Origin of the sequence: Micromonospora sp. NPDC005205, from assembly GCF_040608275.1 — a bacterium.
Taxonomy (GTDB): domain Bacteria; phylum Actinomycetota; class Actinomycetes; order Mycobacteriales; family Micromonosporaceae; genus Micromonospora.
The window spans coordinates 1-57,671 of record NZ_JBEXHV010000012.1 but is presented as its reverse complement, the minus strand read 5'-3'; the positions used below and the strand labels follow the sequence as shown (position 1 = coordinate 57,671).

The 57,671-nt window shown below is 68.4% G+C and carries 47 protein-coding genes and 3 pseudogenes; 27 read left to right on the top strand and 23 right to left on the bottom strand.

Annotated features, from left to right (window positions below; all coding sequences use genetic code 11):
• The first annotated feature begins 47 nt into the window (after positions 1-47).
• Positions 48-1,250: a M48 family metallopeptidase gene (locus ABZU43_RS21700; protein ID WP_355008291.1), complete on the top strand. Its 1,203-nt coding sequence runs from the start codon at positions 48-50 to the stop codon at positions 1,248-1,250.
• A 114-nt stretch (positions 1,251-1,364) separates the two neighbouring features.
• Here the strand turns inward: ABZU43_RS21700 and ABZU43_RS21695 are convergent, their stop codons facing one another.
• The 4 genes from ABZU43_RS21695 to ABZU43_RS21680 form a co-directional block, all read right to left on the bottom strand.
• Positions 1,365-2,045 (bottom strand): GPP34 family phosphoprotein, encoded by a 681-nt coding sequence (locus ABZU43_RS21695; RefSeq protein ID WP_355008290.1) that lies wholly within the window; start codon positions 2,043-2,045, stop codon positions 1,365-1,367.
• Between the two features lie 70 nt (positions 2,046-2,115).
• Complete coding sequence (locus ABZU43_RS21690) at positions 2,116-2,523, bottom strand: RidA family protein (RefSeq protein WP_355008289.1); 408 nt, start codon at positions 2,521-2,523, stop codon at positions 2,116-2,118.
• A 171-nt stretch (positions 2,524-2,694) separates the two neighbouring features.
• Entirely contained in the window at positions 2,695-2,898 is a 204-nt protein-coding gene (locus ABZU43_RS21685) for a hypothetical protein (protein ID WP_355008288.1), read from the bottom strand.
• A 27-nt stretch (positions 2,899-2,925) separates the two neighbouring features.
• Positions 2,926-3,189 (bottom strand): hypothetical protein, encoded by a 264-nt coding sequence (locus ABZU43_RS21680; protein ID WP_355008287.1) that lies wholly within the window; start codon positions 3,187-3,189, stop codon positions 2,926-2,928.
• 805 nt (positions 3,190-3,994) lie between these two features.
• Between ABZU43_RS21680 and ABZU43_RS21675 the strand changes: the two genes are divergently transcribed.
• Entirely contained in the window at positions 3,995-5,281 is a 1,287-nt protein-coding gene (locus ABZU43_RS21675) for a cellulose-binding protein (protein WP_355008286.1), read from the top strand.
• Positions 5,282-5,531: 250 nt separating this feature from the next.
• A complete protein-coding gene (locus ABZU43_RS21670; RefSeq protein WP_355008285.1) occupies positions 5,532-6,662 on the top strand; it encodes a LacI family DNA-binding transcriptional regulator in 1,131 nt (376 codons plus the stop codon).
• 8 nt (positions 6,663-6,670) lie between these two features.
• Here the strand turns inward: ABZU43_RS21670 and ABZU43_RS21665 are convergent, their stop codons facing one another.
• Positions 6,671-7,669, bottom strand: coding sequence for a LacI family DNA-binding transcriptional regulator (locus ABZU43_RS21665; protein WP_355008284.1), 999 nt, complete (start codon positions 7,667-7,669; stop codon positions 6,671-6,673).
• Positions 7,670-8,090: 421 nt separating this feature from the next.
• Here ABZU43_RS21665 and ABZU43_RS21660 point away from each other — a divergent pair, with 421 nt between their 5' ends.
• The 5 genes from ABZU43_RS21660 to ABZU43_RS21640 all read left to right on the top strand — a co-directional run bounded on the left by ABZU43_RS21660 (position 8,091) and on the right by ABZU43_RS21640 (position 14,812).
• Positions 8,091-9,335 carry a sugar ABC transporter substrate-binding protein gene (locus tag ABZU43_RS21660; protein ID WP_355008283.1) on the top strand — a complete coding sequence of 415 codons (1,245 nt, stop codon included), beginning with the start codon at positions 8,091-8,093 and terminating at the stop codon, positions 9,333-9,335.
• Between the two features lie 99 nt (positions 9,336-9,434).
• Positions 9,435-10,355: a sugar ABC transporter permease gene (locus ABZU43_RS21655; protein WP_355008282.1), complete on the top strand. Its 921-nt coding sequence runs from the start codon at positions 9,435-9,437 to the stop codon at positions 10,353-10,355.
• A 4-nt stretch (positions 10,356-10,359) separates the two neighbouring features.
• Positions 10,360-11,274, top strand: coding sequence for a carbohydrate ABC transporter permease (locus tag ABZU43_RS21650; protein WP_355008281.1), 915 nt, complete (start codon positions 10,360-10,362; stop codon positions 11,272-11,274).
• Between the two features lie 2 nt (positions 11,275-11,276).
• A complete protein-coding gene (locus ABZU43_RS21645; RefSeq protein ID WP_355008280.1) occupies positions 11,277-13,202 on the top strand; it encodes a beta-L-arabinofuranosidase domain-containing protein in 1,926 nt (641 codons plus the stop codon).
• A gap of 581 nt (positions 13,203-13,783) precedes the next feature.
• Positions 13,784-14,812: a LacI family DNA-binding transcriptional regulator gene (locus ABZU43_RS21640; protein WP_355008279.1), complete on the top strand. Its 1,029-nt coding sequence runs from the start codon at positions 13,784-13,786 to the stop codon at positions 14,810-14,812.
• Between the two features lie 78 nt (positions 14,813-14,890).
• Here the strand turns inward: ABZU43_RS21640 and ABZU43_RS21635 are convergent, their stop codons facing one another.
• Complete coding sequence (locus ABZU43_RS21635) at positions 14,891-15,964, bottom strand: cellulose-binding domain-containing protein (RefSeq protein WP_355008278.1); 1,074 nt, start codon at positions 15,962-15,964, stop codon at positions 14,891-14,893.
• A 684-nt stretch (positions 15,965-16,648) separates the two neighbouring features.
• On the opposite strand from ABZU43_RS21635, the gene ABZU43_RS21630 reads away from it, so the two are divergent.
• Positions 16,649-18,160: a family 43 glycosylhydrolase gene (locus ABZU43_RS21630; protein ID WP_355008277.1), complete on the top strand. Its 1,512-nt coding sequence runs from the start codon at positions 16,649-16,651 to the stop codon at positions 18,158-18,160.
• A 906-nt stretch (positions 18,161-19,066) separates the two neighbouring features.
• Here the strand turns inward: ABZU43_RS21630 and ABZU43_RS21625 are convergent.
• The 5 genes from ABZU43_RS21625 to galE all read right to left on the bottom strand — a co-directional run bounded on the left by ABZU43_RS21625 (position 19,067) and on the right by galE (position 29,510).
• Positions 19,067-21,001: an Ig domain-containing protein gene (locus ABZU43_RS21625; protein WP_355008276.1), complete on the bottom strand. Its 1,935-nt coding sequence runs from the start codon at positions 20,999-21,001 to the stop codon at positions 19,067-19,069.
• 243 nt (positions 21,002-21,244) lie between these two features.
• Positions 21,245-24,553, bottom strand: coding sequence for a discoidin domain-containing protein (locus tag ABZU43_RS21620; RefSeq protein WP_355008275.1), 3,309 nt, complete (start codon positions 24,551-24,553; stop codon positions 21,245-21,247).
• A gap of 94 nt (positions 24,554-24,647) precedes the next feature.
• Positions 24,648-27,131: a beta-L-arabinofuranosidase domain-containing protein gene (locus tag ABZU43_RS21615; RefSeq protein ID WP_355008274.1), complete on the bottom strand. Its 2,484-nt coding sequence runs from the start codon at positions 27,129-27,131 to the stop codon at positions 24,648-24,650.
• Between the two features lie 637 nt (positions 27,132-27,768).
• Positions 27,769-28,092 carry a hypothetical protein gene (locus ABZU43_RS21610; RefSeq protein ID WP_355008273.1) on the bottom strand — a complete coding sequence of 108 codons (324 nt, stop codon included), beginning with the start codon at positions 28,090-28,092 and terminating at the stop codon, positions 27,769-27,771.
• 389 nt (positions 28,093-28,481) lie between these two features.
• A complete protein-coding gene (gene galE, locus ABZU43_RS21605; RefSeq protein WP_355008272.1) occupies positions 28,482-29,510 on the bottom strand; it encodes a UDP-glucose 4-epimerase GalE in 1,029 nt (342 codons plus the stop codon).
• A 193-nt stretch (positions 29,511-29,703) separates the two neighbouring features.
• Between galE and ABZU43_RS21600 the strand changes: the two genes are divergently transcribed.
• The 9 genes from ABZU43_RS21600 to ABZU43_RS21560 all read left to right on the top strand — a co-directional run bounded on the left by ABZU43_RS21600 (position 29,704) and on the right by ABZU43_RS21560 (position 39,256).
• The gene (locus tag ABZU43_RS21600) at positions 29,704-30,882 is read left to right on the top strand and encodes an inositol-3-phosphate synthase (RefSeq protein WP_355008271.1); all 1,179 of its coding nucleotides are present in this window, start codon (positions 29,704-29,706) and stop codon (positions 30,880-30,882) included.
• Positions 30,879-31,805 carry an HD domain-containing protein gene (locus ABZU43_RS21595; protein ID WP_355008270.1) on the top strand — a complete coding sequence of 309 codons (927 nt, stop codon included), beginning with the start codon at positions 30,879-30,881 and terminating at the stop codon, positions 31,803-31,805. The genes ABZU43_RS21600 and ABZU43_RS21595 overlap by 4 nt, the downstream gene beginning before the upstream one ends.
• Before the next feature lie 14 nt (positions 31,806-31,819).
• Entirely contained in the window at positions 31,820-32,950 is a 1,131-nt protein-coding gene (locus ABZU43_RS21590) for a class I SAM-dependent methyltransferase (RefSeq protein ID WP_355008269.1), read from the top strand.
• A 3-nt stretch (positions 32,951-32,953) separates the two neighbouring features.
• Positions 32,954-33,940, top strand: a complete 987-nt coding sequence (locus tag ABZU43_RS21585; protein ID WP_355008268.1) for a Gfo/Idh/MocA family oxidoreductase — start codon at positions 32,954-32,956, stop codon at positions 33,938-33,940.
• Between the two features lie 2 nt (positions 33,941-33,942).
• The gene (locus tag ABZU43_RS21580) at positions 33,943-34,770 is read left to right on the top strand and encodes an MBL fold metallo-hydrolase (protein ID WP_355008267.1); all 828 of its coding nucleotides are present in this window, start codon (positions 33,943-33,945) and stop codon (positions 34,768-34,770) included.
• Positions 34,767-36,251 carry a YcaO-like family protein gene (locus tag ABZU43_RS21575; RefSeq protein WP_355008266.1) on the top strand — a complete coding sequence of 495 codons (1,485 nt, stop codon included), beginning with the start codon at positions 34,767-34,769 and terminating at the stop codon, positions 36,249-36,251. The genes ABZU43_RS21580 and ABZU43_RS21575 overlap by 4 nt, the downstream gene beginning before the upstream one ends.
• A complete protein-coding gene (locus ABZU43_RS21570; RefSeq protein WP_355008265.1) occupies positions 36,248-37,117 on the top strand; it encodes a sugar phosphate isomerase/epimerase family protein in 870 nt (289 codons plus the stop codon). The genes ABZU43_RS21575 and ABZU43_RS21570 overlap by 4 nt, the downstream gene beginning before the upstream one ends.
• Positions 37,114-38,355 (top strand): glycosyltransferase family 4 protein, encoded by a 1,242-nt coding sequence (locus ABZU43_RS21565; protein WP_355008264.1) that lies wholly within the window; start codon positions 37,114-37,116, stop codon positions 38,353-38,355. Before ABZU43_RS21570 ends, ABZU43_RS21565 begins: the two co-directional genes overlap by 4 nt.
• 79 nt (positions 38,356-38,434) lie before the next feature.
• Positions 38,435-39,256, top strand: a complete 822-nt coding sequence (locus tag ABZU43_RS21560) for a PIG-L family deacetylase (RefSeq protein WP_355008263.1) — start codon at positions 38,435-38,437, stop codon at positions 39,254-39,256.
• A gap of 87 nt (positions 39,257-39,343) precedes the next feature.
• Here ABZU43_RS21560 and ABZU43_RS21555 read toward each other — a convergent pair whose 3' ends face one another.
• Complete coding sequence (locus ABZU43_RS21555) at positions 39,344-40,591, bottom strand: PP2C family protein-serine/threonine phosphatase (RefSeq protein WP_355008262.1); 1,248 nt, start codon at positions 40,589-40,591, stop codon at positions 39,344-39,346.
• A gap of 307 nt (positions 40,592-40,898) precedes the next feature.
• Positions 40,899-41,681 (bottom strand): recombinase family protein, encoded by a 783-nt coding sequence (locus ABZU43_RS21550; RefSeq protein ID WP_355008261.1) that lies wholly within the window; start codon positions 41,679-41,681, stop codon positions 40,899-40,901.
• A gap of 455 nt (positions 41,682-42,136) precedes the next feature.
• On the opposite strand from ABZU43_RS21550, the gene ABZU43_RS21545 reads away from it, so the two are divergent.
• The 4 genes and pseudogenes from ABZU43_RS21545 (at position 42,137) to ABZU43_RS21530 (ending at position 43,541) form a co-directional block, all read left to right on the top strand.
• Positions 42,137-42,382 (top strand): hypothetical protein, encoded by a 246-nt coding sequence (locus ABZU43_RS21545; protein ID WP_355008260.1) that lies wholly within the window; start codon positions 42,137-42,139, stop codon positions 42,380-42,382.
• Between the two features lie 55 nt (positions 42,383-42,437).
• Positions 42,438-42,488, top strand: a pseudogene (locus ABZU43_RS21540) (hypothetical protein); the annotation flags it as partial.
• Between the two features lie 58 nt (positions 42,489-42,546).
• Positions 42,547-42,768: a Scr1 family TA system antitoxin-like transcriptional regulator gene (locus ABZU43_RS21535; protein ID WP_355008259.1), complete on the top strand. Its 222-nt coding sequence runs from the start codon at positions 42,547-42,549 to the stop codon at positions 42,766-42,768.
• Positions 42,769-43,097: 329 nt separating this feature from the next.
• A complete protein-coding gene (locus ABZU43_RS21530) occupies positions 43,098-43,541 on the top strand; it encodes a hypothetical protein (RefSeq protein WP_355008435.1) in 444 nt (147 codons plus the stop codon).
• Here ABZU43_RS21530 and ABZU43_RS21525 read toward each other — a convergent pair.
• Positions 43,498-44,462, bottom strand: a pseudogene (locus ABZU43_RS21525) (transposase). The gene ABZU43_RS21530 and the pseudogene ABZU43_RS21525 overlap by 44 nt on opposite strands.
• Before the next feature lie 167 nt (positions 44,463-44,629).
• Positions 44,630-44,866 (bottom strand): hypothetical protein, encoded by a 237-nt coding sequence (locus ABZU43_RS21520; RefSeq protein ID WP_355008258.1) that lies wholly within the window; start codon positions 44,864-44,866, stop codon positions 44,630-44,632.
• A gap of 97 nt (positions 44,867-44,963) precedes the next feature.
• On the opposite strand from ABZU43_RS21520, the gene ABZU43_RS21515 reads away from it, so the two are divergent.
• A complete protein-coding gene (locus tag ABZU43_RS21515; RefSeq protein WP_355008257.1) occupies positions 44,964-45,272 on the top strand; it encodes a hypothetical protein in 309 nt (102 codons plus the stop codon).
• Between the two features lie 88 nt (positions 45,273-45,360).
• Here the strand turns inward: ABZU43_RS21515 and ABZU43_RS21510 are convergent, their stop codons facing one another.
• Entirely contained in the window at positions 45,361-45,681 is a 321-nt protein-coding gene (locus tag ABZU43_RS21510) for a hypothetical protein (RefSeq protein WP_355008256.1), read from the bottom strand.
• Between the two features lie 300 nt (positions 45,682-45,981).
• Between ABZU43_RS21510 and ABZU43_RS21505 the strand changes: the two genes are divergently transcribed.
• Positions 45,982-46,326, top strand: a complete 345-nt coding sequence (locus tag ABZU43_RS21505) for a hypothetical protein (RefSeq protein ID WP_355008255.1) — start codon at positions 45,982-45,984, stop codon at positions 46,324-46,326.
• A gap of 161 nt (positions 46,327-46,487) precedes the next feature.
• On the opposite strand, the gene ABZU43_RS21500 is transcribed toward ABZU43_RS21505, so the two are convergent.
• The 3 genes from ABZU43_RS21500 to ABZU43_RS21490 all read right to left on the bottom strand — a co-directional run bounded on the left by ABZU43_RS21500 (position 46,488) and on the right by ABZU43_RS21490 (position 48,544).
• Positions 46,488-47,585, bottom strand: a complete 1,098-nt coding sequence (locus ABZU43_RS21500; RefSeq protein ID WP_355008254.1) for a hypothetical protein — start codon at positions 47,583-47,585, stop codon at positions 46,488-46,490.
• Positions 47,586-47,747: 162 nt separating this feature from the next.
• Entirely contained in the window at positions 47,748-47,912 is a 165-nt protein-coding gene (locus tag ABZU43_RS21495; protein ID WP_355008253.1) for a hypothetical protein, read from the bottom strand.
• 137 nt (positions 47,913-48,049) lie between these two features.
• Positions 48,050-48,544: a hypothetical protein gene (locus tag ABZU43_RS21490; RefSeq protein WP_355008252.1), complete on the bottom strand. Its 495-nt coding sequence runs from the start codon at positions 48,542-48,544 to the stop codon at positions 48,050-48,052.
• 338 nt (positions 48,545-48,882) lie between these two features.
• Here ABZU43_RS21490 and ABZU43_RS21485 point away from each other — a divergent pair.
• Positions 48,883-49,007: pseudogene (locus ABZU43_RS21485) on the top strand (IS701 family transposase); the annotation flags it as partial.
• Positions 49,008-49,139: 132 nt separating this feature from the next.
• Here the strand turns inward: ABZU43_RS21485 and ABZU43_RS21480 are convergent.
• On the bottom strand, positions 49,140-50,699 hold the full coding sequence (locus tag ABZU43_RS21480; protein ID WP_355008251.1) for a carboxypeptidase-like regulatory domain-containing protein: 1,560 nt from the start codon (positions 50,697-50,699) through the stop codon (positions 49,140-49,142).
• Positions 50,700-51,283: 584 nt separating this feature from the next.
• On the opposite strand from ABZU43_RS21480, the gene ABZU43_RS21475 reads away from it, so the two are divergent.
• Positions 51,284-51,814, top strand: a complete 531-nt coding sequence (locus ABZU43_RS21475) for a pyridoxamine 5'-phosphate oxidase family protein (protein WP_355008250.1) — start codon at positions 51,284-51,286, stop codon at positions 51,812-51,814.
• A gap of 201 nt (positions 51,815-52,015) precedes the next feature.
• A complete protein-coding gene (locus ABZU43_RS21470; RefSeq protein WP_355008425.1) occupies positions 52,016-54,505 on the top strand; it encodes an excinuclease ABC subunit UvrA in 2,490 nt (829 codons plus the stop codon).
• Between the two features lie 173 nt (positions 54,506-54,678).
• Here the strand turns inward: ABZU43_RS21470 and ABZU43_RS21465 are convergent, their stop codons facing one another.
• The 3 genes from ABZU43_RS21465 to ABZU43_RS21455 all read right to left on the bottom strand — a co-directional run bounded on the left by ABZU43_RS21465 (position 54,679) and on the right by ABZU43_RS21455 (position 57,500).
• On the bottom strand, positions 54,679-55,098 hold the full coding sequence (locus ABZU43_RS21465) for a DoxX family protein (RefSeq protein ID WP_355008424.1): 420 nt from the start codon (positions 55,096-55,098) through the stop codon (positions 54,679-54,681).
• Positions 55,099-55,211: 113 nt separating this feature from the next.
• Positions 55,212-56,831: an FAD-dependent monooxygenase gene (locus ABZU43_RS21460; protein ID WP_355008249.1), complete on the bottom strand. Its 1,620-nt coding sequence runs from the start codon at positions 56,829-56,831 to the stop codon at positions 55,212-55,214.
• Positions 56,832-56,960: 129 nt separating this feature from the next.
• Entirely contained in the window at positions 56,961-57,500 is a 540-nt protein-coding gene (locus ABZU43_RS21455; RefSeq protein ID WP_355008248.1) for a TetR family transcriptional regulator, read from the bottom strand.
• Positions 57,501-57,671: the final 171 nt, after the last annotated feature.

Here is a 57,671-nt window from a genome sequence, read left to right as displayed (position 1 = left end):
ACGCGGAGGCGCTCTCCTGGTGCCCTTCCTGCCGGTGGAACCTGGACGTGTACGACCCCGCGCTGGCTCCGTGGCGTGGCACCAAGATGATCGGCCGGTGGGGGTTCCGGCGAGGGCTGGAGCTCGACCGGGCGACGCATGAGGACCTGCTGGCCGACCCGGAGGCACGCCCGGCTGGCGCGTCGTCGGGTGAGGTCTGGCTGTTGGCGGTCTCCGTGGCGCTGGCCCTGCTGGGGGTAGCCGCGGTGGGCTACCTCGTCTGGCTCGTCGTGGCCAGCGAGCTGCCGCTGGGGGTGCGGCTGGCTCTGGCGATACCCGCTGTGCTCGTCTTGCTGCTGGTGAAGCCGTCGTTCGGGCGGGTGCCCAAGTATGGCGTGCTCACCGAGCGCGAAGCCCCGCAGTTGCATCGTCTGGTGCGGGAGGTCGCCGAGATGGCCGGGACGCCGGTTCCCGATGTGATCTGTGCCGATTTGAGCCTCAACGCCGGTGTCGCCCGGCTGGGCTGGCGCCAGCGGTCGGTGCTCGTCATCGGGATTCCGCTGTGGGTGATGCTGCCGCGTCCGGCTCGGGTTTCGCTGCTAGCCCACGAACTGGGTCATCTCGCAAACGGCGATCCGCTTCGGGTCCGCAGGACCCTGCTGGCGAGGACGTTCGGCAGCCGCGCGGTGACGGCCACCGGTGGGCGGAACCCCTGGCGGCGGGCCGTTCGCGCAACGGACTCGTTGGCCGAGCAGGGTGGCGGCGCGGTTGTTCTCCTCGGGATGATCGTCCATGGAATAGTCGCTCTGGCCAACGTCGCCGGCGCGACCGCGCAGCTGCTCGTCGACAGCGTGGCGATGCCCGACAGCCGCCGCGCCGAGTACAGGGCCGACCTGGTCGCCCGCCGGGTCGCCGGCAGCGCGCCCTGCCTCCGATCATCCGAGACGGTCCTGCTCGCCGGCCGAATCTGGCAGGACCTGTGGCATCTCGCGCCGCGCATTGACGGCGAACAAATGGAGGCGATGGCAACTGAAGCCCGGCAACGATTGTCCGTTCACCTGCCCCTGGCCCGTCAGCTCAGCCGGCGAACCACCGACTTGTGGAGTACCCACCCGGGCGAAGACCAGCGGATGCGGCTGGTTGAGGCTCTGCCTGACGTCGACGGAGCCCTCAGTGTCGATGACACCCGCTGGACCGCGCTCGACGCTGAACTCGCGCCGTGGCGCCGTACCGCACACAACGCCCTGCTTGGCACCCGGGACCGGTTCTGAGGACCTGTCCCACCAGGGTGGGCCCGGCTGCTCGCTCCGGGCCGGCGCGGGTGAGGTTCGAGGACGAGGTTCCGGGTGCCGTCGGGGGCGCTCGGAATGGTTCAGCTACTGCGGTCAGCCACCGCGGCGAGCCGCGATGGAATAGGTCAGAGCCTTGCGCAGACCCGGCATCTCCTGGTCCATCCGACCAGCCAGCGCGCGAATGGCGTGCTTGTGCGTTCTCAGATCGCGCCACCGGAACATGGTGCCGACCAGTCCGTCGACCGCCAGAGTGGCGAGCACGGCCTCCTGGTGGCCCGATGCGGGTTCGGAGCCTGCCCGCACCGCGTCGCGGACTCGCTCTCGCAGCGCCTCGACCTGCGGGGGATCGGTGGCGACGATCCTCGTCCGCCGGATCGGGCCGAGGATCTGACGGTGCTCGATCGCGATGTGTCCCGCCTCGACGAGTTGGTCGCGAACGGCACCTTCGGCCCTGTTCCATCGGCTTTCCAGCACCTCGAACCAGCTTCGCGGACGGTTCGGTGGAACGTCGCCGAGCACCTCCGCGAGGAACGGATCGAGTGCCGTCGGTGTCCCGGCGTTGGTCCGCTCGGCCTTGCCGTCGCGGCTGTGCACCAGCCCGGCGATGCAAAGCTCGGCGAGCGCGGCGGCGGAGAGCAGCGATCCCCGTACCGGTTCGCTGTCGTCGTCGAGGCGGCCCTTCTCGGCCTGAAGACTGAGGAGGAAGAACTGGTGCGGCATCGATAGGTCGTCGACGGTCGGCCTCGACCCGCTCTGGTGGGAGGTCGGCATCATGTGGATCATCCTCATGTGACGGGTACGGCGAAGGGCAACGCGCGTTCTACGGAAGAGACGCGGCGGCGCCTCAGTCGAGGACGGCTGTCGCTTCGATCTCCACGACGAACTCGGGCGTGAAGAGAGCGTGCACGCCGATGATGGTGATGGGCGGGGTCGGGGCGGGCAGACCGTCGTTCTGCTGCGCCCGAGTGATGCCAGCGAGTACCTCCTCCCACTTCTGTGGTACCCAGTCCACGACGTAGAAGGTCAGTCTCGCGAGGTCCTTGACGTCCCCTCCCGCGCCTCTCACGCCGATGGCGATGTTGCGCAGCGCAGCATGGACCTGACCGGCCAGATCCGGCGAGGCGGGCTTGAAGTCCGGGGTGACACCGGCCTGTCCGGCCAGCAGGATCAGCCTGGATCCGGTCGCGACCGCAACCGGCGCGTAGTCGGACTGCTGAAGCATCCCGTCCGGGTGCAGGAGTTCTACGCTCATGGTCTTTGCCTTTCGTATTGCTCGATGCCTCCGATGCGGAGGCGCTGTGGTCGAGCTAGGTCACCATGCCACTGTCCGGGCTTGCCGCACTGGCGAACAGTGACGCCGCGTCATGTGTCGGACGTGACGCGTGCGCCACTGACCGACGGCCGGTCCTGCGTGCGCGGTTGGTCAGGGCTGGAGTGAGCGCAGCGCCAGGGAGAGAAAGCGTTGGGAGTCCGCAGCGACGTCGGGTCCGGTGGCCAGGACGACGCCGTGGTTGGCGGCGATAAGCAGCCGGGCGATGACCCGTTCGGTTTCCTGGCGCTCGTGGTCGAGCCAGTGCCCGGCGACCACCGCGTCGACGTACGCCCTTGTGAAGCCCCGGTCCCGCACCTGGTAGGCGCAGAGGGTACGGGTCAGTTACCGCAGCGCGGGCGCCGGATCCGGGTCGCGCAGTGCTGCGGCGTGCATGGCCGCGCAGTCGTTCCACTGGTCGGCGTAAGCGTCGGCGAGCAGGCGATCCCGCGTGGAGTCGGGCGCCTCCACCGCGGCGAAGTGGCCACCGCGGTCGAACTCGCTGCAGTGCGTGAGGTACTGCCCAGCGAAGTTGGGTGCCGAGGTAACGAGGCGGGTGGCGACCAGGGGCGGCACGACCTCGTCCCGTTCGCTTTGAATGATCAGCAACGGCACACGGCGAGCCCGCTCACCCATCTGGGCCCAGGCCTGACGCGCCGTGTGTCCAGCGGCGATGTCGAGTCCGGGTCGTCCGGGTCGACCTGGTTGAGACCGTACTCGCCGCCGGCCACCGAGGTCACCGTGGCAAAGACGTCGGGGTAGGTCGCCACCGTTCCACTGGCCGATCACCAAGGCCAGACCTGCTTCCTTTCGGTGGCATTGACTCAACGTCAGATGATCACCGAAACATTTTCGAAACTACTGGATGGTCAATGTGCACGGCGGGGTGCATCCGCCGTGCCAGCCGCGATACCGCTGAAGTTGATGCCGGGGCTGCAGGTGGTGTCGGGTTGAGAGGCGGCAGTGGTCACATGCCTGACATCTTGCCGAAAGGGTTTTCGTGAGGCAGGGTGGCGACGTGCGGCATTGAGCTGCATCACTTTCTGGAGTCTGGTGGAAGGCAGACTCTTCCTGCACCACGCCACCGTTGGTCGGCCCGCCGGGCTGGCTGCAATCCCGGTCGACGGTCGAGCCTGGGCGGCCGGGAGCGATCGCGGGTCGCAGACAGGCCAGCGATGGTGTGGCGGCATCGAGCGGCGGCGGCGGTGTCTTCGGCACGAACTTCTGGTAGAGCCGACAGGGGCCGGCGGCTCGCCCGCGCCTCGAAAACCGGGTCACCTCGTGTCGGAGCCCTCGACGGCCGCGTCCGTTCCGAAGCCCGGAGCCCTGGCGGCATCGATCAGGTCGCGCTCGCCGAGAAGCGAGCCGACCTGACCCTCATAAACAGGTGCTTGTCGATCGAGAGGAGAGTGAGATGACCTGGAATCGGCGGGTCTCGACGCTGATAGTGGCCCTGGGCCTGTTCGCCTCTAACTTGCTGGTGGTCGGTGGTGCGGCGAAGGCCGCCCCCAATGACAATCTGGCCTGGACCGCCACCGTGACGGCCTCCTACACCTCGGCCTGGGAGAACGTGGCGGCGGTCAAGGACGGAGTTGACCCACCCCGTTCCAATGACACGGCCAACCCCCGATGGGGCACCTGGCCGCAGACCGGCACCCACTGGGTCGAGCTGACTTGGGCCACCGCTCAGACGATCCGCGCGGTGGACGCGTACTTTTTCGACGACCAGGGCGGAGTTCGGCTGCCGTCTGCCTGGCGGGTGCAGTCCTGGAACGGCGGGGCCTTCGCCGACGTCCCAAGCGCCAGCGGCTACCCGGTGGCTGCCGATCGGTACAACCGGGTGTCCTTCGCTGCCGTCAACACCACCCGCCTGCGGGTCCAACTGACCTCCAGCGGCACCTCCTCGGTAGGCCTGCTGGAGGTCAAGGCACATGCCAACCCGCCCACGCCGCCGCCGTCGTCGGGGTGGAACCCGCCGGGCAACCTGGTGAGCCCGCTCGGTCAGGTGTGGACGCATCAGGAGCAGACCTACAACAACCTGTACGGGTTCCGAAATTACGGCTGGGATCAGGTCTTCGCTAACGGGGGGTATCTCAACGTCTGTGTGCGCTGGGACTCCAGCGCGTCGGTGAGCGCGGCGCAGCGTGATCAGGTGCATGCGACGTTGGCTCGCCAGTACAAGAAGTGGTTCGACCTGATGGTCGGGCACAACGCCTGGCCGTACAGCGAGGTGCCGGTGCGGGTCGTCGGGTGGGCGGTCCGGGACCGGGCGCAGTTGCAGTGGTCGGACACGTCGGTGGACATTTATGTCAACAACATTCGGGAGAACGCGCCGCAGTGCGCAGAGCCGTGCGGGCGGTTCTTCAACCAGGGCGGGCAGTACCCGAACTGCCCGGGCGGTGCGGCCCGGCACTATGACCAGTCGCTGTGGTTGACCGACGGGTTCGGTGGCGGCGCGGGGGGTGACTGGGGTCAACGGGTCGGCCGTGAGTACTTCATGAACAACCTCGGTGTCGCGAACATGCACATCCTGCTGCACGAGATCGGCCACACCTTCGGCCTTGACGACTTCTACGACTGGACTCCCAGTGGTGTCGGCGGGTTCCTGATGAAGGCCGGCAGCGCCAGCACGATCACCGAGTTCGACACCTGGATGTTCCGCGACTGGTGGCGACACCTGAAGAATCGCTACGGCTACTGACCGCAGCAGGCAGGACATTGCCTGACCACCACCGCGATGGATGCTTGCGGACGTAGCAGGCGTCGGACCGCCGCCGAGATCGCTGGCCAGGCTTCATCGCCCGCACACAAGTGGCGGTGCCAGTCAACGGTGCCGCCCCGGGTCCGGCCGCTGCCGGACCCGGGGGCGGCGGGCATCTTGCCGAAAGCCTTTTCGGCGGCCATTCTCGGAGGCTAGACCGTGGATTGACTAAAGCCGAGGAGAGTGGGTTGTGGTCAAGGTGAACGGCCCCGAAACGGTGGGCGGCCCGTGGTCGGACGCCTCCACCCGACCTGCCGGGTGGCCCGGACGGCCCATCATGCGTGACGTCGCCGAGCTGGCGGGGGTGTCCACCCAGACGGTTTCGCGGGTCCTCAACCGGCACCCACACGTCACGGCCGCAACCCGGCAGCGGGTTGTCGATGCGATGCGAAAGTTGGACTACCGCCGGAACCCCGCTGCTCGCGCGCTGGTCACGCGGCGCTCCGGCATGTTGGGGATCATCGGCTACGAAAGCCCGCTGTTCGGGCCGACCTCAATGTTGTATGCGATCGAGGGCGCGGCCCGGACGGCAGGCTACTTCGTGAGCGTCGCCAGCGTTCGCCACCTGGACCGCGGGTCAGTGCTCGACGCGATCGACTGGCTGTGCCAGCAGTCGGTCGAGGGGGTCATCGCCATCGCGCCCAAGCCGGCGATGGCCGGCGCGCTGGCTGAGGCGTCGCCCGCAATCGCCTGCGTGACCGTAGGTGGAGGCAGTATCGACGCGGTGCCGAGTGCGCGGATCGACAACGTCGCGGGCGCGCGACTGGCCACCCGGCACTTGCTCGACCTGGGGCACCGCACCGTCCACCACGTGGCCGGTCCAGACGACTGGCCGGAGTCAGGCGAGCGCCTCCGTGGCTGGCGCGAGGCGTTGCAGGACGCCGGTCGGCCGACCCCTGCCGTGGTGCCCGGAGACTGGAGCGCCCGGTCGGGGTATGAGCAGGGCGAGTGGCTGGCGGCCGATCCGTCCGTGACGGCCATCTTCTGCGCCAGTGACCAGCTGGCTCTCGGCGTGCTGCGGGCCCTGCACGAGGCCGGTCGGCGGGTCCCCGAGGACGTCAGCGTGGTGGGTTTCGACGGCGCGCCCGACGGCGCGCACTATCTGCCGCCGCTGACCACGGTATGCCAGGACTTTGCCGAGCTGGGCCGGCTCAGCCTGGGGCTCCTACTGTCCAAACTGGACAGAGTTGAGGGCGCACCGACGCAGACACGGCAGCTGCTCGTGCCTGAGCTGGTGATCAGGCATAGTACGGCAACACCCTCCCGCCCTCTGGGGCCGCCGGACGCCTCGCCATTCACCGCGGCGCCGTCGCCCTGCTAGGGCGCGAGCTACCGGGGAAGTGCGGGTCCGGTTGATTCACGTACGACGAGACGGCCGTGCTGGCGGATGACCCCGGAGTTGGCGTTGCCGTCGAGGGCAGCGAGGAGATGGTTGACCGCGGTGGCGCCAAGTTGTTCGAGGTTGAGGTCGACAGTGGTGAGAGGCGGGCGGCACTCCGCGGCGAAGTCCTCCCAGTTGTCGTAGCCGACGATCGCCACGTCCTCGGGGATTCGTCGGCCCAGGTCGCGGATGGCGTCGGTGACCCCGGCGGCGACCTGGTCATTGCCGCAGAAGATTGCGTCGACGTCGGGGCAGGCGGCCACCAGCAGACGTGCCGCGTGCCGGCCCCACCGCTGCGACCACTCGCCGAACAGGGGATCGTTGGCGGGCGAGAGGCCAGCCTCGTTGAGGACCGCCCGAAGTCCGGCTGCCCGATCGCGGGCGGCGCGGTAGCTGTCCGGTCCGGTGATGTGCCCGATTCTGCGTCGACCATGCAGGACCAGGTATTCGGCTGCGAGCCGGGCGCCGCCCTCGTCGTCCGCGATGATCGACAGATCTCGTGGGTCGACTGACTCGGCATAGGCATAGACCACCGGGACGGGGATGTCCTGGGTCAGTGACGGGCTGACGTCGTTGCTGTCTCCGACGACGATGAACCCGTCGACCTGACGTGCCAACAGGGTGCGGATGTAGTGCTGACGGCGGATGGCGTCGCCGCGGGCGTCGCAGAGCAGGACTGACATCTGTCCGTTGCCGAGGGCATTCTCGGCACCGAGCAGGATCGGGATCGAGAACCGCCCGCCGAGTTCGTCGGTGAGCAGCCCGACTGTGCGGGTACGCCCGGAGATCAGCCCGGATGCCAGCACATTCGGTTGGAAGCGTAGATCGGCGGCGGCACGTATCACCCGCTCTCGAGTGTCCGCAGCGACCTCGGCGCGGCCGTTCAGCGCCTTCGATGCGGTGGCGACGGAGACGCCGGCGCGATCCGCCACATCGCTCAGCGTCACCGACTGTGATCGTCGTCGCCCCACCGAAATCCTTTCGCAAGGTTTTAGGGTCACCCACCGAGGGTGGCTCCCGCTCACTTTCTGAGTAAGCGTAGAGCGTAGAGCGGTTCCGGGGAAGCAGCGGACGGTGCCGAAAGCCGTTTCGGATTTACCTGCGTGACATCTTGCCGAAAACGATTTCGTGCGCCACGCTAGCGGCGCAAAAGTGACACGCACATCTCGGGCGCAGCGCTGACGACGTGGCGGGCGAGGTGCCGGCGGAAGGCGAGGGCGCGATGGGACATCCAGGGCACCCCGCACGGATCGCCGGCTTACGGAGGCCCATGCAACGGCTTCCTCGGAACGATGGACCCAAGGGAGATAGATCATGAGGAGAGCCCTGGGCAGGCGAACTGCCCTCCGTTCGCTGGCCGGAGCCCTAGTGGCCACGCTGACTCTCGGTATGGCGGCCTGCACCGGCGATGACTCGACCGGGCCGAGCGCCGCCGAGGCTGGGCCCAACGGCGTCGACGACGGCGCCGAACTCACCATGTGGACCCGCGCGCCATTGGAAAAGCAGGCGAAACTCCTGGTGCAGGCCTACAACGCCAGCCACCAGAACAAGGTCAAGCTGACCGTCATTCCCAACGATGACTACGTCGCGAAGGTCGGCGCGGCGTCCGGCTCGGGTGCCCTTCCGGACCTCTTCGCCGCCGACATCGTTTACGTGAAGAACTGGGTGAACCAGGGGCTGTTCCAGGACCTCAGCGCGAACATCAACGGCCTCAGCTTCAAAGACTCGATCAACAAGGGGCACCTGTCGGCTGGCAAGCTTGACGGCAAGGAGCACGTCCTGCCCTTCGTTTTGGACCTGTCGATGCTGTTCTGGAACAAGCAACTGTTCAAGGACGCCGGGCTGGACCCGGAGAAGGCCCCGGCGACACTTGACGATTACGCCGCCGCGGCAAAGGCGGTCCAGGCGACGAAGAAGAACGGCGTCTACGGCACGGCGGCCGGGCTGAACTGCGGCGGCTGCCTGGTCTTCACCTGGTTCCCGTCGGTCTGGGCCAGCGGCGGTCAGGTGTTGAGCGCGGAGGGCACCGAATCCAAACTCGCCGACGAGACCGCCCAGAAGGTCTACCGCACCTGGCACGACCTCTGGAAGTCCGGCGTGGTGCTGCCCGCCTCGGCGGGGGAGACGGGCCCGACCTGGACCGCCGCGTTCACCGAGGGCAAGGTTGGTCTGATGTTCTACCCGGCGACGTTGCTCTCGTCGACGCCGTTCGAGGTCGGTGTCGCCGCCATCCCGGGCCCCAGCGGTGGCGGCTCCACCTTCGTCGGTGGGGACGGCATCGGCGTCTCGAAGGACTCGAAGAAGGCACCGCAGGCTTGGAACTTCCTGAGCTGGTTGATGTCCGAGGACGCCCAGGTCGAGGTGCTGGCGAAGAACAAGGACGTGGTGGCGCGGGCCGACCTCGCGAATAACAAGTACGCCGTGACGGATCCGCGACTGGTCACCATCAACGAGGCGGCCGGTAAGGGTGACACGCCTGTGGCGTTGAACTTCCAGCAGGCGTTCAACGCCCCGAGCAGCCCGTGGCTGACCCTCGTCCGCAACCAGGTGCTCAACGGTAGCGGTGACATCCAGAAGGACAACGCCGAGATCACCGCTGTGCTCAAGCAGTAGCCGATCCCGGCAGGCGGGTGCCGACCGTGCCGTCGGCCGGCGCCCGCCTGCGGTAGGACCCTCCCGTTGGCTCTCACCTGAAGGAACAAAGAGGCTCCGATGAGCGTCACCGCACCCTTCCGCCCGCCCCCCGAACCGGCGGTACGCGGCCGCGCTCGTTCGCGCGCCCGGCAGGCCCTGCTCGGTTGGTTCTATGCGACGCCGACCGCGGTCTTCGTCGTGCTGCTGTTCGCTGTGCCGCTGATGCTGGTCATCAAGATGTCGCTGTCGAGGTGGCCGCTGCTGACCGGCGACCAGGGCATCAATGCGCCGGACAACTTCGTGAAGGCGATCAACCACCGCTTCTTCACCGACTCGGTGGTGTTCACCGTCAAGTACACGGTGCTGGCGACCGTGCTGCTGCTCGCACTCGGCCTGGGACTGGCCCTGCTCGTGCAGGAGTCGAGCCGGTGGAACAACCTGCTCCGAGCCTCGCTCCTCATTCCCAGCGCCCTGGGGCTGGCGTCGGCGTCCCTGCTGTTCTACGTCCTCTACTCGCCGTACGCGAGCCCGCTGGCGCCACTGATGGAGGATCTGGGCTTCACGTTCCTCGGCTCACCGAACTCGGCACTGCTGTCGACCACCTTCCTCATCGTCTGGCGCTACGCCGGCTTCTACATGGTGCTCATGCTCGTCGGCCTGCAGGGCATCCCGGCCGATGTGTTCGAGGCCGCCCGCTCGGACGGCGCCAGTCGCTGGCAGACCTTCCGAATGGTCACTCTGCCGTTGCTGCGCCCGACGCTGGCGCTGACCACAGTGCTCTGTGTCACCGGCTCGCTGCTCGCCTTCGAGCAGTTCTACATCCTGACGAAGGGCGGCCCGGACAACAGCACGATCACCGTTGTCCAACTCATCTACATGGTGGCCTTTCAGGGGCAGAACGACCTTGGCGTGGCGGCGGCCCTTTCTGTCATCGTCCTGCTGGCCCTGATTCTCGTCAACGCGCTGCAGCTGCGCGTCTTCCGGTCCGAGGAGAGCTGAGTCGATGGCCGTCCTTTCCCGATCCAACTCCACGTCGGCCGGAGCGCCGTCGTCGCCTGGCCGGAGACCGACCGGCCGCCCCAGATCAGCTGGCGTCACGGTCGCCGGCATCGCGCTTCGAACGCCGTACTGGGTCTTTACCGGTGCGCTCGCGTTGATCTTCCTGGCACCGCTGGCCTGGACGGCGGTGGCATCGGTCGCCCCGCACGCGGGCACCAACCAGGTGGACGGCTGGGGGTTCGGCAACTACCAGACGCTGACCAACTATCAGGCCGGTATCTGGCGATACCTCGGCAACTCGGCGATCGTCTCCCTCCTCACCGTCGTCCTGACGCTGGTGACCTCGATGCTCGGCGGGTACGCGTTCGCCCGGTTCCGGTTCCCGGGACGCAACATCCTGTTCCTGCTCACACTCGCGATTCTGATGGTTCCGTACGCGACGTTGCTGATCCCGCTCTACGTGCTGCTCAACCAGGTGGGGCTGCAGAACTCCCTGGTCGGGGTGGCCCTGGTGCTCACCATGTTCCAGCTGCCGTTCTCCACGTTCCTGATGCGCATCTCCTTCGAAGCGGTGCCGCGTCAACTCGATGAGGCCGCGATGGTGGACGGCTGCTCGTCGTTCGGCGCGCTGTGGCGCGTACTGCTGCCGGCGGTGAAGCCGGGCCTCATCACCGTCGGGCTCTTCGCCTTCCTCACGGCCTGGAACGACTTCATGGCGCCGCTGATCCTCATCAACGACACCGAGCGCATGACGCTCCCGCTCGCTGTGTCGAATCTGCGCGGCCAGGTCCAGGGTGTCGTCGACTACGGGGCGACCGAGGCAGGCGTCGTCGTCCTCGCCCTGCCGTGCGTCGTCCTGTTCCTGCTACTCCAACGACACTATGTGCGGGGCTTCATGTCCGGCGCGCTGAAGGGATGAGAATGAGCGGCATCGCACCTACCGCCGCCCCAGTCCTGCCGATCCGCGGCCGGTTCCGCCCACTCGGGTTGCCCGAGGTGCGTGTCACGGGCGGATTCTGGGCCGAGCGCCAATCGATCAATGCCGTTGCGACCCTGCCGCACATCGAGCACTGGCTTGAGCGGGAAGGCTGGCTCCGCAACTTCGACCTCACCGTCCACGGCGACCTTTCCCGCGACCGTCGCGGACGCGAGTTCTCCGACTCGGAGGTCTACAAGTTTCTGGAGGCCGCGGCGTGGGAGATCGGCCGCGGCCGCGACGCGGACCTCGAGTCGAGGTTTCGCGCCGTGGTGCGACGGGTGGCCGCGGCACAGCAGCCCGACGGCTACCTCAACACCAGGTTCGGCGGGCCGGGACAGGCGCCGCGCTGGTCCGACCTGGAGTGGGGCCATGAGCTCTACTGCGTCGGCCACCTCCTGCAAGCCGCTGTCGCCCGCGCCCGGACCCGGCCAGGCGCTGACGACGGGCTGCTCGTCGTCGCCCGCCGCGCGGCCGACAACGTGTGTGAGACGTTCGGACCGGACGGCCTGGACGGCCTCTGCGGGCACCCGGAGATCGAGCCCGCGTTGGTCGAGTTTGCGCGGGTCACCGGCGACGACCGCTACCTGGCTCAAGCTGCTCTCTTCGTTGACCGGCGCGGCCATGGCCGGCTCAGCGATGTGGAGTTCGGCCGGGAGTACTTCCAGGACGAGCTTCCCGTCCGGCAGGCGACGGTGCTGCGGGGACACGCGGTTCGGGCGAACTACCTGGCTGCCGGGGCCGTCGACGTTGCGGTGGAGCTGAAGGAAACCAGCCTGCTGGACGCGATCCGCATCCAGTGGAGGAACGCGGTGGCCAGGCGCACCTACCTCACCGGCGGGCAGGGTTCTCGCCACCAAGACGAGGCATTCGGCGGGGACTGGGTGCTGCCGCCGGATCGCGCCTACTCGGAGACCTGCTCCGGTGTCGGGTCGGTGATGCTCGCGTGGCGGCTGCTGCTCGCCGACGGCGATCCGGAGTACGCCGACCTCATCGAGCGGACCCTGTTCAACGTAGTCGCCACCTCGCCGTCGGCTGACGGGCGCAGCTTCTTCTACACCAACACCCTGCACCGCCGCGAACTCGGCACCCAACCGGACGCGGACCGGCCGAGCCTGCGCGCGGCGGCATCGCTGCGGGCGCCCTGGTTCGAGGTTTCCTGCTGCCCCACCAACGTCGCCCGCACCATGGCCAGTTTGACCGCGTACGTGGCCACCGCCGACGACGACGGACTCCAGCTACACCAATACCTGCCCGGCACCGTCGCGCACCGCCTCGCCGACGGGCGTGAGTTGTGCGTGACCATCATTACCGATTACCCGCACGACGGGCGGATCCGGGTGCGAATCGACAGCGAAGACGACCGCCCGTGGTCACTGTCGGTGCGGGTGCCCGCTTGGGCGGCCCGGGGGGCGACGGTGACCCTCGTCGGCGACACCCGACCGGTCGGCCCGGGGGTCGTCACCGAGCGACGGACCTGGCGACGCGGCGACGAGATGGTGCTGACCCTGCCGATGGCGCCTCGGTTCACCTACCCGGACGCCCGGATCGACGCAATTCGCGGTTGTGTGGCAGTCGAGCGTGGCCCCCTCGTATACGCCTTGGAATCCGTGGATGTCCCGGGCGTCCAGACCGTCGACGAACTCCGCGTCGATACCCGCCGACCGCCACGCCTGGTCGACGGCAGGGTCACCGTGACGTGCCGGCGGGTGCGGGCCCGGGACCACGGATGGCCCTACCGGGCGGACGAGGCCGGCTCAGCGCCGGTGCCCGGTGACGAGTTCGACGACGTATCGCTGGTGGAGTACCACGCCTGGGCAAGTCGGGGGCCTTCGACGATGCGCGTCTGGCTCGCCACGGCCGGCGAGTAGCGCGGGCACCCCGTCCCCCTGCGGTGTTAGCGCTAACTGCGGTAGTCCACCGATCACTCCCACTCAAGGCTTCCACCACCGGTGCCGCGCTCCGGAGACGCCTCATTTTCCGGAGCGGCGCCGCCACTGAAGGAGGAAAGGCCGCCTACCAGACGTTCCCCACCCGCAGCGCCGCCGCCGCAGCCGGCGCCGCGATCGTGCGGATCACCGAAACCGTCGACGGCGCTGCGGTGACCACCCAGATCGAGGCCGCCTACTTCTCAGCCGGTAGTTGGCTCCCGCTTGGTGGCGGCGCTCCTCCCAGCGCCGCCACCCGGCATGGCGGGACCCGCTTTCGAGGCGTTTCGAACGGCGATTCGATTGCGTACTTCCCAGCATGAGCCGACGTGACGCTTCCCTGTAGTGTTCCAAGTTGGGCGGCAGGTACAACGACGTTCTGCCGGGCCGCGAGGGGCGGGGAAACCGCGCCGAAATCGGTTTTCGGAAGCTGCCCGTGTATGGGTGGCCGTCGAAGATCCGTCGAGGCACCCTATCGCCGCGCATCCCACCTGTGCCTGGTTGCTGGGAGGAGCAAGCACGCCATGACCACGGAGCCCGAGATCCCCGCCAACCGGACACCCACGCTCACCGACGTCGCCAAGCTTGCCGGCGTGTCGGTCGCGACCGCGTCGAAGGCCATCAACGGGCGCAGCGAGGTCAGAGCGACCACCAGGGTCCGGGTGCTGAAGGCTGCAGAGTTGCTGTCCTTCGCACCGAACGCCCTCGCCCGTAGCCTGCTCAGCGGCCGGACCGGGACCGTCGGTCTGCTAACCAGCGATCTGGAGGGACGCTTCTCGATCCCCATCCTGATGGGCGCGGAGGACGCCTTCGGCGCTGGCCAGGTCTCGGTCTTCCTGTGCGACGCGCGCGGCGACGCGATCAGGGAGCAGCATCACGTACGGGCACTGTTGTCGCGGCGCGTCGACGGGCTGATCGTCGTCGGCTCCCGGACCGACCCTCGCCCGCCGCTGGCCGGCAACATCCCGGTGCCGGTCGTCTACGTCTACGCCCCCTCCGCGGACCCGAACGACGTCTCGATCACGGTCGACAACGTGGGCGGTGGGCGACTCGCCATCGACCACCTGCTCGCCTGCGGGCGGCGCAACATCGCCCACATCACCGGAGAGGTCGGCTTCCAGGCGGCACGCGACCGCGCCGAGGGAGCGGCGGCGGCACTCGCCGACGCCGGCTTGAGCCTGGTCGCCGATCGACCCTACTTCGGGTCGTGGGACGAGTCCTGGGGGCGGGCCGCCGCGCACATGGTCGTCGAACGGCACGCCGAGGTCGATGCCATCTTCTGCGGCAGTGACCAGATCGCCCGAGGCGTCCTGGACGCGCTGCGTGATCTGGGACGGGACGTGCCGGGGGCGCTCTCCGTGATCGGCTTCGACAACTGGGAGGCCATCTCGGCGGACTCCCGCCCGCGCCTGACCAGCATCGACATGAACCTCCAGCGCCTTGGCGCCGTAGCCGGCCAGCGGCTCTTCGAGGCCATCAGCGGGGCGGCGACCCGGTCGGAGGAGTTCTCCGGCCGCCTCGTCATGCGCGAGTCGACCCTGCCGCAGCGCTGAGCGGCCGGTCACCAGCAGGCCGACGCTGAGGGCTGGTTCGGCCGTGGGTGGGCCGGACCAGCCGATGGCGTTCAGGGCTCAGGACAGGAAACTGCCGTACGGACCGGACAGGATCCGGTCTTTCTGCGCCTGGCTGAAATGTGTGTTCGGGTAGTTGTAGAACGAGGCGGACATCGGGGTGCCGTCGGTGGAGGTCGAGTCGGGCAGCCCGAGAGCGTGTCCGAGTTCGTGGACCATGCCGCCGTGCCAGCGGTTCATCGGGCCGTTGACGCCAGCGGCGCCGTCGGCGTCGTGCTGACAGAGGATCACCCAGCCGTTCCCGCCGCCACCACCGGCACCCGGGCCCTCGGCGCTGATCTCGCCCACGTTGAGCCAACGGTTGTCGGGGCTACGCAGGTTGAGCTTGCGCATGAGTTCCTGCTGCATGTTGAACACCGACCACCAGTAGCGGTCCGAACCGTTGGGAGTGTTCTCGTACCAGGACTTGACGTGGTCGCCGTTGACGACCTCCACCACCGGGCTGTTGAGGGTGAACGTCTTGCCCAGTTCCTGGCGGTAGTACCGTTGCGCCTCGCGCATCACGGTGGCGATGCCGTCCGGCCACCGCTGGTCGAACGCCACGTCGGACGGCTTGAGCCAGTAGACCCGGACCGTGCGGGGCTGCGGCGCCGCGGTGGGAGCCACCGTCGGGGGTGGGGTGGTCGGCCCGGCGGTGGGGGTCGGCGTCGTGCCGCCGGTGCAGGTGACGCCGTTGAGGGTGAAGCTGCCCGGCACCGGGTTGCTGGCGTTGTTCGAGCTGCCGTTGAACCCGAATGAGGCGCTGCCGCCGGTGGCCAGGTTGCCGTTGTACGAGGCGTTCGTCGCGGTCACCGTGACGCCGTTCTGGGTCACCGTGGCGTTCCACGCCTGGGTGACCGTCTGCCCGGCGCCGAACGCCCAGCGCAGCGTCCAGCCGGCCAGCGGATCACCCAGGTTGGTGACCTGTACATTCGCGCCGAACCCACCCGCCCACTGGGAACTGATCGTGTACGCGACCCGGCAGCCCGTCGCAGCCGCGTGGCCAGTGCCGGCGGTCAGGACCACCACCCAGGCAAGACTCATCGCGAGCGCCGCGGCCGCGAGCCGGAACAGAAGTCGTGGGTGATGGGCCATCAGTCATCTCCTCGTCCAGCTAGTAGCCGGAGCGGCTCTTGGGGTGTCACCATCGGCGCCTCCGCGCCGCCGTTCAGGGTGCCGACCATCGTCACCTCAGGTCGTGCGCTGTCTTGGCACAACTGCATGGATCCTCCTTTGGGGCGGGGCTGGCTCGGGTGAGGTAGTCGTGCCCGCCATGCCTTCGGTGCCAACCGCTTGCGCGGTCCGGTGGAGCTGCGGACGTAGGGAGGCGTCGACGACAGTGCCGGCCGGACTAGCCGGTATTTACGTATGCCGATGTTTCTGCCGGTTAGACTGAAGTCCGAAAAGGTTTTCGTCAAGATGCTCGGCTGGTTGCGGTGAGACTCTGAGGTGCGCAGAGAGGTGCCGAGGTGCCAGCGGCGGTTCGTGTGCACCGGTGACCTCCACCGAGGCGTTGTACTGGCTTGCCTGGTCGGATGTGTTGATCAGGTGCGCGGCCACCCGTCCATCAGGGCTCGGGTTGCGCGCGCCTACCTGGTTGACCCGGTGAACGACCTCCCACCACGACAGTCTTGATCCATGCTGGACCCGCTCCGCGTGGAACCCGCCCCGGTGAACGTACGCGAGTGCGGCATCGGTGATTGCCGAAAAGGTTTTCGTGAGGCATGGTGGCTGGCACACTGCCGATTCCGGAACCGTCCCCACCGGAGGTCGCACGACATGAAACGTTCCCGAAAGACCGCCCTGCTCTCAGTGCCGATCCTGGCTGCGGCCATGCTGTTCGTACCGCAGTCCGCCGCCGCCGCGATTGCCACGTTCGCCACCACGCTGGTCAACTCCAACGGCGGCAACTGCCTGGCCCTGCCCGGCGGCGACACCGCCAACGCCGTGCAGCTCAATCAGCAGGCCTGCAACAGCGCCGCCTACCAGCGAGTCACCTTCACCCCGGTGTCCGGCACCACCGACACCTACACCGTCGCGACGTCGACCGCGGGCAAGTGCGTCGACGTCAACGGCGCCTCGACGGCCGACAACGCCGCGATCATCCAGTGGACCTGCCACAGCAATCCCAACCAGCGCTGGCGGCTCGTCCCGGTCACGGTCAGTGGCACCGACAAGACGTTCAATGTCGTGTCGGTCAGCTCTGGCAAGTGCCTCGTGCCCGCTGGTGGTTCTTCGTCCGCCAACACCGGACTGGTGCAGCTGCCGTGTAGCACCGCCACCAGCCGGATCTGGCGCCTCGCCGGCTTCGTGACCGGCGGCGGCACGGCCAACACGTTCACCAACCCAATCAAGGCGCAGGGTCCGGACCCGTGGCTGACCTACTACAACGGCTACTACTACCTGGCCACCACGACCTGGAACCGCACCATCACGATGCGCAAGGCCACCACGCTGCGTGGGCTGGCCACCGCCGCCGACCAGGTGATCTTCAACCTGACCAATCCGAACGGCGCGGGCACGATGTGGGCACCCGAATTCTTCCTGCTCAGCGGGCCGAACGGGCCACGGTGGTACTTCTACTACACCGCCGGCCGCGAGCCGTTCAACTTGGGTACCCAACGCATTCACGTGCTGGAGAGCGCCGGTACGGACCCCATGGGTCCGTACACGTTCAAAGCCTCCATGGTAGACCCGACCGCGGACAACACCTGGGAGCTTGACGCGAGCATCCTGCAGCTCAACGGACAGCTGTACCTGCTGGGTACGTTCTACAACGGTTCGCAGCCGATGTTCATTCGCCCACTGAGCAACCCGTGGACGGCCAGCGGCACCCGCCGCATCCTGTCCACACCGACCTACAGCTGGGAGACCGTCGGCGGCGGCGTGAACGAGGGCGCGGAAGTCCTGCAGCGCAACGGCAAGACCTTCATCGTCTACTCGGCGAGCCACTGCTCCACACCCGACTACAAGCTGGGCATGCTCACCTACAACGGCACGGGCGATCCATTGTTGTCCTCGTCCTGGACGAAGTCACCCAACCCGGTGTTCCAGCGCTCGAACGCCAACGGTGTCTACGGGCCCGGCCACAACGGGTTCTTCAAGTCGCCGGACGGCACCGAGGACTGGATGGTCTATCACGCCAACAGTTCGGCGTCGGCCGGCTGTGACATCAATCGCTCCACCCGCGCCCAGAAATTCACCTGGAACGCCGATGGCACGCCGAACTTCGGCGTGCCGGTCCCGACCGGAGTCGCGTTGACCGCACCCTCGGGTGAGCCTGCCCCCTGACCGACGGTGCCCGCTCTTGCCACGGCGAGAGCGGGCGTCCGGTCGTGACGGCGCGGCCGCCGCACGCAGCACGTGAGGCCGGATCCGATTCGGCGAGGTCGTTTGGCGCTGCGGGATCGGCCGAGTGGCGAAAGCCAACAGGTCGACTCGATCGTGAGTACGCGGCACTCGCCCGCAACCAGGCTTGTGGCGGCTTGAGCCTGGCCGCGCTGGAAGCTTCACCACGCAGGGCGGCGCCCAGCCGGGGAACGGCGTCACCTGGTCGTAGACGGGTAGCGAGCACGCGTCGGTCGGGCTCGATCGCCCCGCGCGCGGTGTACAGCACATGCCTCGGTTCGATGAGCCAACCTGGGTGGCCGGCCGACGGTCGCGCTCGACAGCTGCGCCTGAAGCCGGCGGATGACCGCCCAGCTGCGGTGAGCTCTGCCGCCGCCGCCGGGCCAATGCCGCCAGAACTTTGCGTGATCAGGCCAGGCCGTCGGCGCGGTAAACGGCCGGTGAGAGCAGTATCACGGCTTGGCAGGCTGCCTCAGCCGCCTGTTCGGCCGAGCCGCAGGCATCTATCGCGCCGTGGACGGCGTCTCCCGACATCACCAACCGCGCGCTCGCCCCGCCGCGGCGCGTACCACTGGCGCGTTCAACTGCGGTGAGAACCTGGTATTCACCCAACGACGTGGTGGGGACGCCGCCGCAGCCGAGTCGATCAGCCAGTGGACGTGCTCGGCGTTCCGTCGGCGGCTCGCCGTGCCGTCGCGCCGGGGCAGCGCCGTCGCCACGAGAACTTTACGTCAAGGACGCACCGACCACCTCCTTGACGGTGGGCGGGGGCAGCCGTCAGCAGGCCTCCGGCTGCGGGTCGACGATCGCGGCGTCCGGGTTGCCGAACCCGGACGCCGCGTGCCACCGTCAGCTGAATGCCTTGACCTGCAGCAGGCCGGTGGAGAGGTTCGGCGCGCTCTGCAGCAGGACGCGCAGCCGGGTGGTGCTTACCGCGGGGAAGGTGACGGTGTTGTACTGGTTGGCCACGACCGGATACCCACTGGCGCCCGGCACGTCGACGTAGGCGCTGCCGTTCCAGAACTGCAGCCGCCACGATGCCGGCAGGTCGACACCCTCACCGTCGTCGAAGAAGTACACCTGCGATCGGCTGATCGTCTGAGCCGACGGCCACGTCAGCTCGGCCCACTGCTGGCCCTGCTGCGGCCACGTTCCCCAGCGATTGCCCTGATTCGGGGCGCCGATATTGGAACTCGCCGGATCGCCACCGGTGTTGATCGCCGCGCAGCTCTCCCAGGACGACGTGAACGAGCACGACGGGGTCGCGCTGAGGGCGAGGTTTCCACCGCCACCCCCACCACCGACCGTGAGCTGGAATGTACGGGTCGCCGGGGCGCTCTGGCTGTCGTAGTCGCGCAGCTCCACAGTAAACGAGTGCGTTCCGGCCGTGCTCGGAGTTCCGCTGACCGTGCCGGTGAAGCGGTCGAGAGTCAGGCCGGCCGGCAGTGTGCCGCCGACGACACGCCAGTCGTAGAACGGCACGCCCCCCTTCGCCGTCAGCTTCTGCTGGTAGGCCTGGCCGATCGGGGCGTTGGGCAGGCTGGTCGTCACGATCGAGGGGGTCAGGAACGGGGTGAGGTTGCGGTTCAACGGCCAGCCGGCGTTCTCGGCGACCAGCAGCGCCAGCTTGGTCAGCATCCACCGGCGGGTCGGGAACAGGTGGTTCCAGCCGCCGCTCTGTCCGCTGAGCCGGTCCCAGTACGGGGACGTGCCCGGGATGTGGTAGCTGCTGTCCAGCGGCACGGCGCGGCCCTGGTACGCGGTGACCTCCGCGTCGTTGACGCCGCCGGTGGTGACGAAGTTGCGCATGCCGGCCCAGTCGCTGTGGTAGGCGAGGGCGTGCCCGTACTCGTGCATGACAAGTCCGTGCACGTCGAGCACCGACCCGGCGATCTCGGTCTTGTACCAGTCCTCGTCGGCCAGCGAGGTGAACAGTTGCTTGCCGGCCTCGTCGTACTCGAAGATCATCGCGGTGGAGCGATGGATCGGGCCGGGCAACTGCTGCCCGTTGCGGGTGTGGTAGCGGCCGTTGTTGGCGGGGTAGCCGGTGGAGTAGGGGGTCTGGATTCCCCGGAAGTACACCCACATGCCGTTGTAGGCGGCGTTGTTGGTCACGTTGATGCTGTTCTGCCAGTCGTTGCCGGGCAGGTGGTTGGTCTCTGCCCCGGCGGCCACGGTGTCGAACGGCTGCAGGTTGAAGAACCGGTACCAGTCCTTGACGCCTTCCTCGGCGGCGGTACGGAATGCCGGGTTCGTGAAGTACCCGGTGATGTTGTCGTAGCGGTAGTCGAAGTTGATCGGGATGGTCGGCTCGATCGCGGTCTTCTGGTCCTGCTGCACCCGGATCGGCATGGTCTGGGTGTAGGTCGAGTTGTTGCCGGCCCGCACGCTGAGCCGCAGGGTGTGGAGCTCGTCCTGGCCTGCGGCGCGTTTGGAATGGATCGCCAACTTGAAGGTCTTCTGCTCGGACGAGTTCGCGAAGGTCAGCCGTTTGGTGGCGCCGGTGGCGGTCAGTTGGCTGGGTAGGTCCATCATCAGCCGGGAAGTACCCTCGGCCTTGAGGTCGATGGTCACCGGGAACGGGACGTCCGTCGGGGGTCGCACTGTCAGCTCGATGTACGGGTTGGCCAGGTAGCCTTCCCAGTCGACAAGTTGGACGCCGTAGCCGTTGATGATCCTGCCAAACCGGTCGACGACCGTCGCGGTGCCGGCGGCCCGTACCGGGGCGGCGGTGAGCAGGGACGCGAGCAGCGCGAGCACTACCGCGGTGGTGAAGCGTTTCACGTCGTTACCTCAGTTCTTGATGCCGGTGACACCTTCGATGAAGTAGCGCTGCGGGAAGAGCCGCAGCGTGGTGACGGCCGCAGGGGCGGCGGTCAGTCAGCCCCACCGGATGACGTGGGTGCGCTGGAACGAGGCCCGGTCGAGCGAGAGTCTGGCGTCGCCTCACGTCGGTCCGATGACCGTCGTGGTGCAGCGTGGGGGTGGACCAGCCGCGCGGCTGACCACCCCCACGCCCAGGGCGGACTACCCGAAGGCCTTGACCTCCAGCAGCCCGACCGAGTTGGTCCCGCTGGTGAGCGCGACCCGGAGCCGCGTGGTGCTGATCGCCGGGAAGGTGACGGTGTTGTACTGGTTGATGACGGTCGGATACCCGCTCGCCCCGGGCACGTCGACGTAGGCGCTGCCGTTCCAGTACTGGAGCTTCCAGGACGCGGGCAGCCGTACCCCGTCGTTGTCGTCGAAGAAGTAGACCTGTGCCGACCGCAGTGTCTGGGCGGCGGACCAGGTCAGCTCACCCCACTGCTGGCCGGTGTTGGGCCAGGTGCCCCAGCGCGGGTTGACGGTGTCGTTTGACGACGGCGGATCGACGCCGTCGTTGAGTGCGGTGACACTTTCCCAGCTCGAGGTGTAGGAGGCCGACGGCGTCGCCGCAAGGGCGAGGTTGCCGCTCGGATCCGGATCCGGCGGTACCGTGCCGCCCCGGTTGTAGATCTTCACCTCGGTGAGTCCGGTCTTGAACCCGGACGCGTGGGTGACCTGGATGCGCAGCCGTTGGGTGCTGACCGCGGTGAACCTGACCCGGTTGTAGTTCGCCTGCGGCGCCGCCGGCGACTTGACCTGCGCGGCCGCGTTGATCCAGGCGCTGCCGTTCCAGTACTGCACGGTGTAGGACGTCGGCGCCCGGTACCGGTTGGTCGCCCGGTCGTTGCGGAAGTACACCCGGGCTTCGTCGACCGCACGATTCTGGCCGAAGTTGACCTCGTACCAGTCGGTGGCGTTGGGGGATCCGTAGCTGCCCCACAGCGGTTCGTTGATGGGGAAGCCGTCTACCGCAGCCCCGGTGGAGGTGCCGCTCGCGGTGTACGACGCCGACACCGCCGCGCCCTGGGCCAGGTTGGCGGTGGTGCTGGTCAGGTCAGCGCCCGCCTTGGCGAACATGTCGACGATGCGCGGGCTGTTCTGCACCACGTTCTGCGGCAGCTGGGGGCCCGTCAGCGCGACGTTGTAGTTCACCACGCCGGATCCGCTCGGGAAGGTCACCGCTCCGGTGGCCGGGTTGTAGAGCACCCGGGTCAGCCGGTCGACAGTGAAAGCCCGGGTCCCGTTGACGTAGACCGAGTAGCCCTGCGGCACCCCGCTGTAGCGGGTCACCCCGTCGGCCGGGTCGTCCCAGACCACACTCAGGTCGGTGTTGCGGTAGCGCAGGTTGTTGACCGCGAAGTGGGACCAGTCGATGTTGATCGGGGACAGCTCGATCTGGGCGTCGTTGCGTGGTCGCAGTCCGGCGACGTCTTCGATGACTGTCCAGTTGCTGCTGCCCAGGATGTTGTGGTGGATCCAGGACCGGTAGTCGATGTTCTTGGTGCCGTTGTTCCAGTCGGCCCAGAACTCGTTGGCGTCGGGCCACTGGGTGTTGCCACCGATGTACTGCGCCCAGGCGTTCCAGTAGAGCAGCTTCTTGTAGTCCTCGTTGTTCATCCACTGGTTGGGGTAGTTGCGCAGCACCGAGGAGTAGAGCCGGAACTGCACTGTCGAGTTGATGGTGGAGAAGTTGTTGCTGCCCGGTTGGCCGGCCGCGGCCGCTGCGGCCTTGTCCCGTTGGTTGGCGGTAAAGAACGGGAAGATGGGGTACTCGGCCGGGTCGGCGTACAGGCGCAGAGCCTCCCGGTACTGGGCGGTGTTGGGCATCAGGCCCACCGAGTACGGGTAGTAGTTGTTGATCTCCTTCCAGGGCACGTGGGTGTTTGTGGAGACGTGCTTGTGCTCCAGTAGCTGCCGGGACGGGTTCCACAGCGTGTTGATGACGCCGTTGCGGATCTTGTCGGCGAGCGCCTGCATCTCCGTGGCCTTGGCCGTGTTGCCCAACATGGTGTAGGCCTGCACCGCCGCCATCGCGCCGCTGTAGACGTAGGCCGATTCGGTCCGGTCGAGGTTGCCAGAGCGCCAGTGGAACGACACCGCGTCGGCGTCGTTGCCGGTCATCGCGCCCCAGTTGTATTCGATGACCCCGTTGTTGTTGGTGTCGTAGGTGGCCAACTGGCCCTTGACGTCGCCTTCGGCGTACTTGGCGAGGTTGCCGGCGATCGCCGGCTGTCCGCCGTGGATCTGATACGACCGCCACGCCGCCTCGGAGATGTACTGGGTGTAGCTGTTGGACCAGTTCTCCGGGTCACCGGGGTTGTCCATGAAGCGGCCGCCCTTCGACGACTGCCCGGCCGACAGCCACGGCCCGTAGGAGTAGACCGGGTTGCGCAGGTACTTCAGGTCGTCGATGTGCATCGGCTGGGTCAACGCGATCGCGTTGTTGTAGCCGGTCACCCCCTCGATGGAGACCGGGAACTGGAAGTCCTGTCCCGGGATGTCGACGTCGAGGTAGTTGTAGCGCATCAGCCACCAGCGGTAGTAGATGTTCTTCTTGATCGCGGCGTCCGGCACGTCGATGTAGGGGATGTTCTCGGCCCACCAGCGGTTGTACTCGCGTACGTGGGTGCCGAACGCCGTCGCCGGCGAGTAGCCCTTGTAGGCGTTGTACTCGGTCAGCGACTCCGGGATCTCGTTGGTGACGAAGCCCATCACCACCTTGGTCGTGACGGTCTGCCCGGCCGCGACGGTCACCGAGCGGTTCAGCCCGCCGCTGCTGACGGTGAACCCGTCCCCGGAGAGCCGCGGATAGATCGTGGTGAGGTTGTTCTTCACCTGCCGGCTGCCGGTCAGCTCGTTGCCGCTGCCGCTGGTCGCGTACGGGGAGGTGGCCCGCAGTTGTAGGGTGGTCGCCGAGTTGCCGCTGTTGACGATCGACAGGTTGGTGACCGCGACATTGTTGTGCGTGATGAACTTCTGCATGTCGACGCGGACCGAGCCGCTGGTGTAGATGCCCTTCCAGTGGCTGGGGCTCTGCCAGCGGCCGCTGACCTGCTCGGCGAACGTACCGGGGGTGATGGCGACCGAGTAGGCGTTCTGGCTGCTGATGTTGTCCCAGTAGGCGACCTGGCCGCCGAAGCCGATCACCGACGGGGAGTGCGTGGTCATGAACAGCCCTCGGCCGCGGGTCATCAGCCAGGTGCCGGCCGGGTCGTTGCCGGGCCGGCCGAGCAGGCGGTCCATCCAGAAATCGGTGCCGGCGCTCTCGGCGTTGTAGATGGACTGCAAGGTGTTGCCGGTGCTGTAGCCGACCGGCGGCGTCGGGATCGACGGCCCGTTGAAGCTCGGGTAGCCGATGGGCTGCGCGGCTGTGGCGGGTGCCTCGGCCAGCACCAGCAGGCTGCCGGTGGTCAGCAGGGCGGCGACGGCTGTCGCCAGCGGTCTGCGCCGGGGTAGGAGGGAGAGTCGCATCATTCATCTCCTGGGGGTAGGGACGGGTGTGGGGGTGGGGGTCGTGCTGACCTGGGGCTCGGGTCGTCACGTTGGTGGGGCCTGTGGGGGGTGGTCAGAGGCCGGTGGTGTGTAGGTTGGCCACCTCGGCCGCGGTCAGCGCCCGAGCGTGGATCCGGGCGCTGTCGACGGCCGCGTCAAGGGTCGGGTCGCCGGCATACTGCGACCGGCCGATCCGGTTGACGGTGGTGGCACCGAGCGCCGATGGGCGTAGCGTGAGGCTGCTGTTGCGGGCAACCTCGGCGCCGTTGACGTAGAGCACGCCGAGGTTGCCGGTCTGGGTGACCGCGAGGTGGGTCCAGGCGCCCACCGGCAGCGCGGTGGGGCCGTCGATGCGTTGCTCGCCGCCAGCGCCCGTGGTGGTGATGGCGAACCTCGGCAGACCGGCGCCGTTACGGGCGGCGAGGAACATGTTCACCCCGGTTCCGGAACCGAAGTCGAACACTCGGGTCCAGTTGGTCGCGGTGTCGATCCGGACCCAGCAGGCGAACGAGAAGGCGCTCGCCCCGGCGAGGATGCCGGCCGGCAGTAGCACGTGGGCGCCAGCTCCGGTCAGGTTGACCGCGTTGCCGGTCCGTCCGGCGGTCCAGCCGGCACCGCCTGCCAGGGTGGCCGTCCGGCCGTTGCCGGTGGCGTCGGCGGCGGTCGTTCCGGATGTTTCGTTGAACAGGTAGTGCGCCACGAACGGTGGCGGCGGTGGGGTTTCGTTGACTGTCCAGTAGACGGTGTAGCGCTGCCCGTGGGTGGCGTAGAACGGCGCGAGGGTTACCGGTCCGGTGCTGGCGGTAGCGGTGTAGCGAAGCGGGTCGTCGGTCGGGGTCAACGTGCTCGGGCTGAGGGTCGGCAACGTGGAGAGGTTGTTCGTGCCGTACTGGCCGGCCAGCACGATCGGGCCTACCTTGACCGCCTGCACCGTGGAGTTGTCCGGGGTGGGCTCCCGGGTCAGGGTCATCGGCAGGCTGATGTCGACCACGTCGCCAGAGGCCCAGACGCGATCGAGTACGGCGTACGTACCCGGGGTCGGCGCCGGCTGTAGGACGCCGTTGAGCCGCAGTTGCGCGCCGGTTGACCAGCCGGGGATCCGGATCCGCAGGTCGACGGCCCCGCTGCCGGTGACGGTCAGGCGGCTGGACGGGGTCTGCGGGAAGGTGGTGTCCTGTCGCACCGTGATCGAGCGCCCCGGCCAGCTCAACACCGAGGCGATGAACAGGTTGACGTACAAGGTGTTGGCGCCGTTGTGGAAGTAGATGCTGTCGCCGTGCTTGGTGTTGGTCTCCAGTCCCGTGCCGTGACAGCAGGTGAAGTCTTCGTAATCGTTGCTGTAGGTCTTGATGCCGCCGGCCCGCAGCGGCACGTAGTAGGAGTGGAAGCCGTGGGTGCTGTTCGGGTTCTGCCCGCCGAGCAGGTGGTTGTACAACGTCTTCTCGAAGAAGTCGAAGTGCCGCACGCTGCCCGGCGTGGTGAAGAACAAATGCCGGGTGAGCTTGAGCATGTTGTAGCTGTTGCAGCACTCGGCGGTGTAGTCGGACAGCTCGCTGGCGATCCGGTTGGGGGCCTTGAAGTACTCGCCGTTGGAGTTGGCACCGATGGCGTAGCTGTGCCGGTCGACGACCATGTTCCAGAAGTTGACGGCGATGTCGCGGTAGCGGGTCGTCCCGGTGGCGTGGTATGCGCGGATCGCCGCGAGCGCCTTGGGGATCTGGGTGTTGGCGTGGTAGTTCGCCAACGCGTCGGTGTTCGCCGCGAGTGGGTCGAGCACCTCGGCGTGGTCGAAGTACTGCGCAGCGGTCAGATGGGTTGGGTTCTCAGTGAGCTGGTAGAGGTTGGTCAGCGTCTCGCCGATCCCACCGAACTCGGTGTCGAGCATGTTCTGCCGCTGGGCGTAGGTCAGCCGGCTGTTGCGGACGTTGACCCAGGCGGCCTTGCGCTGCAGCACCTGCAGCGCCCGTGCGTTGCCGGCCAGTTGGTGCATGTCCAGCAGGCCGGCGACGGTCTTGTGCAGGGTGTAGTAGGGAGCCCAGACGTTCTGCCGAGCCTCGACCCGGTCGATGAAGCTCTCCGGGAACGCGGACAGGTATCCGGCGTTGAAACCGGCCGCGACGGCCCGGTCCTGGCAGGCCGCGAGCGCGGTGACCAGGTAGTCGCCCTTGGTCTTGAACGCGGTGTCGCCGGTGCTGGCGTAGGCCTGCGCCAGAGCGGTAAGGACATGGCCCATCGAGTGCCCGCGCAACTCGCCGGTGGGGGCCTCCCAGCCGCCGCATGGCGTGGCGGAGGACGGCAGGCCCACATTGGTTCGGAAGGTGTGCAACAGCCGGTCCGCGTCGAGGAACTTGAGATAGGCATGGATACGGGCCGTGTTGGCCTGGAAGGGCCCGGCGAGCAGGCTCACCGCGGCCAGCGGGAACGGATAGACCGACACCCCGGTGTCGGGTCGGACAGCTTGCGCGCCGTGTGCGGGAATCGCACCGACGGCCATCCCGGCTGCGATCGCGCCGCTGCCCTTCAGCACCGTGCGTCGCGAGACTGGGACTTTCGACATGCACATCACCTCTTCTAGGGGCGGCGGCGACCGGATATGTGCGTGCGTACGTGACGCCCCAGCCAGAAGCCACCGGTGATCCGAACTCCGCCCCGCCCGACCCGGAGCAGCGCGGTGTTGGTCGACACGGCCGGGCGTCCTGCGGACTGGTCAACGGGCGACGCAGGGACCGTCATAGGCTTCCTCCGAGGTCGGGGTGGGTGAGCTCGATCACCCGGGCGTTCAGTACACGATGGATGCCGAAAAGGTTTTCGGCAAGAGTCGCGATCCGCCGTGGCTGGTCACAGGTAAACCATTTCTGCTGCAGAGCCGCTGTGGCTGCAGCCGGCGGGCGAAGCCGGGATCCTGTCACGTTGCATCCAGCAGAAAATTCAAAGGATTTCGGTGGGTAGGCGCCTGCGGCGCGCGCCGCGAAGAGCACGGTCTGATCCACGCACGCTGAGTTGGCCGTTCAGCCGGGAGAGCTCTTCGGCGAACTCCGAGGCGTCGGCGTTGGCCCCGCAGAGGGGGTAGGGCGGCGTCCGCTCACGTCGAGACGAGTGCGTTTCGCGGCTTCATGGAGCATGACATGTTCACCCATCGCCCTCCCACATCGACTCTCCAGTGAGGACCAGGACGTCGTGCGGAACCGAACTACTCAGCAACGGGTGCCACCAGCCGTTCTGTACCCCCCATCGCCGTGCAGCGACGTCCGCCAGGCTGATGACTCCTGGGGCGCCAGCACGCGCCGGTACGGGACCGGGTCGCTGCGGAAATCGGTCTGCGCCGTCCAGTGCTGAACCTTTGCAGCGAACAGCCGGCGCTCATCGGCCATGGCCCGTGCTTGGACCTCGTCGTACGAGGGCTCGGTGAAGGGGGAGTTCGCACTCTCGGCAGCCGTCAGCATCATGCTGGCCACAACGTGAACGCTGGGAAGCCGGTCCGGATCGAGGCGCTCCATTTCGATGAGGATGGCGTCCACGCCATACGCCCGCTAGAGTTCCTCGTATCGCCTCGTCAGATACCGGCGTGATGCCCCAGTGCAACGTTGTGGGATCCACGCATACATCCTCTCCGGTCAGCCCACGGCGCTTCACAGGTGCACGGATCTGCCGCGTCAGCCATAGCCGAAGCTGCGGGGAGGTCGCTGCTCCGATGGCCGTACCTCCGGCCAGCGTGCGTGATCTGGCGAGGAACGACCTGCAGGACTGTTACCGCCGGTCAGCGGCCGCAGCGTAGTCACGAGATGGGGAGCAGGTGGGGAGCAACAGGATGCACTGAACGGCCTTCAACTGCTGCCCCGTGAGTGCCTGGGCCGGAGTGATCGATCAGTGGCGGCTTGATCGCCGCACAAGACACGGAGTGGTCGAGTCAGCCGGCCAGTTGCCGACGGCGTGCCGCCAGGTCCGCCAGCACCTGACCGCGCCGGTCGTGCCAGGCGAGGGAATCGGCGATCCCGGTGGACAGGTCGCGCTGCGCCCGCCAGCCCAGCACCTCCCAGGCCCGCCCGCTACGGGTGAAGCCGCCGGCGGTGTCTCCGGGGCGCCGGCGCGCCTCGCGGACCAGAACCGGACGGTCCACCACCGCGTTGAACGCCGCGACCAGTTCCAACACCGTCGTTCCGGTGCCGCTGCCCAGGTTGAGGGCGGTGTGCGGAGCACCACCGACGGCGAAGATGTCGTCGAACCGGTCCAGCGCCCGAAGGTGGGCGTCGGCCAGGTCCCAGACGTGGACGTAGTCACGCAGCCCCGAACCGTCGCGGGTGGGCCAGTCCAGACCGTTCACCGAGAACGGCACACCGGTCTGGTGCGCCTGCATCAACCGGCCCAGAGCGTGCGAGGGCGCGGCGACCTGGAGCCCGGTGCGCAGCGCCGGATCCGCGCCGATGGGATTGAAGTAGCGCAGGGACAGCACTCTCAGTGGGCTACTGGCCGCGATGTCGGCGAGCATCCGTTCCACCACCAGCTTGGTCTGCGCGTAGGGGCTGGTGGCGTGCAGTGGCGACACCTCGTCGACGCCGAGATCCGCGTCCGGCCGGTAGATGGCCGCGGACGAGCTGAAGATCAACCGGTGTACGCCATGCGCGAGCAGTCGGTCGACGAACTCCAGGGTGGCGGAGACGTTCGCCCGGTAGTACTCCACCGGCCGGGCCACCGACTCCGGCACCGCGATCAGGGCCGCGCAGTGCACGACCGCCTCAATGTCTGGATGCCGCGTCAACAGCCGGTCCACCCCGTCCGCGTCCGCGATGTCGCCGAGGTGGAAGGACCGCCCCCGACAGAACTCGCGACGACCGGTGACCAGGTTGTCCAGCACCACCGGTGTGTGGCCGGCATCGATCAGGGCGGACGCGACGGTACTTCCGATGAATCCTGCCCCACCCGCGATCAGCACCTTCACGAGCAGACCTCCCCCGCGGGAACCGACGACGCGCCGTACCCTTCTGCATTCTTCGCACACCGCAGCGCCCTTGACCTGGGAAATGGACCGATAGGTGCACCTCCTGAACATCGACAAAGACCGATGACTGCTCGGCGGCTGGCGGGGTAGGCGGCGGCTCGGGTCGGACGTGCGGGTCGAATCGGGAGGCAGCATGACGGGGGAGCGCATCGGGGTCGCGGTGGTCGGACTGGGTGGAGCGGTCGCGACCACGGCGATAGCCGGGGTGGAGTTGTTGCGATTGGGAATGACGGACATGTCGGGACTACCCCTGGCGCACCGCACCGATCTGGTGCCGTACGAGTCGATGGTCTTCGGGGGTTGGGACCTGGCTCCGGACGACCTGGCCAAGGCGGCACACCTGCACCGCGTGGTGGAGCCAGCCCACCTGGACACTGTCGCGGGGCCGCTGGGGCAGCTACAGCCCTGGCCGGCCGTGGCGGACCCGGCGTACTGCCGCAACGCCACCGGGGCGAACGTGGTGCCGATCGGGCCACTGCGTGAGCGGGTGTCACACCTGCGCGCCGACCTCGCCCGGTTCAGGTCGGCGCAGGACGTGCAACGGGTGGTGGTGGTCAACCTGGCGTCCACCGAGGCCCGACCCGATCCGGCGTCGCCGGTGCTGCGAAGTCTCGACGGGTTCGAGGCTGGGCTGGACGCCGACGATCCGGACATCACCCCCGGTCTGCTCTACGCGTACGCGGCAATCCGGGAGGGCTGCCCCTACGTCAACTTCACGCCCAGTCTCGGCGCCGACACGCCCGCGCTGTTGGAGTTGGCCGAGCGGGAGGGCGTGCCGGTCGCCGGCAAAGACGGCAAGACCGGTCAGACACTGATCAAGACGGTGCTCGCCCCGGCATTCCGCTCCCGGGCACTGACCGTGGAGGGCTGGTACTCGACGAACATCCTGGGCAACCGTGACGGGCAGATCCTTGACGACCCGTCGTCGTTGGCCAGCAAGCTGGACACCAAGGGTTCGGTGCTCAACCAGATCCTCGGTTACGACGTGGAGGACCACGTGGTCCGGATCGACTACTACCGGCCGCGCGGTGACGCCAAGGAAGCCTGGGACAACGTCGACCTGATCGGCTTCCTCGGGCAGCGGATGCAGCTCAAGGTGGACTTCCTCTGCCGGGACTCGATCCTCGCCGCGCCACTGGTGCTGGACCTGGCGCGGCTCATGGCGGAGGCCGCCCGCCGCGGTGAGAGCGGCGCGCAGGAGCAACTCGGCTACTTCTTCAAGGCCCCGATGACCCAGGACGGCCGGACCCCAGAACACGCGCTGCACGCGCAGGAGCGGACCCTGCTGGACTGGCTGGACGCGGCGGCATGACCACCGTCCTGGCGGTACCGCCGGTCGACCGACTGGCCGCCGTGACACCCACGCTGCGCCAGATCGGCGACCTCAAACGGGTCCGGGTGGCCCACGCGGAGGGCTCGGTGGCCGAACGGGCGTTCTCCCGATCATGGGCGGCGATCGTCGGCGGCGCCGACCCAGCGGTGGTCGCCGACCGGGAGTGCGCCGCCGCGCTGGCCGGCGCCCGCCTCGGTGGGATGGACGCGGCCACCCTCACCGCCTGCGGACTGGCACAGACCGAGGTGGAGACCGTCCTGGCCCGCGCCGTCGACGAACTTGTCGGCTCGCTGCACCCGGACACCGGACGCCGGGTGCGATCGGCGCTGCCCCATCTGGTTGCCCAAGCCCTGCCTGACGCGCCGGTTCCGCCGTTCGTGCCGGCCCTGCGCCGACAGCCGCGCGCCGGTGCCACCGCTGCGGGACGGCCACGCCTGGTGGTCGAGCCAGCCGAGAATCACGCCGAGCACTGCTGGGCCGTCGCTGTCTACGGCGCGCTGCTCGCCGACGACACCGGTGCCGACCCGGCGCAGGCGTTCCTGCTCGGCCTGGCCCACCACCTGCACAACGCCCGGCTACCCGACGCAGGCTTCGCCGGTGAGCTGCTGCTTGGCGCGTACCTGGAGCCGATGACCGACCGGCTCACCGAGCGGGCGTTGGCCGAGCTGCCGGAGCAACTGGCCGTTCGAGTCAACGCGGTGCTGGCGTTCCGGGTGGACGCCGACACACCGCTTGGACGGACCTTCCACAGCGCGGACGTGCTGGACCGGGTGCTCCAGGTGCACCATCACGCCCGCGCCGCCGCGTTCACCGTCGAACAGGCCCTGGTGGATCTGGCGCTCGTGCACGACGGCCCGGTGGTGGACTATCAACGGGCCGTACTGCGGGCGGCCGGGCTGTGACCACCGTCCGCGCGGTGCCCGCCACCACGGCGTCCGGGTGGCGTGGCCCCGACGGCACGCCCCTGCACGCCGACACGTCGTGCACCCTCACCGACGGAGTGCGGCGCTGGCCGGTGGTGGAAACCATTCCCTGGCTGCGTCCGGACCGCGACGACCTGCGGGAGCAGGCGGTGGCCGCGCTCGACGCGGGTGAACCGGACCAGGCCGCGGTGACGCTGCTCGCCGACTCCGACGACTGGTGGGACGGCGCGGCGCCGCGTGCGGATCAACTCCGTGCGGCGCTCAGTGCCACCACCCTGCGCGACGCGGTGGAGCTGCTCGGACTCGGCCGGGTCGGGGTCTACTTCCTGCACCGCTGGTCCGACCCGAGCTGGTTGGCGGCCCTGGCGCTCACCGCCGCCCATCCGCCCAACGGTCGGCCGGTGGTCGACCTGGCCTGTGGGGCCGGCCACCTGCTGCGACACCTGGTCATGCACGGCCAGCGCGATCTGACCGGCGTCGACGTGGTCTTCGCCAAGCTCTGGCTGGCCCGCCGGTTCGTGCTGCCGCCCGACGCGCCGGTGGCGCTGGTGTGCGCCGACCTGACCGCACCCTGGCCGCTACCACCTCAGACGGCACCTCGCCACGTGACCTGCCACGACGCTCTCTACTTCCTGCCGGACAAGGCTGCCGTGGTGGCCGCCGCGCTCGCCTGCGCCGGGCCCGACGGGGCGGTGCTCCTCGGTCACCTGCACAACGCACAGCACCCCGCCGGTACGACCGGGTTGCCGCTGCCACCCGACGGCTGGACGGACCTGCTGCCGGGCGCCAACGCGTACGCCGAGGAAGACCTGACCGCGGCGACGGCGGCCGGGCGGCTGCCCGCTCCGGCTGACCCCGCCACGCTGATCGGCACCGAGGCTGTCGGCCTGGCCTGGGACGCGGGTCACGCACCGGCCGACGCCGCCCTGCTGGGGCCCGCGTCGGCGAGCCCGCTGCGACCCAATCCGCTCTACACCGACGGGGTCCGCCGCTGGCCCGACCCGCGGTGGGCGGCCGAGTACGGCGACCGGGCCGCCGCGTACCTGCCGGAGCGTTGGCCCATCGGCCCGGGCCCTGACGCGGTACGGCGCCGCCTCCTGCTCGACCTGCCCGAGCGGTGGTGAGCGATGCAACCGGTCGGGTGGGGTGTGGTCGGCTGCGGCTGGGTCGCCCGTGACCACGTAGCCCCGGCTATCCGCGCGGCCGGGCACCGGCTCGTCGCCGCCTGCGACCCGGATCCGGCCGCCGCCCGACGGCTCGCCCCGGATCGGGTGGCCACGACCGACCTGGACAAGCTGCTCGATCACCCGGAGGTCGAGGCGGTACACGTCGCAACGCCCAACCACACCCACGCCGACGTGGTGGCGGCGGTGGCCAAGGCAGGGCTGCCGGTGCTGTGCGAGAAGCCTTTGGCGGCGACGGTGCCCGATGCCCGTCGACTGGTCGACGTCGCCGGTGGCACCCTCGCGGGTGCCGCGTTCGACCAGCGGTTCCATCCCGCCCACCAGCGCATCGCCGCGATGGTCGCCGCCGGTGATCTGGGCACGGTGACCGCGATTCGCATCGTCTACGGCTGTTGGCTGCCCGAGCGGTGGAGTCCCGACGGTCGACCGCACGACAACTGGCGGATCGACCGGGCCCGCTCCGGCGGCGGGGCCCTGGTGGACCTGGCTCCGCACGGCGTCGACCTGGTCGGTGTGCTGCTCGGCGAGGACCTGGTCGAGCTGACCGTGCGGACGCATCGGCGGGTGCATCCCTACCCGGTGGACGACGGGGCGCTGCTGGCCGGCGTGACCGGTGGTGGGGTGCTGGTCCAGGCACACGTGTCGTTCAACACCGCCGATCCGTTGCCTCGACGCCGACTGGAGGTGGTCGGCACTGGCGGGCAACTTGTCGCCGTGGACACCCTGGGTCAGAGCGCCGGCGGCACACTGACCCGTCTCGACGCAGCGACCGGGGTGGCCACCGAGGTGCCCTTCGATGTCGACACGACCCCGTTCGCCGGTCAGGTGCGCGCCTTCTCCGCCGCCGTCCGCGAAGGCGGTTGGGCCTGGCCGTTGGCCCGGGACCTGCGCCTGCACGAGTTGCTGCACACGGCTGCGGAGAGGAGCTGACCGTGCCCCTTCGCCCGTACTCCTGCGCGAACTGCGGCCACTGGCAACGCTGGTTCGCGACCCCGCCGTCCTGTCCGGTCTGCACCGACGTGCGTAACGCGCTGCCCGCGGACGGCTGGCAGTTCGACTCCGCCGACGAGGTGGCGGTCGGACGGCAGGCACGCTCGGCCGTGGTCGCTCCCGGCGTGACCGGCTACTGGTGCGAGCCGCAGCTCGGGCTCGGCAGTACCGGCTGGGTGATCGAGACCGAAGCCGGCCTGGTCGGTTGGGAGGCGGCCGGCTGGTATCCAGCCGAGGCCATCGACGACCTGCGCGCCCGCGGCGGTCTGGTCGCGCTCGGCGCGAGCCACGTACACGGGTACGGCGCTCTGTGGCAGCTTCAGGACGAGCTCGCCCCGCCGGTGCTCGCCATCGGGGTCGACGATCTCATCTGGACCAAGGCGTTCCAGGTGACCTGGCCCACCGACGATCGGCACCCGCTCGCACCCGGCCTGGTGATGTACCGCAGCGGCGGCCACTTCCCCGGGCACAGTGTGCTGCACGACGAGCAGCGCCGAATCCTGTTCGTCGGTGACCTGATCAAGGTGGAGCTGGCCGGCGAGACACCGATCGGCCTCTCGTGCCACAAGGCCTTCCACGCTCAGATCCCGCTGTCGCACGCCGAGGTGCGGCAGGCCCGCGACCTGGTCGAGACGCTCGACTTCGACGCGGTCGCCACACCCTTCGAGTACGCGGCGCCGGTGTCTCGCCGGCAGGTGCTCGCCCTGTTCGACCGGCAGCTGCGGGGGCAGCCGACGGCCGGACCCATACCGATCGAGGAGCTGACGTGACCCGAGCCGCCGAACCGCGTACCCCCGCCATCTCGGCGACGTCGATCGTCGACCGACTCGCCGACGCCCTACCAGCCGGCGAGGTCGGTGACTTCGACATCTCCCAACTGGACCGGCTCGGTCTGCCGGTGATCTCGGCCGACCATCTCGGCGACGGCTGGCCCCGAGCCGCCGCCATGGGTTACGGCGCGACCCTCGAACAGGCGCGCACCGGCGCGTACGGGGAGCTGGCGGAGGCCCTGTTGCTGCACGGACAGCTGCGGGCCATGGTTCCTCGCCGGGCCTCGTACGCGCAGCTTCGCAGCGAGCTGGGCACCGGCGGTGTGGTGGATCCGCGGTCGTTGGTGCTGCCCGCCGGCACCACTGTCGACGACGACCAGCCCCGCTCCTGGCTGCCGACCGTCCGGTGGCGCACCGGCGAGACAGTGCTGGTGCCGGCGGAGTTCTGCGGTTCCGCGAGTGAGGACCTGCCCTGGCAGGACCCGGCCGAGCGGCTCATCACGGTGATCACCAACGGGTCGGGCGCGGGCGACACCATCGAACGGGCCGTCGCACACGGCCTGCTGGAACTGCTGCAACGCGATGGCAACACCACCGCCTTCCGGGCCATGGACGCCGGCGTGGTGATCGACCTCGACGAGGTCCGGGACGCGGTGACCCGAGCCACAGTGGACCGGCTGCGGGCCGCTCACATCGACGTGGTCCCGAAGCTCGCCTCCACCGCATTCGGGCTGGTCGACGTGCACGTCGTCGGTATCGACCAGGAGCCGGAAACTCCTCCGCTGGCCGTCACCGCGTGCGGTGAGGCCGCTCACCCGGACCGGGAGGTCGCACTGCGCAAGGCGCTGCTGGAATACGTCTCGTCCCGCTCCCGCAAGGTCTTCTCCCACGGGCCGTTGGAAGCGCTGCGGCGGTTCACGCCGGAGGAGTACTGGCGGCGGGAGTTCGCCCGACCGGCCGAGTCACAGGAGACGCGCGCGTTGGCCGCGATGCGCGAGTGGACGCACCTGGACGGCGGGCACCTACGTGCCCTGCTGGAACCCGTGGTGCTGGCCCAGCGCAGCACGGTGCCCTTCAGCGCGTTGCCGACCGTCGCTCCCGGAAGCCTCGACGATCCGAGCGCGCTGCTGGCCGACCTGCTGCACCGGCTCGCCGAGTTCGACGTGCTGGTCATCGTCGCACCCGGAGACGGGGCGGTGGCGGTCAAGGTGATCGTGCCTGGGCTCGAGGCGGAGACCATGTCGTACGGGCGGATCGCGGCGCGTGGGGTCGAGCGCCTGATGGAGAGGGACTCGCCGCTGGTCGGGCTCGGGGCACCCCCGCACGGCGGCGCCGCACCGGTGGTCCTCGACCCGGCCGCCCGTGAGCGGCTGGGTGGAGACGCCTGGCTCGACCTGACCGAGGTGGCCCACACCGTCGGCCCGCTCTACCCGCTCTATCGCGAACCGAGCCGGCACGCCGTCGCCCGGAGTCAGACATGAGCCTGCGATACGCCTACAACACCAACGGTATGACGTCGCACCGACTCGACGACGCGCTCGCCCTGCTGGCCGACTGCGGCTACGACGGCGTCGCGCTCACCCTCGACGTGGCCCACCACGACCCGTACGCGCCCGACCTCGCCGGGCGCACCCGCCGGCTGACCCGCCGTCTCGACGCGCTCGGCCTTGCCAGCGTGGTGGAGACCGGTGCGCGCTTCCTGCTCGACCCGCGGCGCAAGCACCATCCCACCCTGGTCTCGCCGGCCGAGGACGACCGGACGCGGCGGCGCGACTTCCTGCGCCTCTGCGTGGACGTCGCTGTCGAACTGGGCAGCGAGGTGGTGTCGTTCTGGGCCGGCGTGCCCGAGCCCGGCATCGACAGTGGCCGGGCCTGGCACTGGCTCGTCGCCGGCGTCCGCGACGTCGTCGAGTACGCCGCCCGGCACGACATGACGTGCGCCTTCGAGCCGGAGCCGGGCATGCTGGTCGACGACTGCGACGACTGGGCCCGGCTCGCGGCCGAGGTCCCCGGTCTCACGCTGGCCCTGGACACCGGTCACTGCCTCGTGTCCGGCCGGTACGACCCGGCCGCCGCGGTGCGCGCCTTCGCGACCCGTCTGGGCGCCTGTGCCATCGAGGACATGCCCCGCGGCCGGCACGAGCACCGCGCCCCCGGCGAGGGAGATCTCGACTTCCCAGCCGTGCTCGGCGCGCTGACCGAGGCGGGCTATTCCGGGCTGGTCAGCCTCGAACTCTCCCGGGACGCACACCGGGCCGACACCCTGGTGCCTGCCGCACTGGCCGCGCTGCGCCATGCCGAGCAGCAGCCCCGTACCTCCGTCGAGCTGAAGGCCGGTGTCCGATGAGAATCTGCCTCGTGTCGCGCCGCTACTGGCCGGCCGTCTCCGGAATGAGCGCGTACGCCGAGAACCTGCTGCGGCACCTGGTCCGCGCCGGCCACGAGCCCACCCTGGTGTCCCAGTACCGGGGCGACACCGCAGGCCGCGCCGTGTACGGCGGCGGCCCACCACCGCCGGACCGGGTGCCAGCCGGCGTGGAGGTGCACGCCCTGGAGGCGCTCGGGGAGCAGGCCGTGGGCCGGGGCGAGCCGGCGGACTTCGAGGCGGACGTCGCGGAGATGACCGACACTGTGCTGCGGCTGCACGCCCGCCGACCCTTCGACGTGCTGCACGCGCAGTACGCGTACCCCAACGGGCTTGCGGTGCTCCGCGCCGCCCAGGCGACCGGACTACCCGCCGTGGTCTCCGTGCAGGGCGGCGACGGTCACTGGGTCGGCACCTGCTGTGCCACCCACCGTTACCTGGTGCGGGCGGTTTTCGCGCACGCGCCGGCGCTGCTGATCGGGTCGCCGTCGTTCGCCGCCGAAGTCAGCCAGCGACACGAGCTCGATCCGACCCGCTTCACCGTCGTACCCGGCGCTACCGACACCGAACGATTCGTGCCGGTCGCGTCGCCCGGTCGGGTCTCGGACCCGGCTGTGCTGCTGTACCACGGCCGGGTCGACGCGCGGAAGGGCGTGCTCGACCTGCTCGACGCGGTCGCCAAGCTTCGCGCGGAAGCGGTGCCGGTGCGTCTCCTGCTCTCGGGCATCGGCCCCGACCTGGGCACCGTCGAGACCCGGATCACCGAACTGGGCCTCGCCGACACCGTCGAACTGCTCGGCGCGGTGCCCTACGAGCGGGCCCACGAGGTGTACGCGCGGGGAGAGATCTTCGTCAGCCCCACCTACGCGGAGGGCTTCTCCAACACCATCCTGGAGGCGATGGCCAGCGGCCTGCCGGTCATCTCCACCGACGTGGTCGGCGTCCGCGACTGCGTGCGCCCGGAGGAGAACGGTCTGCTGGTGCCGGCCGGCGACCCAGCGGCGCTGGCGGGAGCCGTCCGTCGCCTGCTCGATGACCCGGCGCTGCGCCGTCGGCTCGCCGGACAGGCCCGCAGTGACGTCGAGCAGCAGTGGAGCTGGCCGGTCATCGCTGATCGGATCACCGCCGTCTACAACGGGCTGGCCGCACCCGTGCCGGAGATCCCCGACCCGCCGGTCGAATCGGCCTGCCGCTTCCGCGCGGCACCGCACCTGCTGTGAGCGCGAGGAGCATGTCGGGTTCGCGAGCCCGACAGCCCGGAACGGCAGACCGCCGGTGACGACGTGTCCCGGAGTCGCGGTGGCGGTCAGCCCGCACCTGGACGACGCGGTGTTCTCCGTCGGCGGCACCCTCGCGGCGCTGGCGGCGACGGGTTGGACGGTACGAGTGGTCACCTGCTTCACCGCGAGCGTGCCTGACCTGTCGCCGTTCGCCCTGGCCTGTCAGCTCGACAAGGGGATCGCGGCCGACGTCGACTACATGGCGCTTCGCCGGGCGGAGGACGAAGCAGCCTGTGCGGTGCTCGGGGTGCAACCGGTCCACCTGCCACTGCCTGAGGCGCCGCACCGCGGTTATTCCGATCCGGCCGCGCTCTTCGCCGGTGTTCGAGGCGACGACCGGGTGGCGGCGGCCCTCGTACCGGCGCTGCGTCCGCATCTGGCGGACGCCGGCGTGATCCTCGCGCCACAGGCCCTCGGTGACCACGCCGACCATCGCGTCGTCACCGAGACGGTCGCCGCGCTCAGGCCGGACGGCCTGTGGTGGCGGGACGTGCCGTACGTCAGTCGGCAACCAGCTGCGTCACCGTGGCGCTGCGTGCCCGACGGTGTCGAGGCGGGTGCCGACATCAGCGATCATCTGGCCAGGAAGGTGGCGGCCGCCACCAGCTATCACAGCCAACTCGGGTTCCAGTTCGGTCAGATTGGGGTGGCTCCGCTGCTGCGGAACCTCGCCGCCGAGGAGGCTGCCAGGTTGGGCCTGCCGGGCGTGGTAGAGGCGTTGCGCGGGAGGGTGGACCGTCTCCGGTTGATCGGCGCGGTGCACCCGGGGGTCCGCGGGATGGACGTGGTCACGCCGCCGGTCGTGGATCGGGAGTCCCTGAAGGACCGGCACTACGACTGAGCGTCCACACATTGGCTCGGTTGCAGCGACGGTCGTCTTGGATGCCGCCGTCCGCCACGTTGCGGCATGGCTCCCGGCGATCCGGTGCTACGACTGCGTGGCGAGTGGTTGGTGGGTCGGTGCGTTGATCGTTTCCCAGTCCGAGTGCGGGGGTGCAGGGCTGCGCCATTGGGCGAGTAGTACGGTGGCGTCGTCCTGCAGGCGGTCGTCCTGGTGCTCGAGGATGGCGTGCACGAGCCGGCGGGCGGTTTCGGGCAGGGGCAGTTGGTCGGCGACTGCTCGGGTGGCGAATTCGACGAGGCGCTCCACGCCGAATGTCTCGCCTGCGGATGTTCGGGCTTCGATGATGCCGTCGGTGTAGAGCAGCACCTGATCGCCAGGTTCGAGAGCTTCCTCGACGACGACCGGTGGGCGCTGGTCGCCGAGGGTGACCGGGAGGGCGGTCGGGGTGGGCAGGACCTTGACGACCTTGCCGTCGCGCAGCACGATTCCGCTCGGGTGACCGGCGGAGATGACCTGCAGGATGCCGGTGCGCTGGTCGAGTTCGGCGAGAACTGCGGTGATCATCCCGTACCGGTCGTGGCCGCGGACGGCGGCGTCGATGTGATGGTAGGTGGCAGTGAGGTCCAGGCCGGTGCGGCGGGCGTTGCGGTAGGCGGCGAGAGCGATAGAGGCGAGCACCACGGCCCGCATCCCGCCGCTGGAACCATGACCGGCCGCGTCGAACAACGCCAAATGTGCCGTGTCGCCGTTGACCGCGTAGTCGAACGCGTCGCCGCCCACGTCGTAGCAGGGTTCGAGGATGCCGCTGATCATCAGGTGTCCGGTCGAGAAGGTCAGCGGCGGTAGCTGCGCGCGTAACATTTCCGCGGCCAGTTGCATGGGTGCCCGGCGCCGGATCTGCTCGATCGTGTCGCTGTACAGACTCCGTGTCACGACGAGCTCGGCGAGCAGGGACGCGACCGCGACGCAGTCGTCAACGCTGTCGTTGTGCAGCGGGCCGTCGGCGACCACTTCCAGCACCCCCATGCGTTCACTGCCGTCGAGCACCGGCACCCACACCCGCTCGCCCTCATTACCGCTGGCGCCACGGCAGGTCGCCGCCGTGCTGAATGCGCGTCCGGCGAGAGTTCCGTCAATCTCGATCGGTTCGCGGGCTGGCGCGCTGCCACCCAGCAGTGGCAGCAGCAGCCGCTGCTGATGATCCACCAGGTAGATCACCAGGGCGCGCGCATCCAACAAGGGCGCCGCGCGCATCGCCATCTCCGGCAGGTCATCCGGACGTGCGTGGTGTGACTGCTGCAGCAACTGCCGCAGCGACTCCAAGCTACTCACGCGGACCCTCCTCCAAGCCGACCCACAGCATGCCACCGAGCAATCGTGGCGGACGCCGGGGCGACCCGGGTGACCTCGGCGACCCCGCGACACGTCAGCCATGATCTGCGCCCCGGAATTGCCACACCGACGAGCACGATCCGCCGCCCGGAACACCGATCCCACTCGCGGTGCCGTGACCAGCGCGTCCTCCGCCGTGAAGTACTTGGCGAATCCGAAGAGGTCGACACCGCAGCTAGATTTGGGCCAGCTGCAGAGTTGCGCTGAGCGTCAACGGCGGTGGGGCAATGGATCGTGCTCGGACACATTATTTCCCCACGAAGCGTGATTTCTCCTCGCGTTTCGAGCGATCCCCGTCCCGTTGGGCGGGGATTTTTGCTGTGCGGGTCAGGACGCTCGTCGGGGCAGTGAGCGGGAAAACCGCCGTGTCGGTTGCGATGGTCCAGGCGTCGTGGTCGCAGACGATGATCATGTTGTTGAGCCGTAGGTAGCCCGCGACGATGTGTGGATCCTGGTCGCGCATCGCCGGGTGATGCCGACGGAGGTAGCTGTCGTGTCGAATCCTGTCCAGGAGATGGTCCTCTCGGACGTAGAGGGTCTTCTGTCGTCTCGATGAGGTGGGTCGGGTGCTGGTGTTGCCGTGTCGACATCGGTAGTCGGCACGGTCGTGGACCCAGTGGGAGTCCATGATTCGGCCGCACACGCCGCAGCAGATCACTCCGGCTAACAAATAGCAGCGGGGGATGCCGTCGGCTGGGGTCGGTGCGCTGTGGATTGCCTGGACGGCGACGAAGTGTTCTTCGCTGACCAGCGGAGTATGCGCGATCTCGCGGGAGATGACCCAGCCAGTGGAGGCGCTCCACCGTTGGATCTCATGGTGTCGATCGAAGGCTCCCTTTTCAGGCAGGGCATCACGGTCGGTGCGTTGACGGTTCCAGACCTGCCGCCCGGTGTAACGGGGGTTGGCCAGGATCGCCGCGACAGTGGTGAGCATCCATTGGCGGCCGCTGCGGTGGGGGTTTAGCGCTGGGTCGGCGCCGGGCGGGCACGGGACGCCGTTGTCGTTGAGGGCGCGGGCGATGCTGGCCACGCTCCGGCAGGCAAGCCGCTGCTCGAAGATCCACCGTACGTGGGGTGCGGTGGCAGGGTCGGGCCTGCCGCAGGTCGTCGAAGTCCACCGGCCCGTAGGTTTTCGGCAGCCACCGCTGCATGCTGTGCCTGAGCAAGGTGGGTGTCAACTGTTCAAGCTGCTGGCGGTGGAAGGCGCGCTCGTACTCACCGACGACGATAGCGTCGAACCCGCGTGCCGGATCAGCCATGGCGTCGAGCAGCCGTGCCGCCTGCGGCCGGTCCGGCCAGGGCACTCGGCGGGAGACGCCCTCGTCGAAGAATTCCACCACGATCCGGCCATGACCGGCGACCAGGTCGCCGGCGTAGTCGCGTTGTCACCGGCACGAGCGGGAGAGTTGTCACCGGCACGAGCGGGAGATCCGCTGCGACATCCCCGTCTGGGGTGCAGAGGACCTGCCGCCGGTCACCGAGGCGGTGCCCCGGGACGAGATCCCCGCCGACCTGACCGCGCCGGGCACGCCGTACTGGCGGCTCAAGACGCTGATGGACGTCTGGTGCGCGCTGTGGTTCTGGCCGCTGGACAAGGTCGGGCTACTCGACGGCTCCGACCCGGCCTATCCGGCCGCGCCCGTCCAGGTCTCCCACATCAAGGACGAGCCAGCGTACGACGAGCCGGTGGTCTACGAGACTCAGGACCTCTACGGCAACGTGCAGCCGTAGCAGATGAAGCTGCCGCGAGGCGGTGCTGTTGCGTACCGTCAGTGACCCGGCGGTCATGGTCGAGCAGTTGCGGCACCTGGTCGACGCGAGTCGACTGCCGCAGGTGTCGCTGCGGGTGGTGCCGCTCGCCGTCGGGGGCCCCGGGCCGCATCGCCGGCCCGTTCATGCTGCTCGACTTCCCACCCGGCAACCGGGTCGAGCCAGACCGGCCGGTGGTCTACCGCGAGTTTCTGACCGGGGCGCTGTACCTCGACCGGGAGTCGGAGGTGGCCGCGTACGAGGAGGTCTGGGCTGGCCTCGACGCGGTGGCCCTGGATCACGACCAGTCCCGCCGGTTGATCGAGAAGATCAGCACGGAGATCCACCTTGGAGAGGTGTCCGCATGACCGAGCGACCATTTGCCCCTCGGCTTCACCTAAAGCGCACCGTCCCAACGCTGGCGGGAGCGCCGGCCGACCTAGCGAATCCCGACGCGGGGAGACATATCCATGAGTGAGATTGCTCCAACCGGAATTTGTATACTCGGGGAATCCCACGGCAGTGCCGGTTCACTGCGGCTTAGCGGTTAAGCAGATTGGGCGCTATTGACGTATTTAAGTATTTGACACCGGTGGTGATCTTTAATAAAGTGGCGGCATCGGTCACGGCTGGCACGGATCAGATACTTAACTGATGACGCCGGCCTGACTACGGAAGCCAACGGGGAGGAATTGAAATGGAACTAAGGAAGCGATTTGCAGCCGGAGTCTCGGTTGCAGCGATTGCAGTTTCCATGCTGGTCGGTCAGGCGCCGGTCTCGGCAGAGCCAGCGGGTGGGCCAATAAGTGCAGCCGCCACGTGTTATGGCGGCGCTGTCTCATTCCCCACCCGGACCATGGGCGCTGCCAGCGATCGATACCTCCCTTCGGCCTCCAGCTACTACACGACAACCTCTCGTTGCACCGACATCAACATCAAGTTTGCCAACCCTGAACAGGGCAACGTGCAGGTCCGTGTTTGCTGGTTGTCAACAGGCACTTGTAATTCTTGGAAAACTGTACTTATGGACACCGCGTGGAAAGTGATCGCCACCGATGTGCTGAATGGGACCAGGTTCCGCGTGCAGATCTACAACTTCAGGGACTGGGACACCACTTTCGGCGGCCAAGTAGCATTCTAGTTGCATTTGGAGGGGCCCTAATGGGGCCCCTCCAAATTTGCTGGAAGCTACGGGCCCTGCTCAGCGTGACTCTCCCGAACATTGGTACGCGCGCGTTGACGCGGCGGCCTGGGCTGGCCTGCCGACCAGGGGCTTGTCGATCTTGCTTGGGTGGCGTTGGTCCCCGCGATCCGCGCCAATCGGTGCACCGTGCGGTCCAAGAGGTTGCGCGGTCGCAGACTGGCCTCGCTATGTAGCAGGCAGCTGGTGCCGCTCCGGCGAGCGTCTCACGCTGCTGCCGGATACCGCGGCGGATGACCATCAGTCCGATTGCGGCGGCTCCCGTGCCGGCAAGCAGGGGATGTCCGGCAGCCCATGCCCCGGCGGCCAATGCGACACCGGCGGGAAGTTCGGTCTTGACGTTGACGGACATTGTCGCCACATCGCCGGTCAGCGCCTTCATCTTTCGCCGTAGGTCGTAGAGTCGTGGTCCTTTGGCGCCGTCGCCGCAGCTGCGGCGCTTCCAGGCCAGGGCCGGCGCGTTGGCGGCGAGGACGTCCGGGCGGCAGTTCCCGACTGTGGTCGGGACCCTCTGGTTGCGGGGCACGGCGACGACGTAGCCGATGCGCTGCTGCTGCAACCACGTCCGGAACTTGGAATCCTGTCCGTATGCCTCGTCCGCGGTGACCCACCGCGCCGGCAGGCCGGCGTTGATGGCGCGCTCGATCATCCGCAGTCCCAGCGCGGGTTTCGTGGCGAACCCGATATTCGTCTCGATGCGGCTTCCTCGCGGCGGGCGAGGTCGTCGCACCAGCCGCGGGGCAGATACAACTCCCGGTCGATCAGCGTGCGCCCTATCGGGCTGGCATAGGCGAGGAACACTCCGAGCTGGCAGTTCTCGGTTCGCCCGGCCGTGCCGGAGTACTGGCGCTGCACCTCCATCGCAGCTTGGGGCGGCTGGCCCGGCTCCATAACAACCTCCTCCTCCGAGCGGTGATCAGTGATGCCCCATGCCATCCGCTCATGCCGCGGACCGCGCAGCGTCACGATCGCGTAAGTCAGGTGCCGTCCGGTCGCGCCGGTGACCGGCCGAAGGATCACCGGTTGCGCTACGGATTGGCGGTCTGCCGGATGAACGACAAGACCCTCGGCAGGACGTAACAGAACTCGCCGCCACCCCACGAGTCCACGAGGCCACCGGCTCGTTCCATCGCATCCCAAAATGGCTCAGTCGAGCGGATGATGTCCTCCGCAGTAGCCGGATCGATGTCGATGGCAGCGCAGACAGCCGCCGTCAGCTCCGCGCGAGATTCGGCGGGCATCTCCAGCAACGGATCATGAGGCATCCGCAGAAGCTACCTCAGGCGACGTCCACGCTCATGCCGCGTTGTGTGCTTGAGGGCGGGGATCTTGTTCGGTCGACTGCTGGTCCACACTCGGCCGGTGGTGGACGAGGAGTTGGTGTCGGCCCGTCGTCCTCGGGACGTGCTCGACGCCGCTGGAACGTGGATCGGTGACGCGTTGGCGGCGGACGGCTTTGGCTGGCTCAGGGCCGTCCGGTCGGTGCAGCGCCAGGCTGGCGGTGTGGTTCAGCAAATCTTTCGAGAGATCGGTCTGGATGCACGGATCTGCCGCGAGGCGCGCGCTACGCAGAGTGCCGCCGAGCCGGCGCAGGTGCCGTCCGTCAGAGATTGCGAGCGGCCAATCAAGGTCCAGCGGTTCGGTCTTGCCGCGCGGCGGCGCCAGGGATGAGTGGTCGAGCGTTCGAGCCGCTCGTACGGCCGGTTGTCGTCAGTGAGGTGCCCGTCGTCGCGGACGCCCTGAAGAGGACGGCTGCCTGTCAGGGACGACGCCAGAAGACATCCCGGAGGATGGCATTGCCAACACGTTTGTCGGTGACCCAGGTCGCGCCCTTGCGTTCGAAGGGAATGCCGGAGCGGTAGAACAGCACTACGGCCGGCACGAGTGTCACGCACCCGACGGCCCAGGCGGCCATGAAGACCGAGTCTGGCAGCGCGGGCACATTCGGCGCCCCGGAGGTGATGCCCCAGACAACCACCGGAAGCAGCGCGAGGTTGGCAGTGCGGGCCAGCCAGATCCCGGCGCGGTACTTCGACGTTCGCCTTATGTCCAGCAGGGCATCATTCGCGACCGACGACATGCGGGCCATCGTAGAGCGAGCGCGCCACGTCCAGTCGCCAGCGGAACAGGGTGATCGTGTTCCCTCTTGGCAAGACTGATCCCGTGCGCATCTTGCCGCATTAACAGACCAGGTCGGCGTCTCGCTGTGGGGCCGGTTCTGGTGCGGCATCCGCTTCTGCCGCGATCGGGCGCCACGCTCCGTCCCGAGGTGCGATGGGGTCGGACGCTCGGTCGTGCCGAAGAGTGGATGCCCGCCGTCCCGCGTCGGTGATGGGGCTAGGTTCGATTTCGCAGTTCACGGGCGTCGTAGGCTCCGGGCATGCACAGCACCCTGACCGAGCACGCCCGGTGCCTCTATGGTGACGAGTACCGATCGAAGCCAGGGTGCGATCGCGACCACCGGGAGCACTACTTTGTCGAGGAGCTGACGTTCGCGGACGCGGATGTCATCCTCGCCATGTTGCGGGAACTGTGCCCGAATGTGGCCGACGGCTACCTGCCGGTCTGGATCCGCAACCTCGCATACCGTCTTGTTCTCCTGCAGCTACCAGACGAACCGTCGCTCATGCGCGAGGCGGCGGCCAGCCTCTACATGCACGGTCCCGACTGGGACGACATCGCGGCAGACCTCCGCCGCCAGGCCGACGCGCTGGAAAACCGGTGATCGTGGCAGGTCATGTGCGTCCGAGCCTGCTGCACCAGGCCAAGATCAGGTGCACTGATCTGCCGCGAGGCGCGTGCTACGCAGTGTCCCGCCGAGCTGGCCTGAGTGCCGTTCGGACGTGCCGGAGAGCGGATGCGGAGGTCGGGTCTGGCCGGGGTCAGTCACAGCAGGCCGCGCTCGCGTAGCCGGGCGAGCCGGTCCGGCGGCAGGCAGTCGGCCAGGTTCCGCTCCAGGTCGACCAGCTCAAGGTCGACCGGGTACACCATGAAGTCGTCGGCGACTGGCAGCGTGTCCGACCAGTCGAGGATGTTGAGCCGAGCCGCCACCGCGCACAACAGTCGCCGGCCCACCTCGGACCCGGCGGCGGCATCGAGGTCGTCGGCGTCGAGCAGGGCGAGTTCCTGTCGTACCAGCCGCACCGGTCCTGCATTGTCGAGGTCGACGTGGGTACTGGTCTCGAAGTCGGCCGGCGACCATGCTGCCTGGGTGTCGATCGTCGCCAGGGCCGCCCGCTCGTCCTCACTGGCCCCGTGGACCTCGAAGGACAGCGGATCCGGTCGGTAGTAGCTCAGCGCGACGCAGGCGGCGGGGCCGTCGACCGTCAGGCGCGCCACGGCGTCCGGGATCAGCGTGAGGAATGCGTCCTCGATGGTTCGGCACGCCGCTTCGAGGTCGAACCCGGCCGGCGGCCGCTCATAGCGCACCTCGGACCGACGGCCCATGACCTCGACGACGCGGACCAGGCCGCGGTCGTCGTGCTCCGCCGTCAGCACCGACGGCGCCCGGCCGTCGTGCTCGATCTCGACGCGGCTGATCCGCCCATCGGTGTATGCGTACGACTCGCGCCCCGAGCCGCCCCGCGCGACCGTGTCGGCTGAGCGCATCAACCCGTCCACGAAACGGTATTCGTGCAGGTAGATGGGCCCGTCCGAATCGAAGTGCGCCGCCTCGACCACGTCGCCGTCGTGGCCGACGAACGTCTCGTAATGCAGGCGGCCGTGAAGAAAGCCGCTGTACTCCTCGATCACCACCGCGCGGCCGTCGGCGTCGAACCCGATGCGCAGAACATCCCGATCCACCGGCGGCCTGGCGTCCAACCGGCGGCCAGCCTTGAGCAGGTCCCGTTCGAAGTGCAACGGACGAAGATCAAGGCCCGGCCACTTGTACCAGTCCCAGCGCCCGATGAGCGCGGTCGCCGCTCTCTTTCGACAGTCGTACTCGCCAGCGAGCTGGGCGAACCGCGCAGCAAGATCGGACATGTCCGGGATGCTACTGGTCGCCTCGCCGGGCTGGCCGCCGCGCACATCCGGATCTGGCGCGAGTCGCGCGTTGCCAGGCCTGGCGGTGTGCTTGGGACCGGCTGGTACTCGTACGGGCCGAGTTGGGTACGCAGGGGGCGGATCTCTCACAACCCGCGATGTCTACAGCGGCAGCTCGAGTTCCCAACCAACGAACGGAGGATCCACCTCGTAGCTGTCGTCGCAGCAGCGACGGATCCACTGGGCGGCTCGATACTCCGCATCGCCGTAGTTGGTCACCTCGCCCGCCTCGTTGACGTCCAGAACGTTGGCAAAGATGGCGAACACCTTGCCGACGCGCCATCACCGGCTCACGTCACGCCGACGCGGTAGGACGACCAACGCCCGCACAAGTAGCCGATGAGGGTGCGTTTGTAGTCAGGGATAAGATGCCGACCGGTGCGTGGACAATGTTCGAATGGAAGCTACAGATCGCGGAGCTCGGCCACGTGGTCGCGGGAGATTGTGACCGCCCGGATGATGTCATCGAGTGGACGCGAGATTCGGGCATTAGGGATCGGATCGAAATCCTTAATGAGCATGCCCTCGCCGGCGAACTTCTTCTGATCGAATCCGAACTCGCTGAGCAGGCTCCACCCCGCCTGAACCTCTGCGGTAACGCCGTCCCGTGAGGTGACCCTGAGCCAAGCGCTGCACTGGTCGGCGAAGTGGTACGGCAGCATGACCGTGCCGCCCCTGGTAGTGCGTAGCCCGTGGAGGTGCGCGATCCACTGCTCCAGCATGTACATGCGGGTGCTGTGCCGACCGCCGACGTCGACGACCACCTCGTCCGGTTCCAGGACACACCCGTGACGGCTGGTGCCGAGCAGCAATATAAAGCGAGCAGGCTCCGATGCGCCGCCGGCCTCGATCGACAGACCGATGTGCCGCGCGGTCGTCAGGTTCGCCTCGCCGCCCATTTACGCGTGGCCCCTCACCGTCGCCCGGTCCGCTCACTCGTTATGAGCCGAGTCAATCACACAGATCTACCTCGCCTCGGATCACCACCCCGTCGGGAACGCCGATGCCTACCTCACGCCCCGGCGCTGGGTCATAGGCGCCGGGGGTACCGGTCCTTGTCATCGGGACAATTGCGCGGCGAGTCGTCCATAACAGCATCTGCTGGCGCCCGGAGATCCGGACGGAAAGGATCGCGCCGGCGTGGGCCCGCCACAGCACCGTGGAAAGAGGTTTTACCCAGCAGTTCCGCACACGGGGTTCGACCGGCCGCAACGCCTCCTCGGCGTCCGCTTCGGCCAAGAAGACCCGCCTGCTCGACCTAGCCCGCATCGCAGGGACACGGTGGGCGATCGAAGAGTGCTTCAACAGGCCAAGAACGAAGCCGGCCTCGACGAATACCAGGTCTGCGACTGGCGAGCCTGGGGCACCCACCCTTACCTGCGCCTACACGTTCTCCCAGCTTGCCGACCTGCGCACCCGCTTGGCGGAAGTAGGCAATGAACGCTGACCCGGCCCGGGCCGGGGTGCGCGGGCGGCGCCGGTGCTCGTCCCGGCTCAGCCCCGCCGGCCGGGAAAGTTGACGGTGAACGGCGAGGTGCCCACCCGGATGGCGGACGCGTCGACCTGCCGGACGTAGTTCGGGTAGCAGCGGTCGGGGTGCAGGCAGAGCCGGACCCGCTGGCCGGGCAGGAGTCGGGCGTCGTACCGGCCGTCCTCGACGTTCTCGTCGACCGCGACGATGTCGCCGGTGTCGGCGTTGTAGACGTAGACGGGGTAGCTGTAGCCGTACACCGGGAGGCCGTTGGCTTGGCCGGAGACGGCGGTGCCGGCGCTCATCCGCTCGTTCGCCACGGTGATGCCGCCTGCGACGACCTTGATCCGGGTCGCCTTGACGCTGTTCGGCGCCCCACCGGACCACTGGGTGGCGTAGACGCTGTTGGCGCCGCCGTTGCCCGGTGGGATGAACGCCAGTGACCACTCGTACGGGCCGAGCCCGCTGAAGGTGTACGAGCCGTCGCCGGGAACCTTCCGGGTGGTCTCGTACCAGAACGGATCGTAGGTCGTCAGCGCGACGGTCACCGACACCGGCTGGCCGGTGACCGCGTCGGTGATCGACCCGGTGATCGACCCAGCCCGGTCCAACAGGATGTCGGGCAGCGTGGTGATCCCGGGCCCTGGCGCGACCACCACTGCCTTGGTCCGGTCGCCGGTGCCACCGCTCGGGCCGACCCACTGCGCGCCGTGCCCCTCGGCCGAGCCGCCGGCCCAGATGTTGTACCGGTCCGGGTGGAGGCTCCGGAACCGCACCACCCCGTTCTCGTCGGAGATCTCGTTGGCGTCATAGATGTCGGGGAACCGCTTGTCCACCGAGATGGCGATGATTCCCGCGTTGGGCACCGGCGCGCCGGTCGCCCGGTCTCGCAGTGTCACGCGTAGTTCGTTACCGGGCGGCTGGACCGGCAGCGTCGCGTGGGTCACCCGCCCGGCGACTGCGGTCGCCTCGACCATCCCACCCTCGTGGACGCCGTCGTTCGCGGCGCCGGTGAATCGGTAGTGGCCGGGCGGCACCTCCAGGTCGACGTACCCGTTCGGGAAGGTCCCGGCGGGGTTGGTGCAGATGAGGCCGAGCTCCATCGGGTCCTGCACACAGAAGGTCCGCACCTCGGCGCCGGTGGCCGCGTCGGCCGCGACGAACCGGATTCGGCCGGCCGGAGGAAGCACGTCGTCGACGACGAGCCGGCCACGGGCCGGCACGGTGACAGCTCCCCAGGGGAACCCGAGCCGGCTCGGGTAGTAGCGGGGCCGGAACACGCCGGACAGTTGGTTGGTGATCCGGTAGCGCCCGGCCGACACCCGGGCCACCCGCCACCGGCCGGCCCGGTCCGTGGTGGTCGAGTAGGTCGGATGCTCGGCGCCGGAGTCCGGCGCGAGGGTGACCCTGACCTGGCCAGCCGGTCGGCCCGACCGTTCGGTCAGAGTGCCGCTGACTGTCGCGGTGGCGCTACCGGCTCGTACCGGCGCGACCGTACCCAGCACCGCGTCGACGCCGAGCAGCAACAGTGCGCACAGCGCCGCCAACAGGAGGGTCGCGGGACGTGCTATTCGGCTGTCCATCGTGGTGGCACCTCCGGAATCGGCAAAGCTCGGCTCGCTCCCGCACGTCAGGGCAGCTTAACTTTGACCATCATCACCTCAAGTCATGTGATGAACACGGACAGCGTCGGTTTTCGAGGCATCTGCAACTCGCTACCGACGGTCAGGGCACCGCCGGCCGCTCAGCGTGAGGAAGCACGCTGCCGCGGCCAGCCATTCGTACGGGAACCGCTCCGGAGGCGTGTCGTTCACGGCGGTGACCGGCTCCATCTGCATCGCTGAGTTCATCGGCAGGGGCGCGTCCGTCCTGTGAGGTCTGTGGCGTCGAATCTTGCCCACATCGGATGCTCGGTCACGCGCGCCAGCCCTGCGGTGCGCGGCCGGTAGCCGCAGGAGGCGGGCGGCCAGTAGGCCGCGGCAGGGGCGGGCGGCGCCGCGTGGTCGCCCGCCTCCTGGGGCGGCGTTCCGGTGGTATCCGCAAGACGGACGAGGATATATGACACAAGGTGTCAGGTTTCGGATCGAGGATGGGGTTCATCGGGCCGGCGTCGACGGCCCGCGTAGACCGACACCATGGACCGATAGATAGATAGATGAGGAACAGCGTGCGCGAAACTCCAGAAGAGCTCAATGAGCTTCAGGCCCTCCTTGACGACTCCCTCTCCCGCTCCGCCGAGCACCTCCGCTCGATCATCAGCACCGAGCGCACCCTGAACGCTCAGCAGCTCACCCAGGTCCTCGCCGGCATGTGCACTCTCGCCCTGTCCACGGTGACGGTGAAAGGCGAGCCCCGGATCAGCGGTGTGGATGGGCACTTCCTACACGGAAAGTGGCACTTCGGCACAGCGCGCGGTGCCGCCAAGGCCCGCCACCTCGCGGCGCGGTCCGCCGTCAGCGCCGCACACATGCGCGGTGAGGACCTGGGCGTATTCACGCATGGCAAGGTGGAGACCCTCAACCCTCGGGACAGTGAGCCGGCCGCGGACTGGCCGGAACTGTTGGCGTACCTCAAGGATTTCTACGGCGATGACTTCTTCGACTGGGACAACGACGTCGTCTACTACCGGCTGCATCCGCACTGGATGACCGTCTTCGCCCCCGACACCGCGAAGCTCATTGCGGAATCCGAGACCTGAGCCGCAGTACGGCCGTATCGGGGTCGGGCGACGGGCTGACAGATCTGATACAGCGACCGCTCAGCGCCACCGATGACGGCCTGGCGGGTAGTGGCGTGATCGACGTGTTCGGCACGGGTGGGTGGGCCGCTGCGCCCAGGCCATGCCGCGTCGCGAGAGGGTGAACAAAGGTTGACCGCATTCGCACGGGACTTCGCGAGTATGGGACGCGAGACGATTGACGTGGTGGGGGCTCGTACCAACAATCTGCGGGACGTGTCCGTGAGCATTCCCAAGGGGCGGCTCGTCGCCTTCACCGGCGTGAGTGGCAGCGGCAAGACTTCGCTGGCCATCGACACCCTGCACAGCGAAGCCCAACTGCGGTATCTGGAGGGGCTTTCGCCGTTCGTACGGCAGTACATAACGCAGCGTAATCGACCGAAGGTCGACCGTATCCTGGGCCTCGGCGCGACGCTCGCGGTCGACCAGCGCCGTCTGAACCGTAACCCCCGTTCCACGGTTGCGACGATCACCGGCATCGACGGGCACCTTGGGCTGCTGTACTCGCGGCTTCCGGGGATCGGCACAGATTCGGCGGCGGCGGTTGAGGACGGGCATCTGACGACCGCTCACTTCGACCGCAATACACCGGAAGGGAGCTGTGCGGACTGCCACGGGGTGGGTGGGCGCTGGCAGGCGCAGGAGGACCTGGTCATCACCCACCCGGAGCTTCCGCTCTTCGAGGGGGCCTCGCCCTGGTACGCGAAATGGCGCTCGGGGGAACACGCGTTCATACCGGCGCTCGCCGAGAAGCGGGGCGTGGACCTGGGCCGGTCGTGGCAGTCGCTGCCTGAGGAGTTCCGTCACTGCGTGCTCCACGGCACGGGTGACGAGAAGATCGAGGCGACCATCGACATGACGAACAGGAATGAGACGGCCCTGGTGACCTACACCTCGAGTCAGCCGCTGCGGGGCGCGCTCGCCGAGGTGGAGCGGGTGTTCGTGAACGCCCAGACGTCCAGCGCCAAGCAGCGCTACCTGCCGTACATGCGCAAACAGCCCTGCGGCACCTGCGGCGGCAGCGGATACGACCAGGTGGCCCGGTCCGTGCGGCTCGGTGGACTGACCTACCCCAACCTGCTCGAGGTGGAGGTGCGGGAGGTGCGCGACTGGGCGAAACGCGTGGCGGACGAGCTGGACGCCCGGCAGCGTGAGGTGGGTGATCCGCTGCTGCAGGACCTCGGCCGCAGGCTCGGAATCCTTGACCGGCTCGGCCTGGCCCATCTTCAACTGTCCCGGAGCGCAGCGACGCTGTCCGGGGGCGAGTTGCAGCGGACCCGGCTCGCCGCGCAGCTCAGCACCGAGCTGAGCGGCATCATCTTCGTCCTGGACGAGCCTGGCACCGGGCTGCATCCGGCGGACAAGGCACACCTGCTCGACATCGCCCTGGAGCTGCGCGAGGCCGGCAACACCGTACTCCTCGTCGAGCACGACCCTGAGCTGATCGCGCGAGTCGACTGGGTGATCGACATGGGGCCCGGCGCGGGCCGACTTGGCGGTGAGGTCCTCGTGTCCGGGCCTCCCGCCGACGTGGCCGCTCATTCCAAGTCGCTGACCGGGCGCTATCTGGCCGGCGAGGGGCCGCGGCTGCACCGGGCCCGCCGCCCGGCCGGGGATGACACCGGCTGGGTGGAGCTGCACGGCCTGCGTGCGCACAACGTGTCCGCGAGCCTGGTGAGGTTCCCCGCCGGGCGGCTCACCTGCCTGACCGGCGTGAGCGGCAGCGGCAAGAGCAGCCTCCTCGCCGCGCTCGGGGCGAGCGTGGAGGCCGCCTTGAACGGGACGGCGACCGACACGGTGCGGGAGGTGACCGGCATCGAGGGTTTCAGCTGGGTCGCCGTCGTCGATCAGGAACCGCTCGGGCGGACGCCGCGATCCAACCCGGCTACGTACAGCAAGGCGTTCGACATCGTCCGCAAGCTGTTCGCCGAGACCGACGTGGCGCGCGGGCGCCGGCTCAACGCCTCCTGGTTCAGCTTCAACACCGCGGATGGCGGTCGCTGCGAGAGCTGCACCGGTTATGGTCGCAAGCTGGTCGACATGCATTTTCTGCCGGACGTGTGGGTGGTTTGCGACGCCTGCGAGGGTCGGCGCTACAAGCCGGAGGCGTTGGAGATCACGTACCGGGGGCTGGCCATCGATCAGGTGCTGGAGCTCACCGTTGCCGAGGCCGTGGAGCAGTTCTCCGAACCCCGGCAGCTCGTAGAGACCCTGGGAGCTCTGAACCAGGTGGGGCTCGGCTATCTCCAACTCGGCCAGAGCGCCACAGAGTTGTCCGGCGGCGAGGCGCAGCGGCTGAAGCTGGCGTCCGCGATCCAGCGAGGCGCGGCGAGCCGCAAAGCCGGCCTTGTCGTTCTTGACGAGCCCGTCTCGGGCCTGCACCCGTCTGACATCCAGCGCGTGGTGGACGCGCTCGACGTGTTGCTGGACTCGGGCAACACCGTCGTCGTGGCCGAACACGACATCCCCGTCGCCGCATCCGCGGACTGGGTGATCGACCTGGGGCCAGGAGCCGGTCCGGACGGGGGCACGGTGATCGCGGCGGGCACGCCGGAGGCCGTTGCGACAGCGGACACCCCGACTGCCGGCTTCTTCCGGAGGTACGCGGCGGGCCTGCCGCTCCTGGCGGTGCGGGACGGCGCGCGCTGCTGAGGGGTCGGGACGCGCACCACGTCACGGCTGCGCTGTCGCCCGCCTCTCTACATCGACCTGGCATTGGACGCGCTGTGGGTTGCGATCCAGCGCAGGCGCGTCAACATCCCACCCGCCGAATACGAAGCGTTACGCGCGATGACCCAACCCCCGCGCCATCGTCGCGGGTTCGATCACGCTGCCTGGACGGTAGAGGCCAGCGCCGCCGAGCAGATGACCAACATCGCCGTCGCGTTCAGGAACAGGTTGCGGCCGAAATCGTGGGCGCGGACATGCGCCGAGACCGCCACCACGAAGTAGCAGACCAGCGCCGCACACACGAGCACCGCCAACGGCGGAACCCAGATCCCGACGATGAGCCCAGCCGCTGCGGCAGCCTTGAGCGGAGGGAGAAACTTCCAGAGGCGTTCGGGGAACCGGACGTCGATCAAACACTGCCGAATGAAGGCGACCGGCTTTGCGCATAGCACCGCATCGCAGAGCTGGATCACTGCCAACAAGGCCAGCGGCCACCAGGGTTGCACCATCTCGAAGGACTCCTGAGGGTAATGGGTCACAATCAACCACACTGGACGTGATTCGAGCCTCACCATGTCGGACACCGTGACCCGCCATCGTCTGCGAACCGTGCCCGACTCCTGCTGCCGTGCCAGTCAGCCACCCTGCCTCAGCGGAAAGGCTCAGCCCTCCTCCGTGTCTTGGCTTCTCACGCGCCCGGGCTGTCGTCGGGTAGCGGCAGCGGGTGGGCGTACCCGCCTGCGCCGAGGACGTGCTTGGCCACCGCGTCGGCGCAGGGAGTGCGCGCGCGCCAGTGGAGGTAGCCGTCCGGGCGAATGAGCAACGCGGTACCGGGCTTTGCTCGGTAGGCCCGGCGAAACGTCCCGTCGCGGTCGATGACCACCCGGCCGGAGGACGACGTCGACCGCGCGGGCGTGATCAAGCAGGTGTGCACCTCGTCGGGAAGAGCATCACGGTCGAGGCGGCTGGCGGATGCGTCGCCGAGGAGGAGTAGCATCCATTGTGGCCCGCGGAGCAGGTCGAACAGCCGCAGTGGTTGCCCGGTTGCGGCATCGACGAGGTGCGCATCGGGGGCCCGATCGCCGGGTCGGACGCGGCCGCCGGACAGCTCGTCGTCTGCCAGGGGCCCGTCGCTGTAGCCGATGTCGATCTGGGACACACGAGCGGTGAGCCTGCGGTTGATCGAGGGTCGGCTGAGTAGCGGCAGGAGCAGTCGTTGCACGGCGAACCGGACGAGTGGGTTGCGACTGGTGACCACGTAGAGGATGTCGGTGCTTTGCGCCAACGCACGACGGGCGACGGGAAGGCGTTCGGCCGGGTAGGTGTCGAGCAGGGTGTCGTCGTGGCCGTTGAGGCAGGCGGCAAGCTTCCATCCCAGGTTGTAGGCGTCCTGGATGCCGGTGTTCATTCCCTGCCCTCCGGTGGGCGGGTGCACGTGCGCGGCGTCGCCGGCGAGCAGGACTCGGCCGCGGCGGTAGTCCTCGACCATGCGGACGTTGACCCGAAAGTTCGACAACCAGGTCGCGTCGGACAGGCGGACCTGCGGGTGGCCGGTGCGTTCGTCCCATAGCCGCTGGAGGGCCTCCAGGGTGGGCTCGAGGTCGTCGCCGGCGGTGATGCTCGCGCCGATCTGCCACTGCCCGGTCTTGGGCAGGCCAGCCAGACCGAGGAACGACCCGTCCGTGCCGAGCCATGCATGTGAGCGAACGGCTCCGTCGACTTCGGGGTGCCAACCGGGAACGGTGACATCACCGAGCAGGTAGCGCTGCGTCTCGTCGGAGGAACCGGCGAACTCGAGCTCGAGTGTGCGACGCACGATGCTGTGCGCGCCGTCGCAACCGACGAGGTAGCGAACGGTCAAATCCTCCCGGCCGCCGTCCGCTGTGGTGACCACGGCGCGCACCGCGTCGTTACCAGCGGTGAACGACTCAAGGCGAGTGTTGAACCGAATCGTGGAACCGAGTTCGTGCAGCCGCCGTGCGAGCAGCGTGGTGGTGCGCCACTGAGGAATCATCACGATGTTCGGGTACGGCAAATCCGCGCGCGGCTCGGCGAGACCGGCGGGTATCCGCGCAAGGCGCCGGCCATCGCGGTACAGGGTGATGTCCTGGCGCGACTGACCGTGTCCCAGAACCGCGTCGATAACACCGAGATCGTCAAGCACCTCCAGGCTTCGAGGTTGCAGGCCCTTGCCTCGGGACTGACGAGGCAGTGTGGGCGCGGCCTCTATCAGCACCGCGCGAAATCCACGGCGGGCCAAATCGACCGCGAGGGTGAGCCCGGTCGGGCCGGCCCCGACGATCAGCACATCGACAGCGGGCATTTATCTCCTCTTTCTAGGCGATGAACCCCGGTAGCAGTCACGATGCCCGGCGCGAGCGCAACAGCGACGGCAAGCACGGCGCCTGTCCGCAGGCGGGGGCGCCCGAACGGGACCTCAGACATGGGGAATCAGGTCTGGCAGTAGGTCGAACACGGCACGTCGACTGGCAGCGTCGAGCGGTGGGCGAATGGCGTTCGCTCCGATCAGGACAAGAAGCGGCAGCAGGGCGGCGGCACGCGCCCGGGCCGGGTCGGGCACAGCGCGGTTCCAGAGGGTCTCGAGGAAAGTGAGCCGCGCGCTGTCGACGCGCTCCACCACGCCACGCGCACCGTCGTTCCCGATCGCCCACGCCCTCAGGGCCCGATCCAGCTCGGCGTCGAACAGCTCGTCGAGTCGCGAGGGAAGGGCCCGCAGGGCGTCGACCGGATCGACGGTCGCGAGCTCGTCTGACAGCCCATGGAGCAGGGTGACCTGTCCATGCTCGATATGAGTCAGCAACGCCGCGTGGTAGTCGGCGACCCCCGTGAAGTGGTGATGGAACGACCCCTTCGTCAGGCCGAGGCGGGCAGCCAGACGGTCGATCCGCACACCCGCCGGTCCCTCGTCGGTCAATACCACGACGCCCTCGCCGAGCCAGAGATCACGTGTTCCCATCAATCGAGCATACCGTACGGTACGGTATGCAGATCTTTCGGCAAGGATCCCGATCACCGCCGGAAACAACGCTCATGGCGGGCTCAACCGATGGTTGCAACACCCTTCCGTGATTTTCGTTGGGGTGGTTATGGCGTTGAGGTTGAGCCCGCTGGAGCGGGAGCAGATCGG

What these genes read in the sequence shown, in the direction of transcription:
- ABZU43_RS21695 (WP_355008290.1), bottom strand. Translation starts at nt 2,045, where the DNA reads ATGATGCCGACCTCCCACCAGAGCGGGTCGAGGCCGACCGTCGACGAC.
- ABZU43_RS21690 (WP_355008289.1), bottom strand. Translation starts at nt 2,523, where the DNA reads ATGAGCGTAGAACTCCTGCACCCGGACGGGATGCTTCAGCAGTCCGAC.
- ABZU43_RS21675 (WP_355008286.1), top strand. Translation starts at nt 3,995, where the DNA reads ATGACCTGGAATCGGCGGGTCTCGACGCTGATAGTGGCCCTGGGCCTG.
- ABZU43_RS21655 (WP_355008282.1), top strand. Translation starts at nt 9,435, where the DNA reads ATGAGCGTCACCGCACCCTTCCGCCCGCCCCCCGAACCGGCGGTACGC.
- ABZU43_RS21650 (WP_355008281.1), top strand. Translation starts at nt 10,360, where the DNA reads ATGGCCGTCCTTTCCCGATCCAACTCCACGTCGGCCGGAGCGCCGTCG.
- ABZU43_RS21645 (WP_355008280.1), top strand. Translation starts at nt 11,277, where the DNA reads ATGAGCGGCATCGCACCTACCGCCGCCCCAGTCCTGCCGATCCGCGGC.
- ABZU43_RS21640 (WP_355008279.1), top strand. Translation starts at nt 13,784, where the DNA reads ATGACCACGGAGCCCGAGATCCCCGCCAACCGGACACCCACGCTCACC.
- ABZU43_RS21635 (WP_355008278.1), bottom strand. Translation starts at nt 15,964, where the DNA reads ATGGCCCATCACCCACGACTTCTGTTCCGGCTCGCGGCCGCGGCGCTC.
- ABZU43_RS21630 (WP_355008277.1), top strand. Translation starts at nt 16,649, where the DNA reads ATGAAACGTTCCCGAAAGACCGCCCTGCTCTCAGTGCCGATCCTGGCT.
- ABZU43_RS21620 (WP_355008275.1), bottom strand. Translation starts at nt 24,553, where the DNA reads ATGCGACTCTCCCTCCTACCCCGGCGCAGACCGCTGGCGACAGCCGTC.
- ABZU43_RS21615 (WP_355008274.1), bottom strand. Translation starts at nt 27,131, where the DNA reads ATGTCGAAAGTCCCAGTCTCGCGACGCACGGTGCTGAAGGGCAGCGGC.
- ABZU43_RS21600 (WP_355008271.1), top strand. Translation starts at nt 29,704, where the DNA reads ATGACGGGGGAGCGCATCGGGGTCGCGGTGGTCGGACTGGGTGGAGCG.
- ABZU43_RS21595 (WP_355008270.1), top strand. Translation starts at nt 30,879, where the DNA reads ATGACCACCGTCCTGGCGGTACCGCCGGTCGACCGACTGGCCGCCGTG.
- ABZU43_RS21585 (WP_355008268.1), top strand. Translation starts at nt 32,954, where the DNA reads ATGCAACCGGTCGGGTGGGGTGTGGTCGGCTGCGGCTGGGTCGCCCGT.
- ABZU43_RS21570 (WP_355008265.1), top strand. Translation starts at nt 36,248, where the DNA reads ATGAGCCTGCGATACGCCTACAACACCAACGGTATGACGTCGCACCGA.
- ABZU43_RS21565 (WP_355008264.1), top strand. Translation starts at nt 37,114, where the DNA reads ATGAGAATCTGCCTCGTGTCGCGCCGCTACTGGCCGGCCGTCTCCGGA.
- ABZU43_RS21535 (WP_355008259.1), top strand. Translation starts at nt 42,547, where the DNA reads ATGCTGCTCGACTTCCCACCCGGCAACCGGGTCGAGCCAGACCGGCCG.
- ABZU43_RS21530 (WP_355008435.1), top strand. Translation starts at nt 43,098, where the DNA reads ATGGAACTAAGGAAGCGATTTGCAGCCGGAGTCTCGGTTGCAGCGATT.
- ABZU43_RS21520 (WP_355008258.1), bottom strand. Translation starts at nt 44,866, where the DNA reads ATGCCTCATGATCCGTTGCTGGAGATGCCCGCCGAATCTCGCGCGGAG.
- ABZU43_RS21510 (WP_355008256.1), bottom strand. Translation starts at nt 45,681, where the DNA reads ATGTCGTCGGTCGCGAATGATGCCCTGCTGGACATAAGGCGAACGTCG.
- ABZU43_RS21505 (WP_355008255.1), top strand. Translation starts at nt 45,982, where the DNA reads ATGCACAGCACCCTGACCGAGCACGCCCGGTGCCTCTATGGTGACGAG.
- ABZU43_RS21500 (WP_355008254.1), bottom strand. Translation starts at nt 47,585, where the DNA reads ATGTCCGATCTTGCTGCGCGGTTCGCCCAGCTCGCTGGCGAGTACGAC.
- ABZU43_RS21490 (WP_355008252.1), bottom strand. Translation starts at nt 48,544, where the DNA reads ATGGGCGGCGAGGCGAACCTGACGACCGCGCGGCACATCGGTCTGTCG.
- ABZU43_RS21480 (WP_355008251.1), bottom strand. Translation starts at nt 50,699, where the DNA reads ATGGACAGCCGAATAGCACGTCCCGCGACCCTCCTGTTGGCGGCGCTG.
- ABZU43_RS21470 (WP_355008425.1), top strand. Translation starts at nt 52,016, where the DNA reads ATGGGACGCGAGACGATTGACGTGGTGGGGGCTCGTACCAACAATCTG.
- ABZU43_RS21465 (WP_355008424.1), bottom strand. Translation starts at nt 55,098, where the DNA reads ATGGTGAGGCTCGAATCACGTCCAGTGTGGTTGATTGTGACCCATTAC.
- ABZU43_RS21455 (WP_355008248.1), bottom strand. Translation starts at nt 57,500, where the DNA reads ATGGGAACACGTGATCTCTGGCTCGGCGAGGGCGTCGTGGTATTGACC.